Origin of the sequence: Rhizobium sp. BK456 (genome assembly GCF_014194045.1) — a bacterium.
In the GTDB taxonomy this organism is placed as follows: domain Bacteria; phylum Pseudomonadota; class Alphaproteobacteria; order Rhizobiales; family Rhizobiaceae; genus Rhizobium; species Rhizobium redzepovicii.
The window spans coordinates 1-56,949 of record NZ_JACIAO010000006.1; the positions used below are offsets into that span (position 1 = coordinate 1).

Annotated in this window: 50 protein-coding genes, 1 tRNA gene and 1 pseudogene (1 of these 52 only partly in view); 26 read left to right on the forward strand and 26 right to left on the reverse strand. The window is 61.4% G+C overall.

The window, feature by feature from the left end; genetic code table 11:
• The first annotated feature begins 17 nt into the window (after window positions 1-17).
• The 6 genes and pseudogenes from FHX03_RS17855 (at window position 18) to FHX03_RS17880 (ending at window position 5,634) form a co-directional block, all read left to right on the forward strand.
• Window positions 18-94, forward strand: a tRNA-Met gene (locus FHX03_RS17855).
• A gap of 265 nt (window positions 95-359) precedes the next feature.
• On the forward strand, window positions 360-2,888 hold the full coding sequence (locus FHX03_RS17860; protein ID WP_183854817.1) for a methyl-accepting chemotaxis protein: 2,529 nt from the start codon (window positions 360-362) through the stop codon (window positions 2,886-2,888).
• Between the two features lie 47 nt (window positions 2,889-2,935).
• A pseudogene (locus FHX03_RS17865) lies at window positions 2,936-3,160 on the forward strand (transposase domain-containing protein); the annotation flags it as partial.
• 366 nt (window positions 3,161-3,526) lie between these two features.
• A complete protein-coding gene (locus tag FHX03_RS17870) occupies window positions 3,527-4,318 on the forward strand; it encodes a hypothetical protein (RefSeq protein ID WP_183782480.1) in 792 nt (263 codons plus the stop codon).
• 201 nt (window positions 4,319-4,519) lie between these two features.
• The gene (locus FHX03_RS17875) at window positions 4,520-5,308 is read left to right on the forward strand and encodes a DUF2092 domain-containing protein (RefSeq protein ID WP_097630013.1); all 789 of its coding nucleotides are present in this window, start codon (window positions 4,520-4,522) and stop codon (window positions 5,306-5,308) included.
• Complete coding sequence (locus FHX03_RS17880; protein WP_097630008.1) at window positions 5,305-5,634, forward strand: hypothetical protein; 330 nt, start codon at window positions 5,305-5,307, stop codon at window positions 5,632-5,634. The genes FHX03_RS17875 and FHX03_RS17880 overlap by 4 nt, the downstream gene beginning before the upstream one ends.
• A 14-nt stretch (window positions 5,635-5,648) precedes the next feature.
• On the opposite strand, the gene FHX03_RS17885 is transcribed toward FHX03_RS17880, so the two are convergent.
• From FHX03_RS17885 to FHX03_RS17930, 10 genes are all read right to left on the reverse strand, one after another.
• Window positions 5,649-8,831 carry an efflux RND transporter permease subunit gene (locus tag FHX03_RS17885; protein ID WP_183854819.1) on the reverse strand — a complete coding sequence of 1,061 codons (3,183 nt, stop codon included), beginning with the start codon at window positions 8,829-8,831 and terminating at the stop codon, window positions 5,649-5,651.
• Between the two features lie 41 nt (window positions 8,832-8,872).
• Complete coding sequence (locus tag FHX03_RS17890) at window positions 8,873-10,069, reverse strand: efflux RND transporter periplasmic adaptor subunit (protein ID WP_097630006.1); 1,197 nt, start codon at window positions 10,067-10,069, stop codon at window positions 8,873-8,875.
• Between the two features lie 175 nt (window positions 10,070-10,244).
• Window positions 10,245-11,009: a DUF4239 domain-containing protein gene (locus FHX03_RS17895; protein WP_179867211.1), complete on the reverse strand. Its 765-nt coding sequence runs from the start codon at window positions 11,007-11,009 to the stop codon at window positions 10,245-10,247.
• A 131-nt stretch (window positions 11,010-11,140) separates the two neighbouring features.
• A complete protein-coding gene (locus FHX03_RS17900) occupies window positions 11,141-12,274 on the reverse strand; it encodes a calcium:proton antiporter (RefSeq protein WP_183854821.1) in 1,134 nt (377 codons plus the stop codon).
• A 144-nt stretch (window positions 12,275-12,418) separates the two neighbouring features.
• Entirely contained in the window at window positions 12,419-13,126 is a 708-nt protein-coding gene (locus FHX03_RS17905; RefSeq protein ID WP_183854823.1) for an SDR family NAD(P)-dependent oxidoreductase, read from the reverse strand.
• Between the two features lie 158 nt (window positions 13,127-13,284).
• Window positions 13,285-13,635: a ribbon-helix-helix domain-containing protein gene (locus tag FHX03_RS17910; RefSeq protein ID WP_097630004.1), complete on the reverse strand. Its 351-nt coding sequence runs from the start codon at window positions 13,633-13,635 to the stop codon at window positions 13,285-13,287.
• A gap of 23 nt (window positions 13,636-13,658) precedes the next feature.
• Window positions 13,659-14,255 (reverse strand): DJ-1/PfpI family protein, encoded by a 597-nt coding sequence (locus FHX03_RS17915; RefSeq protein WP_131711864.1) that lies wholly within the window; start codon window positions 14,253-14,255, stop codon window positions 13,659-13,661.
• 139 nt (window positions 14,256-14,394) lie between these two features.
• Window positions 14,395-14,787 carry a DUF779 domain-containing protein gene (locus FHX03_RS17920; RefSeq protein WP_097630002.1) on the reverse strand — a complete coding sequence of 131 codons (393 nt, stop codon included), beginning with the start codon at window positions 14,785-14,787 and terminating at the stop codon, window positions 14,395-14,397.
• A gap of 202 nt (window positions 14,788-14,989) precedes the next feature.
• Window positions 14,990-16,498, reverse strand: coding sequence for an aldehyde dehydrogenase (gene adh, locus FHX03_RS17925; RefSeq protein WP_097630001.1), 1,509 nt, complete (start codon window positions 16,496-16,498; stop codon window positions 14,990-14,992).
• A gap of 169 nt (window positions 16,499-16,667) precedes the next feature.
• Window positions 16,668-17,627, reverse strand: a complete 960-nt coding sequence (locus FHX03_RS17930) for a helix-turn-helix domain-containing protein (RefSeq protein ID WP_097630000.1) — start codon at window positions 17,625-17,627, stop codon at window positions 16,668-16,670.
• A gap of 211 nt (window positions 17,628-17,838) precedes the next feature.
• On the opposite strand from FHX03_RS17930, the gene msrB reads away from it, so the two are divergent.
• Window positions 17,839-18,321 carry a peptide-methionine (R)-S-oxide reductase MsrB gene (gene msrB, locus FHX03_RS17935; RefSeq protein WP_097629999.1) on the forward strand — a complete coding sequence of 161 codons (483 nt, stop codon included), beginning with the start codon at window positions 17,839-17,841 and terminating at the stop codon, window positions 18,319-18,321.
• A 47-nt stretch (window positions 18,322-18,368) separates the two neighbouring features.
• Here the strand turns inward: msrB and FHX03_RS17940 are convergent, their stop codons facing one another.
• Complete coding sequence (locus FHX03_RS17940; protein ID WP_183854825.1) at window positions 18,369-19,577, reverse strand: TIGR03862 family flavoprotein; 1,209 nt, start codon at window positions 19,575-19,577, stop codon at window positions 18,369-18,371.
• A 67-nt stretch (window positions 19,578-19,644) separates the two neighbouring features.
• Window positions 19,645-20,067, reverse strand: a complete 423-nt coding sequence (locus tag FHX03_RS17945) for a MerR family transcriptional regulator (RefSeq protein ID WP_012559073.1) — start codon at window positions 20,065-20,067, stop codon at window positions 19,645-19,647.
• A gap of 71 nt (window positions 20,068-20,138) precedes the next feature.
• On the opposite strand from FHX03_RS17945, the gene FHX03_RS17950 reads away from it, so the two are divergent.
• From FHX03_RS17950 to FHX03_RS17975, 6 genes are all read left to right on the forward strand, one after another.
• The gene (locus FHX03_RS17950) at window positions 20,139-22,433 is read left to right on the forward strand and encodes a heavy metal translocating P-type ATPase (RefSeq protein ID WP_183854827.1); all 2,295 of its coding nucleotides are present in this window, start codon (window positions 20,139-20,141) and stop codon (window positions 22,431-22,433) included.
• Between the two features lie 549 nt (window positions 22,434-22,982).
• Complete coding sequence (gene nrdH, locus FHX03_RS17955) at window positions 22,983-23,204, forward strand: glutaredoxin-like protein NrdH (RefSeq protein ID WP_010068756.1); 222 nt, start codon at window positions 22,983-22,985, stop codon at window positions 23,202-23,204.
• Window positions 23,205-23,220: 16 nt separating this feature from the next.
• Window positions 23,221-23,625: a class Ib ribonucleoside-diphosphate reductase assembly flavoprotein NrdI gene (nrdI, locus tag FHX03_RS17960; RefSeq protein ID WP_183782465.1), complete on the forward strand. Its 405-nt coding sequence runs from the start codon at window positions 23,221-23,223 to the stop codon at window positions 23,623-23,625.
• Window positions 23,604-25,808 (forward strand): class 1b ribonucleoside-diphosphate reductase subunit alpha, encoded by a 2,205-nt coding sequence (nrdE, locus tag FHX03_RS17965; RefSeq protein WP_183854829.1) that lies wholly within the window; start codon window positions 23,604-23,606, stop codon window positions 25,806-25,808. Before nrdI ends, nrdE begins: the two co-directional genes overlap by 22 nt.
• Before the next feature lie 116 nt (window positions 25,809-25,924).
• Window positions 25,925-26,899, forward strand: coding sequence for a class 1b ribonucleoside-diphosphate reductase subunit beta (nrdF, locus tag FHX03_RS17970; RefSeq protein WP_183782459.1), 975 nt, complete (start codon window positions 25,925-25,927; stop codon window positions 26,897-26,899).
• Window positions 26,900-27,000: 101 nt separating this feature from the next.
• The gene (locus FHX03_RS17975) at window positions 27,001-28,224 is read left to right on the forward strand and encodes an adenylate/guanylate cyclase domain-containing protein (RefSeq protein WP_097629992.1); all 1,224 of its coding nucleotides are present in this window, start codon (window positions 27,001-27,003) and stop codon (window positions 28,222-28,224) included.
• 12 nt (window positions 28,225-28,236) lie between these two features.
• Here FHX03_RS17975 and queE read toward each other — a convergent pair whose 3' ends face one another.
• From queE to FHX03_RS17995, 4 genes are all read right to left on the reverse strand, one after another.
• On the reverse strand, window positions 28,237-28,965 hold the full coding sequence (gene queE, locus FHX03_RS17980) for a 7-carboxy-7-deazaguanine synthase QueE (protein ID WP_183854831.1): 729 nt from the start codon (window positions 28,963-28,965) through the stop codon (window positions 28,237-28,239).
• The gene (gene queD, locus FHX03_RS17985; protein ID WP_183854833.1) at window positions 28,962-29,318 is read right to left on the reverse strand and encodes a 6-carboxytetrahydropterin synthase QueD; all 357 of its coding nucleotides are present in this window, start codon (window positions 29,316-29,318) and stop codon (window positions 28,962-28,964) included. The genes queE and queD overlap by 4 nt, the downstream gene beginning before the upstream one ends.
• The gene (gene queC, locus FHX03_RS17990) at window positions 29,318-30,028 is read right to left on the reverse strand and encodes a 7-cyano-7-deazaguanine synthase QueC (protein WP_183854835.1); all 711 of its coding nucleotides are present in this window, start codon (window positions 30,026-30,028) and stop codon (window positions 29,318-29,320) included. The genes queD and queC overlap by 1 nt, the downstream gene beginning before the upstream one ends.
• Before the next feature lie 86 nt (window positions 30,029-30,114).
• Window positions 30,115-31,176: a LacI family transcriptional regulator gene (locus FHX03_RS17995; protein WP_183854837.1), complete on the reverse strand. Its 1,062-nt coding sequence runs from the start codon at window positions 31,174-31,176 to the stop codon at window positions 30,115-30,117.
• Between the two features lie 307 nt (window positions 31,177-31,483).
• On the opposite strand from FHX03_RS17995, the gene FHX03_RS18000 reads away from it, so the two are divergent.
• From FHX03_RS18000 to FHX03_RS18015, 4 genes are all read left to right on the forward strand, one after another.
• Window positions 31,484-32,743 (forward strand): ABC transporter substrate-binding protein, encoded by a 1,260-nt coding sequence (locus FHX03_RS18000; protein ID WP_183854839.1) that lies wholly within the window; start codon window positions 31,484-31,486, stop codon window positions 32,741-32,743.
• Window positions 32,744-32,854: 111 nt separating this feature from the next.
• Window positions 32,855-33,808: a carbohydrate ABC transporter permease gene (locus tag FHX03_RS18005; protein WP_183782586.1), complete on the forward strand. Its 954-nt coding sequence runs from the start codon at window positions 32,855-32,857 to the stop codon at window positions 33,806-33,808.
• On the forward strand, window positions 33,805-34,740 hold the full coding sequence (locus FHX03_RS18010) for a carbohydrate ABC transporter permease (protein WP_183854841.1): 936 nt from the start codon (window positions 33,805-33,807) through the stop codon (window positions 34,738-34,740). The genes FHX03_RS18005 and FHX03_RS18010 overlap by 4 nt, the downstream gene beginning before the upstream one ends.
• Window positions 34,741-34,743: 3 nt before the next feature.
• The gene (locus tag FHX03_RS18015) at window positions 34,744-35,859 is read left to right on the forward strand and encodes an ABC transporter ATP-binding protein (RefSeq protein ID WP_183854843.1); all 1,116 of its coding nucleotides are present in this window, start codon (window positions 34,744-34,746) and stop codon (window positions 35,857-35,859) included.
• Window positions 35,860-35,865: 6 nt separating this feature from the next.
• On the opposite strand, the gene FHX03_RS18020 is transcribed toward FHX03_RS18015, so the two are convergent.
• The 3 genes from FHX03_RS18020 to FHX03_RS18030 form a co-directional block, all read right to left on the reverse strand.
• Entirely contained in the window at window positions 35,866-38,112 is a 2,247-nt protein-coding gene (locus FHX03_RS18020; protein WP_183854845.1) for a glycoside hydrolase family 2 protein, read from the reverse strand.
• Window positions 38,113-38,251: 139 nt separating this feature from the next.
• Window positions 38,252-39,250 carry a LacI family DNA-binding transcriptional regulator gene (locus FHX03_RS18025; protein ID WP_183854847.1) on the reverse strand — a complete coding sequence of 333 codons (999 nt, stop codon included), beginning with the start codon at window positions 39,248-39,250 and terminating at the stop codon, window positions 38,252-38,254.
• Window positions 39,251-39,256: 6 nt separating this feature from the next.
• The gene (locus tag FHX03_RS18030) at window positions 39,257-40,264 is read right to left on the reverse strand and encodes a Gfo/Idh/MocA family protein (RefSeq protein WP_183854849.1); all 1,008 of its coding nucleotides are present in this window, start codon (window positions 40,262-40,264) and stop codon (window positions 39,257-39,259) included.
• A 205-nt stretch (window positions 40,265-40,469) separates the two neighbouring features.
• Between FHX03_RS18030 and FHX03_RS18035 the strand changes: the two genes are divergently transcribed.
• From FHX03_RS18035 to FHX03_RS18055, 5 genes are all read left to right on the forward strand, one after another.
• A complete protein-coding gene (locus FHX03_RS18035) occupies window positions 40,470-41,762 on the forward strand; it encodes an ABC transporter substrate-binding protein (protein WP_183854851.1) in 1,293 nt (430 codons plus the stop codon).
• Window positions 41,763-41,857: 95 nt separating this feature from the next.
• Window positions 41,858-42,745, forward strand: coding sequence for a carbohydrate ABC transporter permease (locus FHX03_RS18040; protein ID WP_183854853.1), 888 nt, complete (start codon window positions 41,858-41,860; stop codon window positions 42,743-42,745).
• Between the two features lies 1 nt (window position 42,746).
• Window positions 42,747-43,658: a carbohydrate ABC transporter permease gene (locus FHX03_RS18045; RefSeq protein ID WP_097629965.1), complete on the forward strand. Its 912-nt coding sequence runs from the start codon at window positions 42,747-42,749 to the stop codon at window positions 43,656-43,658.
• Between the two features lie 18 nt (window positions 43,659-43,676).
• The gene (locus tag FHX03_RS18050) at window positions 43,677-44,759 is read left to right on the forward strand and encodes an ABC transporter ATP-binding protein (RefSeq protein ID WP_183854855.1); all 1,083 of its coding nucleotides are present in this window, start codon (window positions 43,677-43,679) and stop codon (window positions 44,757-44,759) included.
• A 21-nt stretch (window positions 44,760-44,780) separates the two neighbouring features.
• Complete coding sequence (locus tag FHX03_RS18055) at window positions 44,781-45,530, forward strand: ThuA domain-containing protein (protein ID WP_183854857.1); 750 nt, start codon at window positions 44,781-44,783, stop codon at window positions 45,528-45,530.
• 3 nt (window positions 45,531-45,533) lie between these two features.
• Here FHX03_RS18055 and FHX03_RS18060 read toward each other — a convergent pair whose 3' ends face one another.
• The 3 genes from FHX03_RS18060 to FHX03_RS18070 form a co-directional block, all read right to left on the reverse strand.
• Window positions 45,534-46,445, reverse strand: coding sequence for an SMP-30/gluconolactonase/LRE family protein (locus tag FHX03_RS18060; protein ID WP_183854859.1), 912 nt, complete (start codon window positions 46,443-46,445; stop codon window positions 45,534-45,536).
• 93 nt (window positions 46,446-46,538) lie between these two features.
• Window positions 46,539-47,360, reverse strand: coding sequence for an SDR family oxidoreductase (locus tag FHX03_RS18065; protein WP_183854861.1), 822 nt, complete (start codon window positions 47,358-47,360; stop codon window positions 46,539-46,541).
• Window positions 47,361-47,450: 90 nt separating this feature from the next.
• On the reverse strand, window positions 47,451-48,638 hold the full coding sequence (locus FHX03_RS18070) for a phytanoyl-CoA dioxygenase family protein (protein WP_183854863.1): 1,188 nt from the start codon (window positions 48,636-48,638) through the stop codon (window positions 47,451-47,453).
• Between the two features lie 91 nt (window positions 48,639-48,729).
• Here FHX03_RS18070 and FHX03_RS18075 point away from each other — a divergent pair, with 91 nt between their 5' ends.
• Complete coding sequence (locus FHX03_RS18075; protein ID WP_183854865.1) at window positions 48,730-49,755, forward strand: LacI family DNA-binding transcriptional regulator; 1,026 nt, start codon at window positions 48,730-48,732, stop codon at window positions 49,753-49,755.
• Between the two features lie 64 nt (window positions 49,756-49,819).
• Window positions 49,820-51,037, forward strand: a complete 1,218-nt coding sequence (locus FHX03_RS18080; RefSeq protein ID WP_183854867.1) for an adenylate/guanylate cyclase domain-containing protein — start codon at window positions 49,820-49,822, stop codon at window positions 51,035-51,037.
• A gap of 18 nt (window positions 51,038-51,055) precedes the next feature.
• Here the strand turns inward: FHX03_RS18080 and FHX03_RS18085 are convergent, their stop codons facing one another.
• The 4 genes from FHX03_RS18085 to FHX03_RS18100 all read right to left on the reverse strand — a co-directional run bounded on the left by FHX03_RS18085 (window position 51,056) and on the right by FHX03_RS18100 (window position 54,369).
• Window positions 51,056-51,835: an SDR family oxidoreductase gene (locus FHX03_RS18085; protein ID WP_183854869.1), complete on the reverse strand. Its 780-nt coding sequence runs from the start codon at window positions 51,833-51,835 to the stop codon at window positions 51,056-51,058.
• Between the two features lie 75 nt (window positions 51,836-51,910).
• Window positions 51,911-52,312, reverse strand: a complete 402-nt coding sequence (locus tag FHX03_RS18090) for a DoxX family protein (protein ID WP_097629974.1) — start codon at window positions 52,310-52,312, stop codon at window positions 51,911-51,913.
• A 97-nt stretch (window positions 52,313-52,409) separates the two neighbouring features.
• Window positions 52,410-53,558 carry a galactonate dehydratase gene (gene dgoD, locus FHX03_RS18095; protein WP_097629975.1) on the reverse strand — a complete coding sequence of 383 codons (1,149 nt, stop codon included), beginning with the start codon at window positions 53,556-53,558 and terminating at the stop codon, window positions 52,410-52,412.
• 55 nt (window positions 53,559-53,613) lie between these two features.
• Window positions 53,614-54,369 carry a FadR/GntR family transcriptional regulator gene (locus FHX03_RS18100; protein ID WP_097629976.1) on the reverse strand — a complete coding sequence of 252 codons (756 nt, stop codon included), beginning with the start codon at window positions 54,367-54,369 and terminating at the stop codon, window positions 53,614-53,616.
• Between the two features lie 212 nt (window positions 54,370-54,581).
• Here FHX03_RS18100 and FHX03_RS18105 point away from each other — a divergent pair, with 212 nt between their 5' ends.
• Complete coding sequence (locus tag FHX03_RS18105; protein WP_097629977.1) at window positions 54,582-55,565, forward strand: arabinose ABC transporter substrate-binding protein; 984 nt, start codon at window positions 54,582-54,584, stop codon at window positions 55,563-55,565.
• Window positions 55,566-55,630: 65 nt separating this feature from the next.
• Window positions 55,631-56,949 carry the 5' portion of an L-arabinose ABC transporter ATP-binding protein AraG gene (gene araG, locus FHX03_RS18110; RefSeq protein ID WP_183854871.1) on the forward strand. It continues 187 nt past the right edge of the window, so 1,319 of the gene's 1,506 nt are visible here — the first part of the coding sequence; it begins with the start codon at window positions 55,631-55,633; its stop codon lies off the right edge, out of view.

Below are 56,949 nucleotides of genomic sequence, written 5' to 3' on the forward strand. Positions count from 1 at the left end.
AATCAGACTTGCCATGGCGCGGGGTGGAGCAGCCCGGTAGCTCGTCAGGCTCATAACCTGAAGGCCGCAGGTTCAAATCCTGCCCCCGCAACCAATCCCTTCCCTTCGATACTCCAAAGCCCCTCTCATGCAGGGGCTTTTTTGCGTTTCCGGACCTGGGGCGAGGAGTTAACACCTCAGCAGGGGGCCGCAACAAGGCCAAGCGACAATGAATAGCCGATCCGCCTACACCGCTTCGAGTGTCTGAACCACGTCCTCGCCGCGACAGATGAGGCGTGCATAACCCTCGGATCAACCCATTTATCGGTTCTTAAGCAAAAAATGACAGCTTAGCTCCAATCGGTGGTGGGGATGCAGTCGTGGTAAATGGTTTGATGTCGCGGGTTCGCATTCAGACGAAAGTGCTCGTACTTTTGGCGCCATTCGTCATTAGCCTATGCGCAGTGGGACTGACCGGGTACTACGCGTCCAGCCTTCTCGAGGGACGGATGGAGATCTCCAACCATGTTTTGCAGTCCCTGAACGGGTTCAAACATGTTTCTTCCAGCATGACCGGCTTTCTGATGAAGCCGTCGCAGGAAGCCCGTGATACCGCGCTTACGGACGCCCGAGAGCAACTGGCAAACCTGAAGCAGACGATCAAGAGGCTAAGGCCGACGACCGATGTGGGGCTTCTTGACCGGGCGCTTGATCAGTCGCAAATCATCCCGCAAAAGATCGAAGCGATCTGGCAAATCGAAACGGGACAGCAGAAAATTCTCAGTGATGTGGACGCTGCTTCCGCGGCACTTCTTGACCTGCAAGGGCAGGTTGGCAAGCGCTCGTTCATGCTGATGGCCAGTGCAAAAAAGATGGAAAATGCTAACAAGAGCGGCCTGAGCAATTCCGTCTCCATCAGCGCCGCCGCCAGTGTCGCGACAAAACTTCGCAATGACTATACGAATGCGACGACGCCGGCTGATAAAGTTAGCCTGCTAGCCAAATATGCGTCCGAATTGCTAAAGGCAAAGGAGCAGCTTTCGTCTGCTGTCGCGACCGACAAACAAGCCCTTGCCGCGCAGTATGCCGCTGCAGTGGATGCCATCGCCAACGCTTCGAAAGTGCCGCCTGACACGTTGGATGTCCCAGCAACGGATACCGCCGTCGCCAATCTTGCTGCAACTGGCGACAGTCTCAAGACGATTGGCGACGATCTGATGCGGACCTCCGTGCTTGCGCTTGCCGCGTCGGACAAGGATATCTCGCAGGCGACGAATGTCGGCAACGCGCTGCGCGCCATCGTTAACAGCAATAACGAGATTCGCGTCGGCTTCGCCGAACTCGCCGGCAATCCAGACGATGCGCGAGTGAAGAAAGTCCAGCAGTCGATCTACATGTATCAGACCGAGCTCGGCCGTCTCGCCGGCGTGGTGAACGATGATCCCGTCTTTGGCGAAATTCCGAAGAAGGCTCAGCCCGTCCTCGATCTGCTCGCGGCGAACGCGGCAGCGCTCTCCGAAGGTGCGGCGCGCAAGCTGGCTGAGTTCGACAGCGCTGCGGGGCAGATCGATAACACCTGGAACCTGCTTGCTCAATTCGCCGAGACGCAGAGGCAAAATGCTGGGCAGGATCGTCAACAGGCCAATAGGATATCTGGCGGCGCCATTGTCATCGGCATCCTGATTGCTATGACCGCGGGTGCCGCGCTGGTCGTCACCCTGAAGGGACCGATCACCCAGATTACCGCAGCGATGCGCAAGATCGCAGAGGGAAGGCTCGATACCACAATCACCGGCGAGGCACGAGGCGACGAAATCGGGGAAATGGCCCGTGCGCTTTCCGTCTTCAAACAAAATGCGCTATCGAACGTCGAAATGGAACACCAGGCCGAGATCGCTCGTAGCGATGCGGAATCTGAGCGCGCCCGCAACGAACTCGAGCGACGCAGCGCCAAGGCCCAGGTTGACGCCGTAATCGAGGCGCTTGCAGAGGGTCTCACGCGGCTGTCGCGCGGGGAGTTGAATTTTTCGATCGATACGCCCTTTGCCTCCGAACTCGACCGGATCCGCACCGATTTCAACATGTCGATCGCGGGTCTCAGGGAAACGCTCTGCGATATCCGCGAGACGTCTTCCCTCATCAGCGACAATGGCCGCCAGATGGCGGAAGCCGTTGATGACCTGGCCAGCCGAACGGAAAAGCAGGCGGCCGCACTTGAGGAAACCGCAGCGGCTGTGGAGGAGATTTCTTCTGCCGTCAACACCTCTTCAGGGCGGGCGGCAGCAGCGCTTGCACTTGTGCAACGCGCCAAACAGGGTGCAGACGCCTCCGCTTCAGTTGTCCAAAACGCGGTCTCGGCCATGGGACGAATTGAGGACGCCTCCGGCAAGATCGTTCAGATTGTCAGCGCCATCGACTCTATCGCCTTCCAGACCAACCTTTTGGCCTTAAACGCGGGAGTCGAAGCCGCAAGAGCGGGTGAGGCCGGCAAGGGCTTCGCTGTCGTGGCGCAGGAAGTGCGGGAGCTGGCGCAGCGATCGGCGCGCGCGGCCAAGGAAATCGGCGAACTCATCAACAATTCCGTCCGCGAGGTTGCGTCCGGCTCCGAGTTCGTCGGCCGTACCGGCGATGCGCTGATAGAGATTTCCAGCGAGATCGTCCACATTGTCGGGCATATCGAGCTTATGGCCTCGTCAAGCCGCGACCAGGCAACGACACTGCATTCGATCAACGCATCGGTAAACGATATTGACCGTATGACGCAGCAAAATGCGGCGATGGTGGAAGAGACGAATGCTGCCACCCGACAGCTGTCGTCCGAGGCGCTTGCACTTACCGACATGATTGCACGCTTTCGGCTGGAAGGCCCCAAGAACTCGGCTTCAAGAGGTTACGAGGCTGCGGCATGACGGCTGGATGTATTCGCGGGAGCCTGTTAACTCGCGTAGAGATACATGGCTGCGCTCTCGGCAGAAAGTCATGGCTGTTCGCCGGCGACCGTGGTGCCGATCTCGCTGCCTTCATGGCCAGGCTAACCATCAGCGCCAAGCTTAGTGATATCGATCCGCAGGCCTGGCTTGCCGACGTGCTTGCCCGCATCGCCGACACCCCGATCACTAGGTTTGGGCAACTGCTGCTGTGGAACTGGCGGTGGCCGAGCCTGCAAGGCCAAGCAGCCTAACTTGCGGCCCTCAGCGAATGATTACCCTGTCAGAGGCCTGCAAGGAGGCAAAGCCGACGAAGAGAGACAGACTACTAAATCCTGCCCCCAGCAACCAATCTTTCCCAATTGCCAATACGCAAAAACCCGCCCAGCGGCGGGTTTTTGCGTATTGGGTAAGGCAACACGTTATTTCGACGAGTTGCGGGCTGCTTTCAAGCGACGACTAGATAGTTGCTAAATGGATAATATTCTAATATACCTAGATTAGGCGCATCTTATATTTTACGGTAGAGAAAAACGTCCGTCCATTCGGCGGCGCCTATTATTCTATTCAGAGGGAAGTTCGATTTGATGAAGTAGATCAGGGATTTATAGGGGGGAATTATGATAAAATGGGGGCCTTCTCTACTCACGTCTCCGCATCGGAGGCATCGTCTTCTATCGGCAATCTCCGCGTTGTCTGCGTTCAGTGCACTGGTATTCTTCGCAGGGTTTGCGTCAGCGCAAGCGCCGACCGAGGAGCAGCGCGATGCGATCAAGGCAGAGTGCCGCTCCGATTTCATGGCGAAATGTTCGGGGGTGACGCCAGGAGGGATCGAGGCGCTCACCTGCCTGCAGCAGCATAGCGCTACGCTTTCGGAAGGCTGCCGGAAAGCGGTGTCGGCGGTGAACGTCAAGCCCAAGTCGACATCTGCGGAACCTGCGCCGGCGGCACCTGCAAATACCGCGACGGCCACCCCGGCGCCTGCAACCGCCACCCCGGCGCACCAGCCGACTCTGGCGCAGCGCAATGCGGTCAAATCGGCCTGTCAGCGCGATTTCATGGCGCAATGTTCCGGTGTCACGCCGGGCGGTGCGGCGGCCCTCAGCTGCTTGCAACAGCATAATGCCGCTTTATCGGCGCCATGTCAGCAAGCCGTTGCGGCATTGGGGGGATCGGGGGCGCCTACGGCTGGGGATGCGGCTGCCACCGGCGCGATCACGCCGGCCCCTCGGGCAATGCCAGCCTTCTCCCCGCGTGAGGAAGTGATGATCCTGCGGGAAACCTGCGGAGCAGACTTCCGGGCCTTGTGCCGCATGGTGCCTTTAGGGGGAGGGCGGGGCATTGCCTGCCTGCGCGACAATCTGCAGCGCGTATCACCAGCGTGCCATCGCGTGCTGACTTCGGGATTGTAGCGCCCGTTCGAGCCTTGCTCTCAGAAAGAGGTCGTCGCGCTCCAGCGAAAAATTTGGTGCGCGATCCTGCGAAGGCCGGCAAGCGCCCGTTTGCCCGCCTGCATTGCATCTCTCACATGTCATGTCCGGCTGCGGAAGATTCGGCAGTCGACCATTCGCAATTCGATGAAATCAATGACGACACGAACGAAAGGCATTGCCATGTCATCGACTTTCTCTTTCCCGCGATTGAAGCGGATCCTCCTCTATGCCTCACTTGCCGCCAGCCTCGCACCGCCGACGAGCGCGTGGGCGGATGATGCGAAGGCTCTCCTGAAGACGATGTCCGATTTTCTAACGGCGCAGAAGACGATCTCCTTCACATACCAATCGTCGCTCGAAGCAGTGACGCCCGCCTTCGAGAAACTCCAGTTCGTCAGTTCGGGCACAGCCAACCTGACTCGTCCCGACAAGCTGCGCGTCACGAGGACCGGCGGCTTTGCTGACCTCGACGTGAGTTTCGACGGTTCGTCGCTGACGGTTCATGGCAAGAACCTCGACGCCTATGCCAAGATCGATGGCAAAGGTTCGCTCGATGATCTGATCGACAGGCTGATGACCGCAGGCGTCGAAGCGCCGGGCGCCGATCTTTTATCCTCCAATGTCTATGACGAACTCATGTCCGATGTGACGGAGGCCAAGCATATTTCCAGCGCGTTCGTGGATGGGGTCGAATGCGAATATCTGGCCTTCCGGACGCCTGAGATCGATTGGCAGATCTGGATACAGAGCGGCCCGCAACCGATACCCCGCCGTTACGTCATCACCAGCAAACACGTCGTCCAGGCGCCGCAATACACGCTCGAAATCAGCGATTTCAAAAGCGGAGCGGATGTCGCGGCCGTTTCCTACACGATTGAGGTTCCAGCCAGCGCAAAGACGGTCGATCTTAGTGAGCTGCAGTCGCTCGACGAGCTGCCTGAGGCTGCCGATATGGGAGAGGTAAAATGACCTATAGGAAGCTGTTCTTCGCCCTCGGCCTTGCCGGCGTTCTGACATTCACCGGCTTTCACATCGAGGAGCAGGGATCCATGTCGCTGTCGATCGGCTTTGCCACACCGGCGGGTGCAGTCATTGGCAGGCCGCTGACGCCGCTCTCCTATGCTGGTGTGGCCCGCCGGACGACGCGGCGGGTCGTCACACGCACGACGACAACCATCGCCGTGCTTCCGGCGGGTTGCCGCTATGGTCCCTATTACGGCGGCTATTATTATCGCTGCGGCGGTTATTATTACGCCAAGAGCGGCAACGTCTATGTGCAGGTGATCGTACAATAATTGCTGCGATCGCCTCACCCGACGTTCGATATCTCCGCTTCCTCCACGCTCGCGGCCGTGTTTGCGGGCGCTCTGCGCCGCTTCCAGTATTCCTCGAGGCGCTGCAGCAGCACGTAGAACGAGGGAACGAAGAGGATGGCGAGGCAGGTCGAGGCGATCATGCCGCTGAAGACCGATATGCCGATCGATTTGCGCGCTGATGCGCCGGCGCCCGTCGCCAGCACAAGCGGCAGCACACCGAGGATAAAGGCGAAGGATGTCATCAGGATCGGCCGGAAACGCAGGCGGGCGGCCTCGACGGCCGCGTCGAGGATTTCCATACCTTCCGCCCGTTTTTCCCGAGCATATTCGACAATGAGAATGGCATTCTTGGCTGCCAGCGCAATCAACAGGATAAGGCCGATCTGCGTATAGAGATTATTGGCCACACCCGCCGCCATCAGTGCCGCCACCGTGCCGAGCAGGGCGAGCGGCACGGCCAGGATGACCGCCAGCGGCAGGATCCAGCTTTCATATTGGCCGGCGAGCACGAAATAGACGAGCAGTATGGCGAGCGCGAAGATGAAGTAGATCTGCCCGCCGACAGCCTTCTCCTGATAGGAGAGCGCCGTCCATTCGAAACCGGTTCCCGTCGGCAATGTATGATCGGCGATCTGCTCCATGACCTCGAGCGACTGGCCGGAGCTGAAACCGGCGGCCGGTCCACCGACGATCGTGGCGGTGGGATAGAGATTGTAGAGGCTGATCAGCGAGGGACCTTGCGTCGAGGTGACATCGACGACCGTGCCGAGCGGCACCATCGTCCCGTCGCCGGCCTTGACCTTCAGATTGCGGATATCGTCAGGGCTGACACGGAAATCGGAAGCGGCTTGCGCATAGACCTGGAAGGTGCGGCCGAATTTGTTGAACTGGGTGACATAGCTCGATCCGACATAGCCGGAGAGAGCGGAGAAGACCTGGCCCACGGTAATGCCCAGCGTTTCCGCCTTGATGCGATCGACCGAGACCGCAAGCTGCGGCACGTTCGAACGGAAAGGCGTGCTTAACCTCTGCAACGATGATTGGGCATTGCCGTTCCTGACAATCGTGTCGGCAAGCGATTGCAGCAGCGGATAGTCGGCTACGCCATTGCGGAGCTCGACCTGCATGGTAAAGCCGTTGGCATTGCCGACGCCCTGGATCGGCGGCGGCACGACCACCAGCGTTTTGGCGCTCAGCACATGCTGCAGTGCCTCGTTCAAATGCTGGTAGATCGACAACAGGTCCTGTCCCTTCTGCTTGCCGCGCTCGTCCCAATCTTTCAGAACGACATAGGCGACGCCGGCATTCTGCAGGCTGGCACTGTTGTCGAGAACGGAAAGGCCGCTGATGGTCAGCACCTGATCGACGCCAGGCGTGGCTTCGGCGATCTTGCCGACCTCTTCCATGACGACATCGGTGCGTTCCTTCGAGGCGCCATCGGGCAGTTGCGCACTGATCAGCACGTAGCCTTGATCCTCGACAGGCAGGAAGGCGGTCGGCAGACGGGAGAGCCCCCAGACGGCGACGCCGATCAGCGCGAGCGCTGCGATGGCCATGATACCGCTGTGACGGGTCATCGATCCGATCAGCCCGGCATAATGCCGTTCTCCCCAATCATAGCCCTTGTTGAAGCCGCGATAGAGGGCGTTACGTTTCTCCGGCGGAACCGGCGGGCGCAGCCAAAGAGCGCATTGTGTCGGTTTCAGCGTGACGGCGTTGACGGCGCTGATCAGCGCGGTCGCGGCAATGACGAGGGCGAACTGCCGATAGAGCTGGCCGGTCAGGCCAGGCAGGAAGGCGGCTGGAATGAAAACGGCCATCAGTACCAGCGTGATGCCGATGACCGGACCAAGCAATTCCTCCATCGCCTTTTCGGCGGCCTTTCGGCCTGACATTCCGGCCTCGATGTGCCGTGCCACACCTTCGACGATGACGATGGCATCATCGACGACAATGCCGATGGCAAGAACGATGGCAAACAGCGTCGACAGGTTGACGGTGAAGCCCAAGGCCGCCATGGCCGCGAAGGCGCCGATGATGGTGACCGGAACGGTGGTCGCCGGCACGAGCATCGCCCGCCAATCCTGCAGGAAGGCCAGAATGACGATGAGAACGAGAACCCCGGCCTCGATCAGGGTGACGTAAACCTCGTCGATGGAGGCCTCGACGAATTTCGTCGTGTCGAACGGCAGATGATATTCGAGGCCAGGCGGGAAGCTCTTCGAGAGCGCATCCATCTTTGCGCGCACCGCCTGCGCCACGGCAATGGCGTTCGCTTCCGGCAATTGGAAAATGCCGATGCCGGCCGCCGGCCGGCCGTTCTGCATGAAGGATTGGCTGTAAGTCTGGGCGCCGAGCTCGACGCGGCCGATATCGCGGACGCGCGTGATGCGGCCGCCCTGTCCGCTTTCGACCTTGACGACGATATTCTCGTAGTCGGCGGCCTCGTTCAGCCGGCCATTCACATTCAGCGTGTATTGAAAGATCTGCCCTTTCGGCACCGGCGGAATGCCGATCTGGCCGGCGGCGACCTCCTGGCTCTGCTGCTGCACGACACTGACAACATCCTGCGGCGTCAGGCCGCGCGCCTGCAGCAGGTTCGGATCCATCCAGATCCGCATGGCATATTGGCCGGCGCCGAACACCGTCACATTGCCGACGCCCGGCAGGCGGGCGAGTTCGTTCTGCAGATTGATGACCGCGTAGTTCGACAGGAACAGGCTGTCATAGCGGCTGTCTGATGAGGTCAGGCTAACGAAGCCGAGGATCGCCGTCGATTTTTTCTGCGTCGTCACGCCTTGAAGCTGCACCGCTTCGGGAAGCGAAGACATTGCGATCGCCACGCGGTTCTGTACCAGAACCTGGGCCTGATCTGGATCCGTTCCAATGGCAAAGGTGACGATCAGCGAATAGGTGCCGTCGCTGGCGCTGGTCGACTGCATATAGAGCATATTCTGCACGCCGTTGACCTGCTGCTCGATCGGCAACGCGACCGTGTCGACGAGGGTCTGCGCGCTGGCGCCGGGAAAGCGTGTCGTCACCTGCACCGTCGGCGGGACGACATTCGGATATTGCGCCACCGGCAGCTGGTAGAGCGCGACCGCGCCGACGAGCACGAAGACCAATGCCAGGACGTTGGCGAGTACCGGTCGCTCAATGAAGAAACGCGAGATCATGCTGTTGTCCTCAGACGTTCAGATGAAGCGTGGTGGCGAATTCATTGCGTGATGGAGTTGGCCTTGGCATCACCGGCGGCATTGGCCGTCGGGTTCATTTCGATTTTCTCGGGCGTGACCTTGCTGCCGGGAATGGCCTGCTGGATCCCTTGAGTCACCACCCAGTCGGCCGGATCGAGGCCGGATTGAATGACCCGGAGCGCACCTTCACGCTGGCCGGTCTTGACCTGCTTCTGCTCGACGACGTCGTCTTTGCCGAGAACGAGCACGTAGCTGCCGAGCTGGTTCGTTCCGATCGTATCGTCGCGCACCAGCAGAGCCTTGTCGTTGTGGCCGACCGGCACCCGAACGCGCACGAAGAGGCCGGGCAGCATGGCGTGATCCTTGTTGTCGAACAGGGCCCGGACCTGGAGCGTGCCTGTGGAGGCGTCGAGCTGAGGCGATACGTAGTCGAGATGCCCCTTGTGCGGGTAACCTTCCTCCGTCTGCAGACCGATTTCCGCCGGTATGCTCGGGAGGTCCGTCTGCCTGAAGGTATGTCCCTGCTTTGCCAGGGTTTCCTTGATCATCAGCACCTGCGTTTCGCTGACGTTGAAATAGGCATACAGCGGATCGGTCTGGACGATGCTGGCGAGTTTGGTGGGGCCGGACACGCCGACCAGCGTGCCGATATCGACGAGATGATCGGTGACGATGCCGTCGAAAGGAGCGAGCACCTCGGTATAGCCGAGATTGATCGTCGCGAGTTCGACATTGGCTTGGGCGTTGAGGATGGAAGCATTCGCCTCGTCGAGGGTCGCCTTGGCGCTGTCGACTGCGGTCTGGGTGGTGACCTGTTGCTTCATGAGATTGAGCTGCCGGTCATATTCCTGCTTTGCGCCGACCTGGGAGGCCTGCTGCGAGGCGAGCGATGCCTTTGCCTGATCCAATTGCGCCTGATAGGTGTCGCGCTCGATGCCGAAAAGCTTGGCGCCCTTCTTCACCATCATGCCATCTTGGTAGTCGATGGACTGGATATAGCCCTGGACGCGCGCCTCGATATCGACGGCATTGAGTGGGGCCGTATTGCCGGTGAGTTCGAAATAGAGCGTCACCGGCTGCTGGACCGGCTGTGCGACCCGAACCGGAGGTGGCGGCGGAGGAACATAGGTGTTGCCGCTTTCCTCGCAGCCGGCAAGAATTGTTATGCCGGCGAGCACCGCCAAGAGGTGCAGACCCTGATCCAATCTCACACGCATTGCCGCCGCCCCGATGTTTACGAGCCCCAGTCTTCATGCGTGCCTCGGCGGAGACGACCCTTCTCCGAAAAGTTCCGGGCATGCGATATTATGTCGCGGCATTGATGCAAATTGCAATAGCTGCCGATCCACAATTGAATTCAGTCGGAGTTCGCCGTTTGCGGGCACAAAGTGGCTAAGGTTTTCCGAGCCGCTCGATGGCCGACTGCAAGGGTGCATCCGAAACATGGATCAGCCCGACATAGGGATTGGCCATATCCGTCACCAAAAAGATCGCACCCGCGACGGACAGGGCGCAAACGAGCAGAATTGACAGCACCGTCGGGTTGGCTGGCGCCTGCAGCCCGAAGGTCGCAAATAGCAGCGAGAGCCAGCAGACGAGAACGGCGAGGAAGGCCCAGGGCAAACCCTCTTTGCCGGATTCGACCAGCAGCCAGTGGGTCTCGGCCACCATCCCGCTCACATCCAGCGCCCGTGTTTGAAGACTACGCTGTACGGCATCCCTCGGCGAGAGGGATCGAAGATCGCCCTGAACCGCCTCGATATCCTGATATTCCCCGAGCGCCTTGCCGGACGCATCGTCGGTGGTCTCGGCAGACCAGCCACGGCTCAGCCGTTTCTCGATCAACTCATGCAGCAACTGCCGTGCCTTGTCGGTTTCCGGCCCATATTGCGCCATGACGCGATCAAGCAGGAGCACCCGCGCCGCCGCCGTTCTCATTTCCACTTCGGCATTGTCGTATGTCGTCTTGGCGGATGCAATCAAAAGGCCGAGCGCCAGGGCCGACAGCGTTCCCACCACCGCGGTCGCCAGCCTGATGACATCCTTGGATTCGGCATTGAGGTGGTGATCCGGCAAGCGGTTGCGCATCACCAATCCTATCGATGTTGCCGCCGATAGAAAAACAAAGACTAACCCGCCAAGCAAGAGTGAGTTCAAGTTCCGCTCCCCATCACGTCAACCCTGTAAGCACCGCGAGGCTTGCAAGTGGCGCGATCGTTACTGTCACCATAGCGGAAGACAGGCATAGCGTGGAGATTTTTACTTTCTTATTCTCGCATGGGTGGACGTCACTGCTGGAAAATGAGCAGCACGTAGGCCAGGAAAAGCACCAGATGGACCGCACCTTGCATCAGATGCGTGCGGCCACTGGCAAAGGTAATGATGCTGACCGCAAGCGTGAGCAGGAGCATCACCAGATCTCCGTGCTCCAGGCCGAGCGTCACGCTGTGTCCGTAGAGCTGGCTAACAACAAGCATCGCCGGCACCGTTAGCCCGATCGTCGACAATACCGAACCAAGGAAAATGTTGACGGAGCGCTGAAGATTGTTGGCGATAGACGCGCGCACGGCGCTGATTGCCTCAGGTGTCGCGACAAGAATAGCCATCACCACACCGCCAAATGCGGTTGGAGCATGCAGGGTTTCGATAATGTAATCGATCGGCCGCGCGAGCTGTTCGACCAGGAAGACGACGGGAGCCATATAGGTGACAAGCAGAACGGCATGCGGCCAGACCGGCCCACGGCCAACGACATGTTCGCTGCGAGGCGCCTGACGGTTGCTGTCATCCGCGAAATAGTCCCGATGGCGGCCGGCCTGAAGAGACAGGAACGTGGCATAGAGGCCGACCGATATGATGCCCAGTATCAGTTGTCTCGGTGCCGATGGATGCTGTCCGTCCGGGCCTGCGAGAAATGTCGGCATGACCAGGCTCAGGGTCGCCAGCGGTACGATTACCCCGAGATAGGCGTTGGCGCCCTGCAGGTTATGCTGCTGTTCCGGCCGCCGCCACGCGCCGAGCAGCAGCGACAGACCGACCATGCCGTTCAGAATGATCATGACGACGGCAAACAGCGTGTCGCGCGCAAGCGTGGGGTTGTTTTCGCCGTGAAGCATGACAGCCGATATTGCCATCACCTCGATCGAGGTGATGGCAAGGGTTAGAATAAGCGTGCCGTAAGGCTCCTTCAGCCGCTCCGCCAGGTGGTCTGCGTGCCGCACGACCGACAGAGCGGAGCCGAGCACGACGGCAAACAGCCACCCGAAAACGACGGTGAACCAAAGCGGATCGGAAAGCTGCCCGAAGAGCTGCTCCTGGAAAGCAAGAAATGCGAAGCTCGTCGCAACGCTGACGCCGAGGAACCATTCCTCGCGCAGCAGGCTGGTAGCGCCGACGGCGCGCAATGCGGGACCCTCCGTCATCGAAACCACCCGCCTTCTGGCAAATACCGCCGCAATGCGATCATCAACACCATCGCGCCCCGCCCGCTGTCTCGCATCATATGAAGGGGAATCGTACCTCAAGCCGAGCGGCATGCAACCGTCTAAAGCGGAATAGCCCTGGCCTTATTCGCGGCCGGTCGCAGGGATTGCCGCGCCGGTGACGACGGCTGCGGCCGGCGAGATCAGGAAGGCGATGAGGCGGGCGATCGATTGCGGCGTGACCCAGCCGTCCGTTTTCGCATTGGGCATGGCGGCGCGGTTCTCAGGCGTGTCGATCGTTCCGGGCAGGATACAGTTGGCGGTGATGCGGTCGTCGCGGCATTCGGCAGCGAGCGCTTCCGTCAGTCGGATGACGGCGGCTTTCGAGGCAGCGTAAGCGGCTTGATTGGGGCCAGCCTTCAGGCCGGGTGCGGCGGCGACATGAACGATGCGGCCATAGCCTGATGCCTTCATCGTTGGGAGAACCGCGGCGCTGATCGTCAGCGCGGTCCGGGCGTTCGCGTTCATCATCGTCTCCCATTGGGCAGGCGCATCCGGCCCGACCGGCCCCATCTGGAAGGCGCCGACCGTGTTGACCAGGGCACCGACACCGCCAAAACGCTTGACGGCCCGGGCGACGGCTGCGGCGCAGGAGGCATAATCGGTGAGATCCGTTCCGGCGATCGACAGAAACTCGACGGAGGCGGGAAGATCGCCGGCCAAGGCTTCCAGCTCCTGGCTCGACCGGTTCATGCAGACGAGTTTGGCTCCGCCGGCAGCAAGCTCGCGGACAACGGCGCTGCCGAGGTTTCCGCCGGCGCCTGTGACGATGACGGCTTTCTGGTCGTTCATGGCAATCATCTCCTGGCGGGCTTTGGTGGCGCGCATTGTTGATCCAGGCTGCGCCGCAGCGCAAGCCCACGCATCCGCGTCCAGGTCGAAGATCTTGCGGAACTGCCCTTTTCAGGCAGTTCCGCCGTCATTGCTCAACAGTTTCGTCGGACCCGCCGTCAGTGATATTTCGTCCGTTCGCGATCGAGGATATCGGGCGCGTCAAGGCCGGAAATCGGGCGGGTGACATCGGCCGGGATGTCGCCGGTGAGCTGCAGGTCGAGATAGCGGGCGCAGCAGACGCGTAGGAAGGAGGTGAAGTTTCCAAGATCATGGCCGGCATCGATCGATTCATGATGCAGCCGGGTGATCAGCTGGACGACATTCATGCCGTCGCGCCGGGCGACTTCCTCAAGCTTCGACCAGAAGAAGTTCTCCAGCCTGACGCTGGTGACCATACCGTCGATGCGCAGCGACCGAGTGGTGCTTTCCCAGAGCCGCGCATCCGCCTTGATGAACAATTCGCACATGTCATCCTCCCGGTGCCGCCTCCTCAGGCGGCGTTGGTTTCGAGCAACGCTGCCGCATCGAGCACGGCCATGAACTGGCGCAGCCACGACGGATGTGCCGGCCAGGCCGGCGCCGTTACCAGGTTACCATCCGAGACCGCATCGGTGATCGAGATATCGGCATAGGTGCCGCCGGCAAGCTCGACTTCCGGCCGGCAGGCGGGATAGGCCGAGCAGGTGCGGCCCTTCAAGACACCTGCGGCAGCGAGCAGCTGCGCGCCATGGCAGATGGCGGCAACGGGTTTTCCGGCATCGAAGAAGTGCCGGACCGCTTTGATAACGTCTGCATTGAGGCGCAGATATTCCGGCGCACGGCCGCCGGGGATGACGAGGGCGTCGTAATCTTCGGGGCGCACGCTATCGAAAGTGGCGTTCAGTGCGAAATTATGACCGCGTTTTTCGGAATAGGTCTGGTCGCCTTCGAAATCATGAATAGCGGTGGCCACCGTCTCGCCCGCGTTCTTTCCGGGGCAGACGGCGTCGACCGTGTAGCCGCAGGCAAGCAGCGTCTGGAACGGCACCATGGTTTCGTAGTCTTCGGTGAAATCACCCGTGATCATTAGGATTTTTGAAGCTGGCATCGTATCCTCCTTTGAAACCAACCGCCGGAGATTAACAAAGAGCGGCGGGCAGAAGGTACTATGGGAATACTACAGCCGAAATTCCCTGAGAGTTAGAATAACATGATGCCGAAAAACCGCGCACAGTTTTCGGCATGCTCTACACCGCCTTGACTGTCACATCCGGGACGGCGCAGGCCTCGCCGCCGGCGAAGAGGCGGGAGCGGGTGAGGAAGCGTTTCTCGCGGCCGTTATCGAGCGAGAACATGCCGCCGCGGCCCGGAACGACATCGATGATGAGCTGCGTATGTTTCCAGGCTTCGAACTGGCTGGCGCTGATATAGACCGGCACGCCGCCGATCTCGCCGAGTTTGACGTCGCTGTCGCCGACCATGAATTCATTGGCGGGATAACACATCGGCGAGGAGCCGTCGCAACAGCCGCCGGACTGGTGGAAGAGGATATCGGGATGATCGTGCTTGATCTCAGCAATCAGGTCAAGAGCTGCGTCGGTCGCGAGAACTCGCGGATCGCCGTTGACGGTGGCTTCCATCGGTCTTCCTCCAAAGTTTTGGGAGAGATGCCCCTCCCCAACCCCTCCCCACAAAGGGGAGGGGCTAAGCTGCCGCTTTGGCTCGCAGAACAACAAGCCGGATGCATGTGCTGCGCTCAACAGTGAATACGGCGAGAGCCGCACGTTAAGTCCCTTCCCCTTGTGGGGAGGGGTTGGGAGGGTTTTACGCCCTCACCACGCCTCAGAAGAAGCCGAGCGCCTTCGGGCTGTAGCTCACCAGCATGTTTTTAGTTTGCTGGTAATGCTCGAGCATCATCTTGTGGGTTTCGCGGCCGATGCCCGACTGTTTGTAACCGCCGAAGGCGGCATGGGCGGGGTAGGCGTGGTAGCAGTTGGTCCAGACGCGGCCGGCCTGGATCTCGCGGCCGAACCGATAGCAGCGATTGGCGTCGCGGCTCCAGACGCCGGCGCCGAGGCCGTAAAGCGTGTCGTTGGCGATTTCGAGCGCTTCCTTTTCGTCCTTGAAGGTCGTGACCGAGACAACCGGCCCGAAAATTTCCTCCTGGAACACACGCATCTTGTTGTGGCCCTTGAAGATCGTCGGCTTGACGTAATAGCCGTTCGCCAGATCGCCGCCGAGATCGTTGCGCGTGCCGCCGGCCAGCACCTCCGCACCTTCCTGCTTGCCGATGTCGAGATAGGCAAGGATCTTTTCCAGCTGCTCGGTCGAGGCCTGGGCGCCGATCATCGTCGCGCTGTCGAGCGGATTGCCCTGCTTGATCGCCTCGACGCGCTTGACGGCCTTTTCCATGAAGCGGTCGTAGATCGATTCCTGGACGAGGGCGCGGCTGGGGCAGGTGCAGACTTCGCCCTGGTTGAGAGCGAACATCGCAAAGCCTTCGAGCGCCTTGTCGAGGAAGTCGTCGTCCTCGGCCATCACATCGGCGAAGAAGATGTTCGGCGATTTGCCGCCGAGCTCCAGCGTCACCGGAATGAGGTTCTGGCTGGCATATTGCATGATCAGCCGGCCGGTCGTCGTCTCGCCGGTGAAGGCGATCTTGGCGATGCGGGCGCTGGTCGCCAGCGGCTTGCCGGCCTCGATGCCAAAACCGTTGACGATATTGAGCACACCGGGCGGCAGCAGATCGCCGACCAATTCGGCCCAGAGCAGGATCGAGGCGGGGGTCTGTTCGGCAGGCTTCAAGACGACGCAGTTGCCGGCGGCAAGCGCCGGAGCAAGTTTCCACGTGGCCATCAGGATCGGGAAGTTCCAGGGAATGATCTGGCCGACGACGCCGAGCGGTTCGTGGAAGTGATACGCGACGGTATCGTGGTCGATCTCGCCGATCGAGCCTTCCTGGGCGCGGATGCAGGAAGCGAAATAGCGGAAGTGGTCGATCGCCAGCGGAATGTCTGCCGCCATGGTCTCGCGGATCGGCTTGCCATTGTCCCAGGTCTCGGCCTGGGCGAGCAATTCCAGCTTGTCCTCCATCCGCTGGGCGATCTTCATGAGGATATTGGAGCGCTCGGCAGCCGAGGTGCGGCCCCATTTCTCCTTGGCCGCATGGGCGGCGTCGAGCGCAAGATTGATGTCCTTTTCATCGGAGCGGGGAATGTCGCAGAGCTTGCCGCCGGTGACCGGTGTCAGGTTTTCGAAGTATTTGCCCCCGACAGGCTCGCGCCATTCGCCGCCGATGTAGTTGCCGTATTTCAGCTTGAACGGCGATTCGACGATTTTCTGATGAAGCATGTCATCCTCCCTTGATGGTCCAGGTTCCGAAGCGAACCAGTGGGAGGAAAATGTGCATGTTTTGGCGGGGGGAACAGGGCGGCCTTTCAATACCGCAGCGCACAGTGTCGCACGGATGCGACAGCTCGCGTCACGATCGAAGGCGTCGGTGGAACTTTCGGGCGCCTGGTCAGTGCAGGTCGAACTTCTTCATCTTCCGATGCAAGGTGGCGCGGCTAATGCCGAGGGCGACAGCCGCCTGCGAGACGTTGCCGCTGGTGCGTGACAGCGCCCGCAACAGGGCCGCCTTTTCCGCTTCGACGATCTCCTCCTGCTGCGAGACGCCGGCCTCATGCAGGGCATCGGCCGCCGGAATGCCGGCGGCGATCCGCTTGTCGTCCAGCTGCAGCGCGATGCGAGCAGCGCGCGTTGCTCCCAGCACCAGGTCATGCCGGTCGACGGCAAGCAGGGCGGCGGCGGAATTGACGCCGGCGGGAACCATCAGGAAACGGGCGCTGGGAAAAGCCGAGCGGAAGAGGTTGAGCTCGATGCGCATCGCCGCATCGCGCACGGTCTGCGTCAGGATGGTCAGCGTCATCTCGTTGACGTCTTCGCGGCAGGTAGAAATATCGAGGGCTGCGGCCACCCGGCCACGGTGATCGCGGATCGGTGCTGTGGTGCAGCTGAGGCTGGTATTGGCGCAGAAGAAATGCTGGTCGCGGAAGATGGCGACGGCACGCTCGTCGGCAAGCGCGGTGCCGATGCCGTTGGTTCCGATGCTCGCCTCGGTCCAGACCGAGCCGGTCCACAGGCCGAGTTCTTGGAACTCCTTGTCGTCGCCGGCAGCACCCCGACGCTCCAATGCAATGCCGTTCCTGTCGGTCAGAAGCAGGCAGCAGCCGGCCCTGCCGACGGTGGTGAAGAGACGATCGAGCTCTTCGGTCGCGCTGGCGATCAGCTGACCGGACTGTTCTCGGGCACGCCGGAATTCCTCATCGGTAACGCGCAGTGGCGCCCGTTCGTCTTCCGGAGCGAGCTGATGCATGGTCATGCATCGCCGCCAAGAGGCGACAACGGGAGAACTGGCTGCGGCGGAATCGCGCTGGGCAGAGGTGTAGACATGCTCGGCGTGTGCTGAGTGTTCGTGCATCGGCTCCTCCCACGGAACTTGAGCATAGTCTGAGGGAAAAGCGGTCGGTTTGCAATCGGCCGGTCCTAGACGGCCGGCGGCGTGCGGGTTTTTCAGACGAAGGCGGCAGAAATCACATTTCAGTGTTCGAACGCAGAGAGTGTAACAAAAGACCGCTCTCGCCCGTAGTTCTGTGCAGAAACAGCTTTTGCAGGGCGAGGAGATCCCGACCATGTTAAACAGACGATTGTTGCTGATGGGTGCCGCTTTCGGCGGGCTTGCGGTTCGTTTGGGGGCCGGCAAGGCGATCGCTGGCGAGACCTTTGCGGTGACGCACACAGAGGATGAATGGCGCAAGCTGCTGACGCCGGATCAATTTGTCATCCTGCGTCAGGCGGGGACGGAAAATCCCTTCACCAGCGCCCTGCTGCATGAGGAGCGAAAGGGCACCTTCGCCTGTGCCGGCTGCGACCAAAAGCTCTTTTCCTCGGCGACCAAATTCGACAGCGGAACCGGCTGGCCGAGCTTTTGGGCACCGCTCGACCATGCTGTCGGAACCACAAACGACACCACTTTCGGGATGGCGCGCACGGCCGTCCATTGTAGTCGCTGTGGCGGCCATCTGGGCCACGTCTTCGATGATGGTCCGAAGCCAACCGGACTTCGCTACTGCATGAATGGCCTTGTCATGACGTTTCATCCAGCCTCGGCCTGATTCAGGGAAGGTCTTGTTTTCCGCTGAGTACCTGCGAGCGCCGGGGCCTATCTGTGCAGCCAGGCCTCGATGCCGCGCGCAGCGGCCCGGCCGGTCGCCAGGCAGGCAGTGAGGAGATAGCCGCCGGTCGGCGCCTCCCAGTCGAGCATTTCGCCGGCGACGAAGGTGCCTGGCAGCGCCTTCAACATGAAGCCGCCGTCGATGCCGCTCCAGCGGATGCCGCCGGCCGAGGAGATCGCCTCGGCGATCGGCCTCGTCTCGAGAACCGGGACTGGTAGGGCCTTGATCAGGCCGGCGAGACGTCCGGGATCGGTTCGATCGCGCTCGGGAGCGAGTTCCCGCAGCAATGCCGCCTTGACGCCGTCGAGGCCGGCACCTTTGCGCAGGCGGTTCGAGAAGCTCGATTTGGCGTCCTGCCGCGTGAGGTCGCGGTGCAGCCTTTCGACTGTCCGGCCGGGGGCGAGGTCGAGCGTCAGGGCGGCGCTGCCCCGGTTAAGCAGCCGGTCGCGGAGGCTCGCCGCATGAGCGTAGACCAGACTGCCCTCGATACCGCCTGCGGTGATGACGAATTCGCCAGGAAAGGTTCCGGCTTCGGAGGTGGCGACGACCGACTTCACCGGCTCGCCGGCGAAACGCTCGCGGAAGTTTTGGCTCCAGCCGACGACGAAACCGCAATTGGCGGGCTGGAAGGCGTCGATCTCGACACCCTTTTCCGATAACCACGGCAGCCAGCGCGCATCGGAGCCGAGGCGGGGCCAACTTGCGCCGCCGAGTGCCAGCAGGGCGGCGTCGCACTGGACGATACTGCGTCCTTCCGGCGTTTCGAAAACATAGCCCTCATCGGCAAAACCGATCCAGCGATGGCGGGTGCGGAGCGTTGTGCCCTGCGCCTCCAATCGTCTGAGCCAGGCGCGCAGCAAGGGAGAGGCTTTCATTACCTTCGGGAACACTCGACCGGACGAACCAATGAAGGTCTCCGTCCCGAGCCCTGCCGCCCAATCCCTGATATCGCCAGGGGTAAAGGCATCCAGAGCCGGCCGCAGCCGGGAAGAAGCGGCGCCGAAGCGCGTGGCGAAACGGGCATAATCCTCGGAATGGGTAATGTTCAGTCCCGACTTGCCGGCCAGCAGAAACTTGCGGGCGAAGGTTGGCATGGCGTCGTAGACCGTCACCGCATGGCCGGAGAGCGACAGCAGTTCGGCGGCCGCCAGTCCCGCCGGGCCGCCGCCGATGATGGCCATTCGCTTCTGGTCCATGGATGTCTTTGCCCGATTCTTTCTGGTGCCGTTTTGGCGCGGCTGCGCCTTGCCCGCAAGGGCGGGTTCAGTGATGCGAATGCGTGCACTGGCCGTGGTCGGCGAGAACCTCGATGACGCGGCATTGATCGACGCGGCCGTGGCCGCAGCCTTCCACCATGGTTTCCAGCTCGGCCTTCAGCGCCATCAGGCTGCGGATGCGCTGCTCGACCTCGACGAGACGAGCCTTGGCGATAGCATCGGCCGAGGCGCAGGATTGGTGCGGATCATCCTGCAGGGTCAGCAGCGTGCGGATCGCCTCGATCTCGAAGCCGAGTTCGCGGGCATGGCGGATGAAGGCGAGGCGACTGATATCGGCAGGTTCGAAGGAGCGCTGGTTGCCTTCGCTGCGGCTCGGCGCCGCGAGCAGGCCGATGCTCTCGTAATAACGCACCGTCGGCACCTTGACGCCGCTCTGGCGGGCGGCTTCACCGATCGTGATCTTTTTCATGATTTTCCTCTTGCACCTCTAGTCACTAGAGGATGTAGGAGGGATGCTTCTGTTTGACAAGGAAGCGGATCATGGCAGAGAGCGAGACACGATATCGGGTTGGCGGCATGGATTGCGCCTCCTGCGCAACCAAGATCGATACGGCGGTCAGACGCGTGGCGGGTGTCGCCGATGTATCCGTCTCGGTGATGGCGGGCACGATGACTGTCCGGCACGATGGCAGCAGCGATCTCAAGGCGATCGAGAAGAAGGTAACCGGGCTTGGCTATTCCGTCGCGCCGCTTTCCGGAAACGCTGCGCCAGCACATGAACGCGGTCCGCAGCATCGTCACGACCATGGACATGATCACCGCGATCAGGCGGACCATGACCACGAACATGCGGTGCATGATCATGAAGGCCACGATCATGCAGGCCATAGCCATGACCATGCAAGTCATGACCACGACGATCATGGCGAGAAGGAAATCGAGGGGCTGCACGGGCACGACCATGCGCCAATGGCCGGTCCCTGGTGGCAGAGTAAGAAGGGTCGGCTGACCATCCTTTCCGGTGCGGCACTCGTTGTCGCCTACACCGTCGGCCATCTCGTGCCGGCGATTGCATCCTATGCCTTCATCGTTGCCATGCTGATCGGTCTGGTGCCGATCGCGCGGCGTGCCGTCATGGCCGCTTTCTCAGGCACACCGTTTTCGATCGAGATGCTGATGACGATCGCCGCCGTCGGCGCCGTCATCATCAATGCCGGCGAAGAGGCGGCAACCGTTGTGTTCCTGTTCCTCGTTGGCGAGCTGTTGGAAGGGGTGGCAGCGGGCAAGGCGCGCGAAAGCATCCAGTCGCTGACGTCGCTGATGCCGAAGACCGCGTTACTCGAAGACAATGGGCAGACACGGGAGGTGCCAGCGGAAAGCCTTTCGGTCGGCGCCGTCATCATGGTTCGCCCTGGCGACCGGATCTCGGCGGACGGCGTCGTTGTCTCCGGTGAGAGCGCGATCGACGAGGCGCCGGTGACCGGCGAGAGCACGCCGGTGCGCAAGGGTGTGGATGCCGTCGTCTTTGCCGGAACGGTGAACGGCGACGCAGTGCTCAGGGTTCGCGTCACGGCGGCGGCTGCCGACAATACCATCGCCCGCGTCGTCAAGCTGGTGGAAGAGGCGCAGGAATCGAAGGCGCCGACCGAACGTTTCATCGATCGGTTCTCGCGTTACTACACGCCCGGCGTTGTGGTTGTCGCGGGGCTGGTGGCGGTCGTTCCGCCGCTTTTGTTCGACGGTTCGTGGAGCGAATGGGTCTATAAGGGCCTTGCCATTCTGCTGATCGGCTGCCCCTGCGCGCTTGTCATCTCGACGCCGGCGGCGATTGCTGCCTCGCTTTCAGCAGGCGCGCGGCGCGGGCTGCTGATGAAGGGCGGCGCAGTGCTGGAAACGCTCGGCAAGGTGACGATGGTCGCCTTCGACAAGACAGGCACGCTGACGGAAGGCAAACCTCAGGTGACCGATATCGTTTCCTTCGGATTGAGTGAGACGCAGGTCTTGTCGCGAGCGGCAGTGCTGGAGCAGGGCTCCAGCCATCCCTTGGCGCTGGCGATCCTCAACCGCGCCAAGGCGGACGGTGTTCCCGTGCCGCCGGCTTTCGAACTGGAAGCGCTGCCGGGCAAGGGTGTCAGCGGCAAAGTGGGCGGTGAGACGCTCGATCTGCTGTCCCCATCCGCTGCTCGCGAGCGCGGGGCGCTCGATGGGGAAAAGGATGCACGCATTACCGTTCTGAACGACGAGGGCAAGAGCGTGTCGGTGCTGCTTGTCGATGGTGTTGCAGCCGGCCTGATCGCCATGCGCGACGAGCCGCGCGCGGATGCCAAGGCTGGGCTTTCAACGCTCGAATCGGCCGGCGTCAAGGCGATGATGTTGACGGGCGACAACGAGCGGACGGCAGCAGCTGTTGCCAAGATGCTCGGCATCGACTGGCGCGGCGAGATGATGCCTGAGGACAAGCAGCGGGTCGTCGGCGAATTGAAGCGCCAGGGCTTCATCGTCGCCAAGGTCGGCGACGGCATCAACGATGCTCCGGCGCTGGCCGCCGCCGATATCGGCATCGCCATGGGCGGCGGCACCGATGTGGCGCTGGAGACGGCCGATGCCGCCGTGCTGCACGGGCGCGTCGGCGACGTGGCGCGGATGATCGAACTGTCCAAACGGACGATGCGCAACATCCTGCAGAATATCAGCATAGCGCTCGGGCTGAAGGCGGTGTTCCTGGTGACGACGATTGCCGGCATCACCGGGCTCTGGCCGGCGATTCTCGCCGATACCGGTGCGACCGTGCTGGTGACGATCAACGCGCTGAGGTTGTTGCGGGTCAAGGGATAAACTCTCTTCGCAGCGACGATGCGGGCGATCCGGAATCGACAATCGTAGAGCCGGCTATAGGCCGGCTCTCTTCGTTTCGGCCTTCTCGACAGCCTCTTTTCGTTAAGCCTTCGTTGGCGATGTTTTTCACAGGAACGTAGCGATTTCAAACCTGTCGTAACGCAATGCACAAACCATCCGTTGACGTGATTTCGGATTCGCGTACTATATCTAGTGTTCAAGGTTCCTTCAGGCTGGGGCAGGGTGCTTCGACCCGCAAGCCAGGAGACCTGCCTTGAACTAGATGTCCACGGGCGGGGTGTCCGGAAGGTCGCGTGAATGACAGCGGAATGATCCGCGCCTGTTACGCTGCCCCGAACGTCCGCATGAGCACTTCGGGGTTGAAGTCATGTCCAGAATATCAAGGCCGCCGCCCGCGCAAATCCCGAGAGGGATCGTATCAGGCGTTTAAACGCCGACTTTGCCATATCACCAAATGTTGCCCCGGACGCTGCAAGGCGCCCGATCTCAGTCTTGCGTCCTGAATTCTTTGACATCACGAGGAACATGATGAGCGTTACCGTCTACAGCAAACCCGCTTGCGTCCAGTGCACCGCCACCTATCGCGCCCTCGACCGGCTGGGCGTCGATTACGACATCGTCGATATCTCGCAGGATGCCGAAGCGCTCGATCGTGTCCGCAGCCTCGGCTACATGCAGGCGCCGGTCGTGATCGCCGGTGAGCGGCATTGGGCGGGTTTCCGCCCCGATATGATCAGCGCGCTCTCCTGACCCGAGGAAAAAGGCGATGGGGCTGATCGTTTATTATTCCAGCCGCTCCGAGAATACCCATCGCTTCGTCGCCAGGCTCGGACTGCGCGCGGCGCGCATTCCGGCTAGCGGCGCAGAGGCGTTCCCTATTCGCGAACCCTTCGTTCTCATTGTGCCGACCTACAGCGGCGACGGTGGCAAGGGTGCCGTTCCCAAGCAGGTGATCCGTTTCTTGAACGATGCGGAAAACCGAGGACATATCCGCGGCGTGATTGCCGCGGGCAACAGCAATTTCGGCGAGACATACGGGCTCGCCGGCGACGTGATCTCGCAAAAATGCCAGGTGCCTTACCTCTACAGGTTCGAGCTCATGGGCACGGCCGAGGATGTCGCCAACGTCAAACACGGAATGGAACAATTTTGGACACGGGAACAACTCTGACGCGGGATGCGGGCGCAAAACCGCATAACACTTTTGCTCATCCCGCCGGCGAACGCCCTTTGAAAGCGGCGGAGACGCTCGACTATCACGCGCTGAACGCGATGCTGAACCTCTATGACGACGAGGGGAAGATCCAGCTCGACAAGGACCGCATGGCGGCGAAGCAGTATTTTCTGCAGCATGTGAACCAGAACACCGTGTTCTTTCACAATCTGAGGGAAAAGCTCGATTACCTCGTCACCGAGGGTTATTACGAGCAGGAGGTTCTCGACCAGTATTCCTTCAATTTCGTCCGCGACCTGTTCGATCAGGCCTATGCGAGGAAATTCCGTTTTCCGACCTTTCTCGGCGCCTTCAAATATTACACCAGCTATACGCTGAAGACCTTCGACGGAAAGCGCTATCTCGAGCGCTACGAGGACCGCATCTGCATGGTGGCGCTGACCTTGGCGCGGGGTGACGAGGCCCTTGCCCGCGACATGGTCGACGAGATCATTTCCGGCCGTTTCCAGCCGGCAACGCCGACCTTCCTCAATGCCGGCAAGAAGCAGCGTGGCGAACTTGTCTCCTGCTTCCTGCTGCGCGTCGAGGACAATATGGAATCGATCGGCCGCTCGATCAATTCGGCGCTGCAGCTGTCGAAGCGCGGCGGCGGCGTGGCTCTGTCGCTTACGAATATCCGTGAGGCCGGCGCGCCGATCAAGCAGATCGAAAACCAGTCCTCCGGCATCATCCCGGTCATGAAGCTGCTCGAAGACTCGTTCTCCTATGCCAATCAGCTGGGTGCGCGCCAGGGCGCGGGCGCCGTCTATCTCAACGCCCATCACCCCGACATTATGCGCTTCCTCGACACAAAGCGCGAAAATGCCGACGAGAAGATCCGCATCAAGACGCTGTCGCTCGGCGTCGTCGTGCCCGACATCACCTTCGAACTCGCCAAGAACAACGAGGATATGTATCTGTTCTCGCCTTACGACGTGGAGCGCGTTTACGGCGTGCCCTTCACCGAGATTTCGGTGACGGAAAAGTACCGGGAGATGGTGGCGGACGCTCGCATCTCGAAGAAGAAGATCAAGGCGCGTGAATTCTTCCAGGTGATCGCCGAGATCCAGTTCGAGAGCGGTTATCCCTACATCATGTTCGAGGATACGGTGAACCGGGCCAACCCGATCGCCGGGCGCATTTCGATGAGCAATCTCTGCTCCGAGATCCTGCAGGTCAGCGAGGCAAGCGAATACAACGACGACCTCTCTTACAAGCACCTCGGCAAGGATATTTCCTGCAATCTCGGCTCGCTGAATATCGCCGCGGCCATGGATTCCACCGATTTCGGCAAGACGATCGAGACCTCGATCCGGGCGCTGACGGCGGTCTCCGACATGAGCCACATCGCCTCGGTTCCCTCGATCGAAAAGGGCAACGACGAGAGCCATGCGATCGGCCTCGGCCAGATGAACCTGCACGGCTATCTTGCCCGCGAACGCATCTTCTACGGCTCGGAGGAAGGCGTCGATTTCACCAATATCTATTTCTATACGGTGACCTATCACGCGATCCGCGCCTCGAACCTGTTGGCGGTCGAACGGGGCCAGAGCTTCAAGGGCTTCGAAAATTCGAAATATGCCTCCGGTGACTATTTCGACAAATATACCGAGCAGGAATGGAAGCCGGCGACCGGGAAGGTGCAGGCGCTGTTCGACAAATCCGGAATCCATATTCCGACGCAGGAGGATTGGGTGGCGTTGAAGGCGGCGGTCATGACTTCCGGCCTCTATAATCAGAACCTGCAGGCAGTGCCGCCGACGGGCTCGATCTCCTACATCAACCACTCGACCTCCTCGATCCATCCGATCGTCTCGAAGATCGAGATACGCAAGGAAGGCAAGATCGGCCGCGTCTACTATCCGGCGCCGTTCATGACCAACGACAATCTCGATTACTATCAGGACGCCTATGAGATCGGCGCGGAGAAGATCATCGATACCTATGCGGCGGCGACCCAGCATGTCGACCAGGGCCTGTCGCTGACCCTGTTCTTCCGCGACACGGCAACGACGCGCGATATCAACAAGGCGCAGATTTACGCCTGGAAGAAGGGCATCAAGACCATCTACTACATCCGCCTTCGCCAGATGGCGCTGTCCGGCACCGAGGTGCAGGGCTGCGTATCTTGTACGCTTTGATTTTGGGCTGCTGGCCGAGAGTTTCGAGCTTGTAGCCCCCTCCTCTCCCCAGCGGGGAGAGGGCAGGGTGAGGGGGCTCCGCACTCCGTTAGAATTTGTCGAAGAAAGACCACCCAATGAACATATCCATCAAGCCAATCTCCCGCATGCGCGCCATCAACTGGAACCGCATCGAGGACGATAAGGATCTCGAGGTCTGGAACCGGCTGACCGGCAATTTCTGGCTGCCGGAGAAGGTGCCGCTGTCTAACGACATTCCCTCTTGGGCGACGCTGACGGCGGCCGAGCAGCAGTTGACCATCCGCGTCTTCACCGGGCTGACGCTGCTCGACACGATCCAGAACGGCGTCGGCTCCATTAGGCTGATGGCGGATGTGGTAACACCGCATGAGGAGGCGGTGCTTTCCAACATCTCCTTCATGGAGGCGGTGCATGCGCGTTCCTATTCCTCGATCTTCTCGACGCTGTGCTCGACGCCCGATGTCGACGATGCCTATCGCTGGTCGGAGGAGAACGAGTTCCTGCAACGCAAATCGGCGCTGATCATGGAGCAGTATGGTTCCGGCGATCCCTTGAAGAAGAAGGTCGCCAGCGTCTTCCTCGAAAGCTTCCTGTTTTATTCCGGCTTCTACCTGCCGATGTACTGGTCGAGCCGCGCCAAGCTTACCAACACGGCAGACATGATCCGGCTGATCATCCGCGACGAGGCGGTGCACGGCTATTATGTCGGCTACAAATTCCAGCGCGGACTGGAGCGGCTTTCCGAGGAGAGACGGCAGGAGATCAAGGATTTCGCCTTCGACCTGCTGCTCGAGCTCTACGACAACGAAGCCAGATATACCGAGGCGCTCTATGACGGCGTCGGGCTGAGCGAGGACGTCAAGAAATTCCTGCATTACAATGCCAACAAGGCGCTGATGAACCTCGGCTACGAGGCGCTTTTCCCGGCCGAGGCCTGCAAGGTCAATCCGGCGATCCTGTCGGCGCTTTCGCCGAATGCCGACGAGAACCATGACTTCTTCTCCGGCTCCGGTTCCTCCTATGTGATCGGCAAGGCTGTTGCGACCGACGACGAGGACTGGGATTTCTGAGGCTTTATCGCAGTCGGCCCTTATCATTTGCTTCCCCATCGCCCACATTCAGCGGAAATGAAGTCGATCCTCGCCGAAGATGTGGCGCAGCGGAGTTTTTAATGTCGTCTTTTCCAAACAAGGCCGGAACTGCCGCCGAAGCGGACGATGGCGTCTGGCCGATCCGCAGGAGACGGATTCTCGACTGGCTGGTGAACGAGACGCGCGGTGAGCGCTTCATCGACAATATCCTGGTGGAAATGTGCGGGAAGCTGGTGGCGGCAGGCGTGCCGGTGGCCCGCGCAACCCTGCATTTCCGGACGAACCATCCGCAATGGATCGGGGCGCGCATCCTCTGGAAAGAGGGGCTCACCGATGCGAAAATCAACACCTTTGCCTATGGCGTCGAGAACACGCCGGAGTTTCTGACCAGTCCCGTCAACGCGATCCATCAGGGTGCGGAGGAGGTGCGCAGGCAGCTGGAAGGTACAGCCGCAGGCGGCTTGGATTCATTCTATCAGGAACTGCATGACGACGGCCTGACCGAGTATATCGCCTGGCCGCTCGAGCATACCTTCGGCAAACGGCATGTGGCGACATTTTCCACCAGCCGGCCGGGCGGCTTCGAGCGCGCACACGTCGATTTCCTGCGCGATCTTCTGCCGGCCCTGACCCTTGTCAGCGAAATCAGGCTGAAGAACATCATGGCGCGTACACTGCTGCAGACCTATGTCGGGCCGCATGCAAGTGAGCAGATCCTGTCGGGCGTGACGACGCGTGGCAGCGGCGCCACCGTCGGCGCGGCGATCATGATCTGCGACCTGCGCGACTTTACGGCAATCTCCGATCTCTGGCCGCGCGACGATGTCATCCATCTGCTCAACGATTATTTCGATGCGATATCGGATCCGATCGAACGGTATGGTGGCGAGATCCTCAAGTTCATGGGCGACGGGTTGCTGGCGATTTTCCCGCTGAGCAAGGAAACGGCCTGCGCCGATCTGCTGCAGGCGATCCGCGAAGGGCAGGCGTCGATGGCCGAACTGAACGAGGAGCATGTGCGCATGGGGCGCGATCCGCTGCGCTACGGCGTCGGCGTGCATGTCGGCGACGTCATGTACGGCAATATCGGCTCACGCCGCCGGCTCGATTTCACCGTCATCGGCCCGGCGGTCAATGTCGCCTCGCGGCTGGAAAGCCTCACCAAGGAGGTCAAGCGCCCAGTGCTCTTGTCGCGGGCCTTCGTCGAAATGGCGGACTGCGCCAAAGACATGGACAGTCTCGGCACCTACCCGCTGCGCGGGCTCGGAGAGCCTGTTGATGTCTTTGCTTTCCCGGAGCGATAGGAGCAGGCAGAGTCAGACGCCGCGTTTGTTGCCCCACAGCAGCACGTGCAGCTGCGGCAGCACGCGTGGCGTAAACCATCGATCGGCGGTCACCTTTTCGACCAGCCAGTGCATCCGGTCCATCACGCCGTCGATATCGATGCGGGCATCGTCGTCATCGGGCGGCGGCGGCGTATGATTGCCCGGCTGAAGGAACAGGGGAATATAGGGATAGCGCTCGCCCGCCTCCAGGGCGAAGGCGTAGTCTTCATCGTCGAAGACGACGATTTTCAAGACGACTTCCGGCCCGCCGGCGGCGAGACGAAGACAGTCGTCGACCTGATCCCAATCCGTCAGCATTCCGCTTGACGGCGGCTTGGGGCTCAAGACCAGCATGTCGAGATCGCGGAACCAGTCCCGGGCGACACTCCCCTGCGTTTCCAGGGCGAAACGATATCCTTGCGAATGCCCGAATTCGATCAATGGCCCGAGCGGCTGGATCGCGGGATTGCCTCCGGAAAGGGAAACCGTCAGAGGCCTGTCTCCGGAGAGCTTTGTCACTTCCTGCCAGATCGCCTCGACGGACATCGGAAGCCATTGATCCCGAAAGGCGCTGTCGACCGCATGAAGGCTGTCGCACCAGGAACAGCGATAGTCACAGCCGCCGGTCCTGACGAACACCGTCGGCAGACCGATCAACGCGCCTTCGCCCTGTATGGTCGGGCCGAAGATCTCGCTGACGCGAATGGTCTCCCCGCTCACGGCCTATACTCCGCCCAGGTCTTCGGCGTCTCGCTGACGCGGACGGAGGATGTCTCCGGGAAGCGCTCTTTGCACCAGTCGTAGAAATGCTTTGCCAGGAACTCGGAGGTGACTTTCGAATGGCCGAAGACCTCGTTCAGGTGGCGATGATCGAGGGACTCGTCGATATGGCGCTTGAGCGGCGAAAGGTCGTGATAGTCGCGAACAAAGCCGTCATCGTTCAGGCTTTCGGCGGAGAACTCAACGACCACGATGTAGTTGTGGCCGTGCAGCCTGGCGCATTGATGGTCGGCCGGCAGATGATCCAGCTGGTGCGAAGCGGAGAGATGGAACTCCTTGGTGATGCGGTACATCAACGCACCTCCGCAGCAGAATATTGCGACACCGCCGCTTTCCAGAAATCCTGGTCTTCATATTCCGTGGGATCGGCAATACCGGCGAGATGGAAAGCCTCGCGGCGTTCGACGCAGGTGCCGCAGCGCCCGCAATGAAGCCTGCCGCCCTTGTAGCAGGACCATGTTTCCGCAAACGGAGTCGCATGTTTCTCGCCGTCGGTAACGATCGCCGCTTTCGAAACATCGACATAGGGCGCAAGCAGTCTGACGCTGGCATAACCGTCCAGTGCCTCGTTCTGCATGCGCTGGAAGGCGTCGATGAAGCCCGGCCGGCAGTCGGGGTAGATGAAGTGGTCGCCGCCATGCACGGCGACGGCGACGGCATCTGCCTTCTGCGCTGCGGCCAGGCCAAATGCGATGGCCAGCATGATGGCGTTGCGGTTCGGCACCACGGTGGCCTTCATGGTCTCCTCGGCATAATGACCATCCGGAACCTCGATGTTATCGGTCAAGGCCGATCCGCTTAGATGGCCGCCGATGGCGGTGATGTCGATGATATGATGGGGGACGGCGAGGCGCGCGGCGCACCGGGCGGCGAAATCGAGTTCCTTGCGATGCCGCTGGCCGTAGTCGAAGGAGACGAGGCCGATAAGCTGTTGTTCCGCTGCGATCTTGTGGGCAAGCGAAACGGAGTCGAGTCCGCCGGAGCAGACGACGATAGTCTTCATAGTTTGGATCCCTTGTTTTGACCGGGTGGGCTGCGACCGGATTACGGCGTGCTTTTAGGGCAAATCACGCGTGTTGGGAATAGCCTTCAGAGGGCTTGATCGACCGGGAAATTGATCTGCGGCGGCAGCAGCAGATGCAGGTCTTCGGCGTCGGCATTGTTGATGCGCTGCAGCAGCATGCGGCCGAGATCCTCGCCCGCCGCCGTCAGGTCCTCGTGGATCGTGTCGACCTTCGGCTGCAATTGGGTGAGAAGGCGCGACGTTTCCTTGGCGACGATGTCGTAATCGACCGCGAGTGTTCGGCCGGCGTCGCTCATGCCGCTGATGACGGCGAGTGCTGAGACTTCGCCGGGACAGATGAAACCATCGGGCGCTTCCAGAGCGGCGGCGCGGCTGGAGATGAAATCGCGCAGCACATCCGCCCGCGTATCGAGATCGACCGTTTCGGGTATCTCATAGGCAATGCCTGCCTCCCGCACAGCCGTCATGAAGCCGTGCAGGATATGCTGGCAGAAGGTCAGCCGTTTCGGCGGCAGGACCACGGCCACCTTTTTGCGGCCCTTTGCGATCAGCCGGCGCGTCGCCTCGTAGGCAAAGGTGAAATTGTCGTAGTCGACATAAGGGTGCGGCGTCGAAAATTCCGTGCGGCCGTGGCAAATGAAGGGAAAGCCGGTTTCGAGCAGCAGGCGGACGCGGGCATCGAGCGGTTCGGTTCGCGTAAAGATCAGCCCGTCGGCGAGGTGGTTGCGGACGATATATTCGGCGGCCTCGACATCGGTCGTCGACAGAAAGTTCGGGGCGACGACGAGATGGTAGGAAGTCTCCTTCAGCGCCTTGGCAATGCCGTACATGATCGAGGTGCTGAAACCGACGACTTCCTCATGCGAATCGAGCAGGATGGCGATCACATTGGTGCGGCCGGTCTTCAGGCGCTGCGCGGCCCGATCAGGGAGATAGCCGATCTCGCGGGCGATGCGGTGCACGCGCTGGCGGGTTTCCAGCGAAATCTGCGGTGCATCGGAGAGCGCCCGCGACACCGTCGTCACGGCAAGGCCGGCGATCGTGGCGATCGTTCGCAAGGTCGGCTTGCCGCGCTTATGCGTGATCTCGAGATTTTCGCCGCTTCGCGGCCAGGACGGTTCGGTCACTCTCGGCTTTCCATGCTGGAATTGGCGATACAATAACACGATGACTCCGACGCGCAATCGAGGAATGAAAACGTTTTAAATTTTAACGATCTGTTAGCCAAATCAAAAATATCTATAAAATTCAATCATATATAGAAATAACCATATTTTTCTCGGGAGTCGAGAAAGGGCTTGACGATCAGCGACTTATAACGTTTTAAATTAGCAACCGCGCAGAGGAGCGCGGCCGTATGTCGACCGTCGCAACGGCGGAAAGCATCGGGCGGCAGGGAGGGCCCGCCGCCGATTTTCAAATGGGAGGAAATTCATGCGCAAGTTTTTGAGCTCGGCGGCTGTTGCCGTCGTGATGATGGCTGGCCTCGGTGCGGCGCAGGCAGCCGACGTGAAGGAAGTGCAGATGCTGCACTGGTGGACGTCGGGCGGCGAGGCGGCGGCCTTGAACGTTCTGAAGCAGGATCTGTCGAAGGAAGGCTTTGCCTGGAAGGACGTGCCGGTTGCCGGCGGCGGTGGTGATGCGGCGATGACGGCGCTGAAGGCGATGGTGGCGGCCGGCACCTATCCGACCGCCTCGCAGATGCTGGGTTATACCGTGCTCGATTATGCCCAGGCGGGTGTGATGGGCGACCTGACCGAGACGGCGAAGAAGGAAGGCTGGGACAAGTCGGTGCCGGCGGCGCTGCAGAAGTTCTCCGTCTATGACGGCAAATGGGTCGCAGCCCCCGTCAACGTCCACTCGGTCAACTGGCTGTGGATCAACAAGGCGGTGATGGACAAGATCGGCGGCACTGAGCCGAAGAGCTTCGACGACCTGATCGCGCTGCTCGACAAGGCCAAGGCTGCCGGTGTCATTCCCTTGGCGCTCGGCGGCCAGAACTGGCAGGAAGCGACGATGTTCGATTCCATCGTGCTGTCGACCGGCGGCCCGGAGTTCTACAAGAAGGCCTTCAACGACCTCGATGAGGAGTCGTTGAAGTCGGACACGATGAAGAAGTCCTTCGACAATCTGGCGAAGATCGTCAAATACGTCGACCCGAACTTCTCCGGCCGCGACTGGAACCTGGCGACCGCCATGGTCATCAAGGGTGATGCGCTGGTGCAGGTGATGGGCGACTGGGCCAAGGGCGAATTCGTCGCCGCCAAGAAGACCCCGGACAAGGACTTCCTGTGCTACCGCTTCCCCGGCACCGATGGCAGCGTCATCTACAACTCCGACATGTTCGGCATGTTCAACGTCCCCGACGACCGCAAGGCGGCGCAGGTGGCGCTGGCGACGGCGACGCTGTCGAAGAGCTTCCAGTCGGCCTTCAACGTCGTCAAGGGTTCGGTGCCGGCCCGCACTGACGTTCCCGACACCGACTTCGACGCCTGCGGCAAGAAGGGCATCGCCGATCTGAAGGCGGCCAATGAGGGCGGCACGCTGTTCGGCTCGCTCGCCCAGGGCTATGGCGCCCCGCCGGCGATCGCCAATGCCTATAAGGACGTCGTCTCGAAGTTCGTCCACGGCCAGATCAAGAGCTCCGACGAAGCCGTCAAGCAACTCGTCCAGGCGATCGACGACGCCCGCTGAGACCGCTGAGATCTGTCGATGAATATGCTTCCCCGCGCGATCGCGCGGGGAAGCTTCAGGCTCCGCAGCGATCATTGCCGGGCCGATCCTGCGGGAAGGGAGATGATATCCATGAGCACAGTTGCCACCACCGATCCGGTTCTGACGCCGCGGCATTCGACGGCGATCTCGCTGCGCGGCCGGCTGCAGGATGCGCTGCCGAAGATCGTGCTGGCGCCGAGCTTCGTCATCACCCTCATCTTCGTCTACGGCTTCATCGTCTGGACGGCCTACCTGTCCTTCACCAATTCCAAGACCTTCCCGTCTTATGCGTTGACCGGGCCACGCGCCTATCAGCGGCTGTGGCGCTGGACCTTCGAGAGCGATCCGCCGTCTTCCTGGTATACTTCGATCACCAACATGGCGATCTTCGGCTTCCTCTATGTCGGCATTTGCCTGGCGCTCGGCCTGCTGCTCGCCATCCTGCTCGACCAGAAGATCCGCGGCGAGGGGTTGCTCAGGCCGATCTTCCTCTATCCGATGGCGCTCTCCTTCATCGTCACCGGGGTTGCCTGGAAATGGTTCCTCGATCCCGGCCTCGGGCTCGAGCAGACGCTGCACCACTTCGGCTGGACGAGCTTTCACTTCGACTGGATCAAGAACAAGGACTTCGTCATCTACACCGTTGTCATTGCCGGTGTCTGGCAGGCGTCGGGCTTCGTCATGGCGATGTTCCTGGCAGGCCTTCGCGGTATCGACGGCGAGATCATGAAGGCGGCGCAGATCGACGGCGCCTCGCCCTTGCAGCTTTATCGCCGCATCGTCATTCCGCTGTTGCGGCCGATCTTTCTCTCCGCCTTCATCGTGCTCGCCCATATGGCGATCAAGTCCTACGACCTGGTGGTGGCGCTGACCTCGGGCGGGCCGGGCGGCTCGGCCTGGCTGCCGTCCAACTTCATGTATGAATACACCTTCAAGCGCAACGAGATGGCCGTCGGCTCGGCCAGCGCCATCATCATGCTGATGACCATCTCGGCGATCATCGTCCCCTATCTCTATTCCGAACTGAAGGAGAAGGCGCGATGAGCATCTCGGCTTCCTCTCCCTCCCATTCCAGCAATGCCCGCTGGATCGGCCGCCTGGTGATCTACGGCCTGCTGACGATCTTCGCCATCCTCTATCTGATGCCGCTCTTTGTCATGCTCACAACCTCGTTCAAGACGATGGACGAGATCCAGGGCGGCAACATGCTGGCGCTGCCGCAGGCGCCGACCTTCGATCCCTGGGTGAAGGCCTGGGGCGAGACCTGCGTCGGCCTGACCTGCGCCGGCATCAAGGGTTACTTCTGGAACTCGATCAAGATGGTGGTGCCGGCTGTGGGGATTTCCACCATCATGGGCGCGCTCAACGGTTATATCCTGACCAAATGGCGCTTCCCCGGCCATACGCTGGTGTTCGGGCTGATGCTGTTTGCCTGCTTCATCCCGTTCCAGTCGGTGCTGCTGCCGATGGCGACCATCCTCGGCTCGCTCGGCCGCTTCGGGGTGACGCTGCAGAACGCCACCGGCTTTAACTTCGGCTTCGGCAATTCGACCGTCAACCTGGTCTTCGTCCATGTCGTCTATGGCTTGGGCTTCACCACGCTGTTCTTCCGCAATTTCTACGAGGCCTTCCCGACCGAGCTGGTCCGCGCCGCCCAGGTCGACGGCGCCAGCTTCTTCCAGATCTTCCGCCGCATCATGCTGCCGAACTCGCTGCCGATCATCGTCGTCACGGTGATCTACCAGTTCACCAATATCTGGAACGACTTCCTGTTTGCCTCGGCCTATGCCGGCACCGGTGACTCCATGCCGATGACGGTGGCGCTCAACAATGTCGTCAACACCTCGACCGGTGTGGTCGAATACAATGTCAACATGGCGGCGGCGATGATCGCCGCCGTGCCGACGCTCATCGTCTATATCCTCGCCGGCCGCTACTTCGTGCGCGGTCTGATGGCGGGCGCAGTCAAAGGGTAAGTCATGGCCTTCCTCGAAATCTCCGGTCTCAGAAAACGCTTCGGCGCCGTCGACATTCTCAAGGGCATCGACCTCGAACTCGACAAGGGCGGCTTTCTCGTGCTGGTCGGCCCGTCCGGCTGCGGCAAGTCGACCCTGCTCAACACCATTGCCGGGCTGGAGACGATCACCTCTGGCGATATCAGGATCGACGGGCGCGCCATCAACGGCCTGCATCCGTCCAAGCGCGACATCGCCATGGTGTTCCAGTCCTATGCGCTCTATCCCAACATGACGGTGGCCGGCAATATCGCCTTCGGCATGGAGATCCGCGGCGTTCCGAAGGAAGAGCGCGCCAAGGCGATCAAGCAGGTCTCCGACATGCTGCAGATCGGCCATCTGCTCGACCGCAAGCCGAGCCAGCTGTCCGGCGGCCAGCGCCAGCGCGTCGCCATGGGCCGGGCTTTGGTGCGCAATCCGCAGGTCTTCCTGTTCGACGAGCCCTTGTCCAATCTCGACGCCAAGCTGCGCGTCGACATGCGCACCGAGATCAAGCGGCTGCATCAGCGCATGGGCACCACCTTCGTCTATGTCACCCACGACCAGATCGAGGCGATGACGCTGGCGACCAAGATCGCCGTGCTCAAGGACGGGGTGCTGCAGCAGTTCGGCACGCCGGCCGAGATCTATAACAGCCCGGCCAATCTCTTCGTCGCCGACTTCATGGGATCGCCGGCGATGAACCTGCTGACCGCCACCGTCGAGAACGGCGCCGGCGGCCTTGCCGTCGCACTGGAGCGGCCGAATGGCGCGCCGCTAAGACTGCCAGTTGTTTCCGGCAATCACGGCCTGTCTTCCTATGCCGGCCGCCAAGTGATCTTCGGCATCCGCCCCGAGGCGCTGACCGATCCCGACGGCGCCGACCGCAAGGCGCGCTCGCTGACCGAGGACGATTGCCTGATCGAGGTCGTCGAGCCGGCCGGCTCCGACACCTTTGCCGTCACCAAGCTCGGCGGCAAATCCGTCGTCGCCCGCCTGCGCGCCGATGCCGGCATCGCTCCCGGACAAAACACCCGTCTCGCCTTCAATCTCGACAAGGCCGTGTTCTTCGATCCCGACAGCCAGCTCAGGATTTCGTGACAGCCGTCAGGCGGCGGCCGTCACATTGAGGGTCACCGGCGCGAAACGCGAGGAGACCGCTTCGACGGTGATCTCGCCGACCAGACCCGTCGCCTCCAGCCAGAAGCCGGCAGTGCCGCCCTGCAGCGGCACATTGGTCGGGCCGACGATCTTTGCAGGCCCATGCACCTTCAGCGAAATGCTGTCGTTCATGAACGGCAGGCGCTGGCCGCACTGGTCGAGGGCGCGGATGATGATGCGGGTGCTGTCGCGTTCGCGGGCTTTCAGCGTCAAGCTGTCGGCGACGATTTCCAGCGTCGTCGGCAGCGGATCGGCCGCGAGCGTCAGGCTCGTTACCGGCTCGCCGCCGATATAACCGGTCAAGGTGCCGTCGATCCATTCGAGGCCCCAGGTGCCGAGCTCGTCGGTGGTGAAGTGGCGATGGTCGAGCACGACGGGCGGATGCGGCAGATGCGGATAATTCTCGCGGTCCGGGCCGATGCGCTTGCTGAGGCCGCCATATTGCAGTTCGACCTCGTCGCAATTGGTCAGGATGATCAGCGGCAGCACGCCGCCGATATTGCGCTCGCCGCGCGCCCAGAAGGTCGCCGGCTTCATGACGATCTCCTCGGACGGGTCGCACTGGCTGATATAGGCATAGGCCGCGAATTTCGGCTCGCGGAACATGTCCATGACGCCGTGATAGCAGATGCGGTCGCCGGAGCCGAAATCCTTGTGGGTGTTGTAATCGAACATGCACCAGCCGATGGCGCCCGAAATATCGGGATCGCCATAGGCGGCGTTCAGCACCTCGAGATGACGGCGCACATGCTCGGCCTGGCGCTGCTCCTGGTCATAGATCTTCGTCGGGTGCATGTGACCGTTGAACTCGGTGATGAGGTACGGCACCTTGCGGGACAGGCCCGTATTTTCCTGCTGGCCGCGCAGCACGGTGCGCGGACGGTTGGCGCCCGGCAATTCCTCATTGCCGAGGATGAAGTCGTTCATCGTATAGACGTCCTCGAGCAGTTCGCTCTCGGTGATATAACGCACGCCACCGGTCTGGCGGGTGCTGTCGAGCTCACGGGCGAGGCGATTGGTCTCGACATAGAAATCGTGACTATCCTGGGACTCGTTGATGCGCACGCCCCAGATGATAATCGAGGGATGGTTCCAGTCGCGCTCGATCATCCGGCGAACGTTTTCGATCGATTCCTTTTGCCAGTCGGCATCGCCGATATGCTGCCAGCCGGGGATTTCCTCGAAGACCAGCAGGCCGATCGCGTCGCAGCGGTCGAGGAACCATTTCGATTGCGGATAATGCGAGGTGCGGACAATATTGCACTTCAGCACGCTCTTCATGATATCGGCGTCACGCTCCTGGGCGGACCGGCCGGCGGCATAGCCGACATAGGGGAAAGACTGGTGGCGGTTGAGGCCGCGCAGCTTCAGCGGTTTGCCGTTGAGAAGGAAACCTTCCGGCGTGAATTCGGCGGTGCGGAAGCCGAAGCGGGTAGAGATACGGTCGGAGCCGTGCTCGGTCCTGAGTTCGACGGTGACCTCGTAGAGGGTGGGATCGGTGATGTCCCAGAGCGTGATGCCGGTGAGGCCGCCAAAGGAAAGCCTGGTGCGGTCGCCGATCGTCTCGGTCGCCGCGGTGGCGATCACCGTACCGTCCGCCTGCTTCAGTGTGGCGGTGACGGTTGCCGAGAAGCTGCGGCTCTCGGGATTGGCGATATCGACGCGGATGGCCGCCGATTTTTCCGGGGCAAGCACGTCTGCGGTTTCGATCTTGAGATTGCGGATTGAGACGGGGTCGGTGACCTTCAGCCAGACGTCGCGGTAGATGCCGGCATAAGTCAGATAATCGATGCGGCCGCCGAAGGGCGGGATCTCAGGGTTTTCGCTGCCGTCGATCTTGACGGTCACCAGGTTCTCGCCCTTGACGAGCTTGCCGGTGAGGCGGGCCTCGAAAGGGGTGTAGCCGTCCTTATGGGCAATGATCTCTTCGCCGTTCAGATAGACGACGCTGTCGGCCATGGCGGCGTCGAAGACGAGCGACACTTCGCGGCCCTCGAATTCCGGCAGCCAGCGCAGCACCTTCTGATAGGTGAAGGCGCGCTGATAGCTCTTTTCGTCGAAATAGTTGAAGGGCAGTTCGACGGCGGTATGGGGCAGGCTGACCGACTTGGCGGCGTCGAAGCTTTCGAGCAGACGCTGTCCGAAGCCCTCGTGGAAACTCCAGCCTTCGTTGAAGGAAACGACCGAACGCATCTCAGGCTCTCCCGATCACGGCATCAGGAGTGCTGCGGCGCCTTTCGGCGCGTGAAAATCGGGTCATGGTATTCCTCCTTGATGCAATTGATAGGTGAGCCTTAGAACATGATGCCGAAAAGGCCAAGCCGGGCAGATACTAGGCGGTCGAGCCCCAGCGGGCGGTGCAGGTGAGGGTGATGCTGTGCGGGCCTTCGATCTCGGCGTCATGGCGTTCGATCAGTTCGACGACGGCGTCGATGAATGCGACGTGGTCGAGGCTCAGCGTGGTGAGATCGTTGCAATCCCAGGCGGCCATGGCGATGCCATCCTGGCCGACGATGGCAATGTCGTCGGGCGTGTTTTTGCCGAGCACGCGGCGGGCCGCATCGCGTGCCCCGATCGCCATGACGTCGTTGCCGCAGATGATGGCGTCGACCTTGTCGCGATGCAGCAGCAGCACGGCTTCCTTGAAGCCGGAATCATAGGAATAATCCCCAAAGGCCTGGGCTGCGAAAGAGAGGCCGCGCTTGGCCAGCGCATCGGCGAACCATTTGCGCCTGAGCTTGTCGATCCAGCTTGAATTGGTGCCGGAGAGATAGGCAAAGCGCTTCTTGCCGTCGCGAACGATCTTGTCGATGATCTCGTCGGCGGCCCCGGAGCCATCGATGCGGATGCTGGAGACGTTTTCGTTTTCGAGCGGCTCGAAAGAGACGATGATCGGCTTCGTCGTATGGAAGATGTCGACGGCATCCTGCATCGACACCATGTCGGAAAAGACGACGACGTGATCGACCTGATAGGTGGAGGCAAGCCGCATCAGCTGCAACCGGTCGGAATGATCGGCGCAGCAGAGGATGATCGGCAGCAATTGCCGCGCCTGCAGGCGGTGGACGAGAAGCTGCTGTTCTTCGGCCTCGCACGGATTGCCGATTGCGTTGACGACGAGCGCGACCAGCCGCGAGCGCTGGTTGTTCAGCGAGCGGGCGATTGCATTCGGCTGGTACCCATGTTCACGCGCGACGGCGAGAATGCGGTCGCGCGTCGCGCTGCCAATGCGCGAATCCGGCGAGAAGGCGCGGGAAATGGTGGCGGAGGAAACGCCGGCGAGTTTCGCCAGCTCCTTCGAGGTGATCCGCCGTCTGTTCATTCCGCTCATCTGCGCCTATTGGGCGACGATCCTGACGGAGGCGCCGCCGGCCGCTGCCGATTCCTTGATTGCGTCCCATAGCCTAGCGAATCTGAGGCCCATTTCAACGGAGCCGGAGTTTTCCATTTTTCCCGCGCGAATGGCGAGGAAATTTTTCATCGGATTGCCGAGAATCTCGGCTTCCTCGCGCGGCTCGGCGTTGCGGCCGACGCTGATCTCGCGCCAGGCGCCCCAGGCATCGATGCGCACGATCGCCTTGGAATAGAAGAAGGTGATGTGGGAGGCGCAGCCGGGAGGGCCTTCCCCGGCGGCCGTCAGCGTTGCCAGGGCGCCGTTCTTCAGCCGGGCGGAGACGGCTGTTGATATATCGACCTTTTTGCCGTGATTGGCCATGTAGGCCGAAACGCTGTCGAAATCGGAATTGGCCAGCAGGCAGACGGTGTTCATCATATGGGCGCCAGTATCGAACATGAAGCCGCCGCCAGAAATCTCGGGCTGCTGTTTCCAATGGCCGTCATAATTGGACGACCAGCTTTCCCAAATCATGCCCGATATGGCGATCAGCTCACCGAATTCGCCGGAAAGCGCCCGCCGGCGCGTGTCGAGCACCAGCGGCGACAGACCGCCCTGGAAAGCGGTGACGATGGTAACGCCGCTCTTCTTCTGCGCCGCGATCAGCCGCTCGGCCTCGGCGACCGTCGTCACCATCGGTTTTTCCAGGAAGAGGTCGAGGCCGGCTTCGGCGACGGCGGTCGCCTGCTCGGCATGGAAGGCATGCGGGGTGGAGATATAGACGATGTCGAGTTCGTCCCGGCATTGGACGAGCATTTCGCGATAGTCCTCGAAGCTTCTCGGTTCGGGCGCGCCGGCGGCGAGGCAGACGTCGATCAGCCGCTGGCGCGAGGCGGCCGTGGTGTCCGCAAGGACGGCGAATTCGATCTCGGGCATGCCAGCCCAGCTCTTGGCATATTCCACCGCCTTCAGCCCGGCGCCGATGACGCCGAGGCGCAATTTCTCAGCCATGAAAATGCTCTCCCTGAATGTTTGTGTTCACGATTACACAAGCTGTACGATGATGGCAATATCTATATATCTCAGTAATATCAGTTAATTGAATTCGAGATTCGAATCTTTTCAAAAACCAGCTTGCCAGCGATTGGAATGCGTGTACATTTTTGCAGCCGGTGCTGGAGGGCGCCGTGTCTCTAAAAAAAGGGAGGACTTTTCGTTGAAGAAGACGGTTCTTGGTGGCCTGTGCGCCATTCTGCTGAGCGCGGTTTCGACGCTGGCGCAGGCCGAAACAATTCGAATTGCCAATCACGGCCAGGCCGGCATCGATGCGATGAAGTCGACGGTCGAGCGGATCGAAAAGAAATACGGCGTGACCGTCGAGGTCATCGAATATCCGGCGCCCGATAAGGATTATCTGACCAAGCTGCTGACGGAGCTCGGGGCCGGCAACGCGCCCGATCTGTTCTCCATCCCGACGACGGCCGCGGTCGCCGATATGGTGGAAGCTGGCTACCTCACGCCCATCACCAAGGAGTTCAAGGCCTGGGACGGCTATGCTAACCTCTATGACGTTGCCAAGCAGCTGGCCGTCAGCCCGGATGGCGAGACCTATGTGATGCCGTTCATGCTCGGCATTCAGGAAATCTATTATCGCCAGGACGTTCTCGAAAAGGCCGGCATCTCCACAGAGCAGCCGAAGACCTGGCAGGAGCTTCTCGACCGTGCGGCCGAGATCAAGCATAAGACCGGCGCCTACGGCTTGCTTTTCCCGGCCGGCGTATCCTGGGGAAGCGGCGCCTTCGACGAGGGCTTCCAGCACCTGCTCGTCGGCTCCAAGACGCCGCAGCTTGTCGATGCCGACGGCAAGCTCGATCTCAACGGCGAGGGCATCAAGGATGTCTTCAACGTCTACAAGGAGCTGATCGACAAGGATCTGATGCCGACGCAGCCGCTGCTCGGGCCGGAGCCCTGGGTCGTGCCAAAATACCAGATGTTCCCGGAAGGCAAGCTCGCCGCGACCACCTGCGGCTCCTGGTGCTATATTTTCGACTGGGGCCGCGAGAGCAAGAACCCGATCCCCGAAGTGACCAAGGTTGTGGGAACCTGGACCGTGCCGGGCCAGAGCAGCGGTCAGTATGTGCTCGCCAACCTTGCCGCGCCGTGGGCCGTCAATTCCAAATCGGCCAATAGCGAACTCGCGATCAAGGCGCTGATGGAGATCGGCTCGATCGAGACGCAGGTTTCCTACGCCGCCCGCATCGGCAACATCCCCGCCAGCAAGGATGCGGCCGACAATGCCGACTTCCAGAAACTGACGGAGCTGGTTCCGATCCATGCGGCGGCCGGAAATGGCGTGTTCCTGAAACAGGCCTCCGGTTTCGGCACGGTTTCGGAAGGCGTGGCGCGGGCGACGGAAGCGATGCTGCGCAAGGAAACCGATGCTGCCGGCGCCCAGAAGATCCTGGTCGACTACGTCAAGGAAACGCTCGGCGACGACATGGTGAAGTAAGCGTACGCTTGCTTTCCCCGCGAACGGGGACGCGGCGCCAGGGCACCGCGTCTCCCCGTCATTGAGCCGGTACATTCGACAGGTTGCGAGCTTCCATGGCCAGAAACTCTCATGAAAAGCGCGCCGAGCGGCAATGGCTGCTGATCCTGCTGCCCTCGCTCGTGCTGCTGCTGGCCTTCGTCATCTATCCGGCCGTCTATTCCATCTATCTGAGCTTCACCAACGAGGCGCTGACCGGGGCGGCGGCGCTCCGGCCGCGCTTCGTCGGTTTCCGGAATTATGTCAGGCTGTTCAACGACGCGAAGTTCTGGAATTCGCTGTTCGTCACTTTCGTCTTCGTCATCGGTTCCGCGGTGATCGGCCAGTTCCTGCTCGGCCTGATCTCGGCAATCGCGCTGCGCCGGCCGATCCGCTTCCGGCGTGTGTTCTCGTCGATCATCCTGCTGCCCAATGCCGCCCCCGAAGTCGTCGCCGGCTTCATGTGGATCTCGATGCTGGCGGGCGGTGACAATGCCACGCTCACCCGCATCGTCAGCTTCTTCGGCGTCACGCCGGCCGACTGGCTGCAGGTCTTCCCGCTGTCGATGATCATCATCGTCAACATCTGGCGCGGCATCGCCACCGCGATGATCCTGCTGACGGCCGGCCTCAGCACCATTCCGGCCGAGATCTACGAGGCGGCGCGCATGGACGGCGCCACGCCATCGCAGATGTTTCGCCGCATCACCCTGCCGCTGATGATGCCGACGATCCTTCTCTACATGCTGATTTCGGCCGTATCGACCATCGCCGTCTTCGGCCTCGTCTATGCGCTGACGCGCGGAGGCCCGGGCGGGGCGACCGAGGTGGTCAGCATTTATATCTACAACCAGTCCTTCACGGCGTTCCAGCTCGGCTATGGCGCCGCGGTCGCCGTCGTCGCGCTCGTCATCTCGCTGATATTAGGCATCGCCTATGTCCGTGCCATGAAGGTGGAGGTCTGACATGGCCGTCGTTTCCCCGAGCGAGACCGCCAATAAGAGCCGTTCCGACCTCATCGCATATGCGACGCTGTCGCTGATGTCGATTTTCTGCGCCGTGCCCTTCTTCTGGGTGCTGCTCGCCTCTTTCGACGGCAATGCGCAGCTCTTCCTGCATTGGCCGCAGCAATGGACCTTCGCCAATTACGTCAAAGTCTTCACCAAGGAAGACGGGGCTAAGTGGCTATTCAACTCGCTCTTCGTCGTCGGCAGCGCCACGTTGCTGGTCATGGTGCTGGCGGGGCTCGGCGGTTATGCCCTGTCGCGTACCCGTGCCTGGTGGAAGCTGCCGTTCCTCTATGCGATCCTGCTCATCCGCGTGCTGCCGCCGACGGCGCTCGTCGTGCCGCTCTATAAATTCCTGCTGACGCTGAACAATGCGGAGGCGGCGGTGCTCAGGCCGATCTTCGGCAGCTATGCCCGCGACATCATGCGCTGGACCGGCTTCATCGACGGCTATCTCGGGCTGATCCTGGTGCTGGCGACGATGCAATTGCCGCTGGCGCTCTGGATCATGAAGACCTTCTTCGACGGGCTGCCGAGGGATTACGAAGAGGCGGCGCTGATGGACGGAGCAACGCTGATCCAGCGCATCCGCCGGGTGCTGATCCCGCTGGCGCTGCCGGGGCTTGCCGCCGCCGGGCTCTTCGCCTTCATGTCGGCCTGGGGCGATTTTCTGCTGCCGCTGATCTTCCTATCGTCGCCGGAGCTGCAGACGCTGCCGCTCGGCCTCTTCCGCGCTTTTCTCCGCATCAATGAGATCGACTACGGCCTGCTGACCGCGCTGGCCTTCATCTATCTGCTGCCGGCCGTCGTCGCCTTCGGCTTTGCGCGGCGCTTCCTCGTCCAGACCTTTTCGGGCGGCGTGAAGGGCTGAGATCAAGAGGAGAAACGGATGATCAATCTCAGAAACGTTCGCAAGTTCTACGGCGCGCTCGAAGTCATCAAGGGCGTCGATATCACTGTGGAAGACGGGGAATTCGCCGTCTTCGTCGGTCCGTCCGGCTGCGGTAAGTCGACGCTCCTGCGCATGATCGCCGGCCTCGAAGGCATCGACGAAGGCGATCTTGTCCTCGACGGCAAGCGCATCAACGACGTGCCGCCCGACAAACGCGGCATCGCCATGGTGTTCCAGTCCTATGCGCTCTATCCGCATATGACCGTTGCCGAAAATATCGGCTTTTCCCTTAGCCTGAAAAAGGTGCCGGAGACGGAGATCCGCCGGCAGGTGGAAGGCGTCGCCGAGATCCTGCAGCTCACCGACTATCTCGACCGCCGCCCGGCCGCCCTTTCCGGCGGCCAGCGTCAGCGGGTGGCGATCGGTCGCGCCATCATCAAGAAGCCGTCGCTGATCCTGTTCGACGAGCCGCTGTCGAACCTCGATTCGGCCTTGCGCGTGCAGATGCGCGCCGAGCTGCAGCGCCTGCACCGCGAGCTGAAGGCGACCGTCGTCTACGTCACCCACGACCAGGTGGAAGCGATGACTATGGCCGACCGCATCGTCGTGCTGAACAAGGGCTTGGTGGCACAGGAGGGCGCGCCGATGTCGCTCTACCATCAGCCGCAGAATGAATTCGTCGCGACCTTCATCGGCTCGCCGAAGATGAACGTCATCCCGGTCACCGCAACGCGGACCTCGGCGGGTGCGTTGCATCTCGACAGCCCGATCGGGCTGTTGCTCGATCTTGCCGATGCCAATGGCGCGGTGCCACAGGGCGAGGCCAAACTCGGCATCCGGCCAGAGCATCTGAAGATCGCGCCGGAAGGGCAGGGACATTTCACGGCCGAAGTGGTCATCGTCGAGCGGCTCGGCGTCGAGACCTACATCACCGTCGGCTCCGGGCAGCAGCCGATTGTCGTGCGTGCCGAGGGCGATATTGGTGTGCGGCCGGGCGATCGCGTGTCGCTGACCGCCGATCCCGCCGCCTGCCTTCTGTTCGATTCCGCCGGACGGGTGATCCGTCCGGCAACCGCCTGACAGCTAACATCGAGGAATGCTATGAAAATCAAGGTCACCATCTGGAACGAAGGACGCCACGAGCAGCTCCATAGGGAGGTTCAGGAGATCTATCCCGATCGTATCGACGGCGCGATCGCCGCCGGCATCGCCCATCCGGATTTCGAAATCCGCCGCGGCACGCTCGATGATCCCGATGAAGGCCTGCCGGACAGCGTGCTCGATAATACCGACGTGCTGCTCTGGTGGGGGCATATGGCGCATGAGGAGGTCAGCGATGGGCTGATCGAGCGCGTGCAGCAGCGGGTGCTGAAGGGCATGGGCCTTCTGGTGCTGCATTCCGGCCATCATTCCAAGCTCTTCCGCCGGCTGATGGGCACCAATGCCAATCTTTCCTGGCGCGAGACGACGGATGGAGACTTGGAGCGGGTGTGGGTGGTCAATCCCTCACATCCGATCGCCGAGGGGCTGCCGCCCTATTTCGAGGTCAATGCCTCGGAAATGTATGGCGAGCCCTTCGACATCCCGCAGCCGGACGAGCTGGTGTTCATCTCCTGGTATTCCGGCGGCGAAGTGTTCCGCAGTGGCTGCACCTTCCAGCGTGGGCGCGGGCGTATCTTCTTCTTCAGCCCCGGCCACGAAACCTATCCGATCTATCACGACAAGACCGTGCACAAGGTGATCTCGAACGGCATCCGTTGGGCGCGGCAAAAGCATACGGACGGCCGCATCCTGGAGAACTGGCACCGCGCCGAGCCGCTGCATGGCAGGCCGGATGCCGTGAAGGGCTGATCCTTACGGATATTGGGCGCCGTTGGTCTTCGTATAGATCGAATAGACCGAGCGCGTCGCAGTGATGAACAGCCGGTTCTTCTTGGGCCCGCCGAAGGTGAGGTTGGACACCGTCTGCGGCACCCTGATCTTGCCGAGCAGGGTGCCGTCCGGCGAAAAGCAGTGCACGCCGTCGGACGCACTTGTCCAGAGATTGCCGCCGACATCGAAGCGGAAACCGTCAGGATTGCCGATATCGAGGCTGCAGAAATAGCGGCTGTTTGTAAGCTTCCTGCCGTCGACGACGTCGAAAAATCTTATATGGCGCGGCACTTCATGTTTTGCCGAGCCGGAATCGGCAATGTAGAGTTTTGTCTCGTCGGGCGAGAAGGCAAGGCCGTTCGGCTGGATGAAATCCTCGATGACGGCCTCGATCGCGCCGCTTGCGGGATCGATGCGGTAGACGTTGCGGGTCGGCTGTTCGGGCTCTGCCTTGTGGCCCTCGTAATCCGAGAGGATGCCGTAGGTCGGATCGGTGAACCAGATTCCGCCGTCGGAATGCACGACGACATCGTTCGGCGAGTTCAGTCGTTTGCCCTTGTAGCTGTCGGCGAGAACGGTGATGGTGCCGTCCGGCTCGGTGCGGGTGACGCGGCGGCCGCCATGTTCGCAGGAGACCAGCCGGCCCTGCCGGTCGCGGGTATTGCCGTTGACATAGTTGGAGGGCGAGCGGAAGACCGAGACCGTGCCATCCGGCGTCCAGCGCATGATGCGTTCGTTCGGAATATCGCTCCAGATCAGGCAGTCCACGTCGGAAAACCACACCGGGCCTTCGGTCCAGCGGCAGCCGGAATAGAGCTCCTCGAGGGCTGCGCTGCCGATGACCAGAGCGCCGAAGCGTTCGTCGCGGATGTCGTAAAGCGGATTGTCGGCCACGCCGGTTTCCTCCCTGAATGCTGCTGACCTTTTCCTAGCGGCAAATATCGGCAGGTGCCAGAGCCCGGCGAGGGAAATGCCGGGCTCAGTTTTTTAGAGAGCCGCCACCGGGTGCGGCGAGCCGTCATAGGCACCCCAGATCGACTGGTCGAAGCAGATGACAGAGCCGGTCATCAGGCCGGATTCGCCCGACGACAGGTAGGCGCAGGCGCGCGCCACTTCGTGCGGGTCGACGAGACGGCCGAAGGGCTGGCCTGCTGCCGCCTTCTCAAGCCAATCGGCGGGGGCATCGTGATATTCGCGCTGGATGCGATCCTCGCCTTCGGAGGCCATCCAGCCGATGTTGAGGCCGCTGACGCGGATGCGGTTGCGCAGCAGCGCATAGGCGGTATTCTTCGTCAGTGTTTCCAACGCCCCCTTGGAGGCGCAATAGGCGGCGATGAAGGGCTGGCCTGCCTTGGCCGACATCGAGCCGATGTTGACGATCGTGCCCTCGGTCTTTTCGCGGCGCATGACCTTCACCGTCTCCTGCATCAGGAAGAACGGTGCGCGCACGTTGACGGCGAACATGGCGTCGAAGAGTTCAGGGCTGGTGTCGAGGATGGTGCCGCGATCGGTGATGGCGGCGGCATTGACCAGCGCGTCGACCCGGCCGAAGGCCTCGTCGCAGGCCTGTACGACATTCCTGGCGTCCTCGACCTTGCCGAGGTCGGCCCTGACGTAGACGACCTTCACGCCAGTTGCGGCCGAGATTTCCGCGGCCTTCGCTTGGCCTTTGGCTTCGTTGCGGCCGCAAATGACGATGCCCTCAGCGCCGCGTTCGGCGAAGAGACGGGCGATAGTGGCGCCCAACCCTTGCGTGCCGCCGGTGACGATGGCGATCTTGCCGTCGAGGCGGCCGTGATCTGTGCTCATGTGGTTCCTCCTTGGTGGTGATATGCGAATGGCCTCCCGCGGGGGTGCGGGAGGCTTTTATTTCAGTGCGGGTCGGCGCCAGATCCTTAGTCAGCTCAGCTTCTTCTGCGCCTGTTCTGCAAGTGCCGCCGCAAAGGCTTCGTCGCTCCAGCCTTCCTTCAACGCCTCGTGCATCAGCTGCGCCTGCGTCTTCGGCGCCAGGCCGCCAAGCGGGGGATCTCGATCGAGATTGGTCGGGAAGGAATAACCTTCGGCGCAGGCGGCAACGGCATTGGCGATCTCGTCGGGCGACAGCCTGTCCTGCAATGTCTTCAGGGTGGGAAAGAGCGTGGCGCTCATTTTTTCGCGATTGACCGTTTCCATCGCCCGGCCGAAGGCAGAGGAGACCTGCAACAGGTTGGCGACGCGCTTGATATTGGCCGAGCGGTTGGTGCCGGCGGCGTGGAAGAGGGCGGGATTGAAGAAGACGACGTCGCCTTTTTCGAGCGGCAGCTGGATGTGGTTGGCCTCGAAATAATCCCGGAATTCCTGGCGCTTGAGCGCGAGATAGCCGGGCACATAGGTCTGGCTGTGCGGCAGGAAGAGCGTCGGGCCGCTTTCGAGCGGCATGTCGCAATGGGCGACCGCACCCTGCAGCGTCAGCACCGGCGAAAGCCGGTGCACATGCACCGGAAACTGCTCGATCACCGCGGACGATTGGAAGCCGAGATGATAGTCGCGATGGGCCGACTGTGCCGCGCCCCCCGGATTGACGCGGTTGACCTGGGCCGTCATCTGGTAGCTTGGGCCGAGCCAGGCTTGGCTTGCCAGTGCGACGATGGCATTGCCGTAATATTCGGCAAAATTCGCGGGATCGGCGAGGCAATGTTTTTCCAGTGAATTCCAGATGCGGTCGTTGGCGCCGGGCTTGGCGAAGTGATCGCCGCCGCCGGTCGAGGTGCGGTGCTGCTCCTCGATGATCTGATCGAAGACCACGCTGGCGCGGTCGATAATGGCGGTATGCTCGTACGCATGCTTGAAGACGGCGACGCCGGGACCATCGCCGAAGGCCTCGCAGATCTCGGCCAGCACGGCGCGCCGGCCCTCCGGCGTTGCCGCCGCCGCCGTCACCTTGCGGCTGTCATAGATCAGCACGTTTTTTTCGACGGCAGAAGCCGTAGGGTAATCGGCAAGCACGGTGGTCTTTTCCGACAGGCGGCGAAAATCCTCGAGATCGCAGCTGTCTTCGCTGAGCCAGACACGGTCGGCGCGCAATTTCTGCTGATTGTCGGTTTTCATGATGGCTCCTCCTCTTTCGATGAAGGCACTATACGCGGCGATGCCGGGTGATATAGATCAGAAATCCATCAAAAACCATCAAGCGGATTCCATGGCCCATCTCTTCCTCGTCAAGGACATTGCCTTCCAGGCCGGATTGAGCACCGCGACCGTTGACCGGGTGCTGAACGGGCGGCCAGGTGTGCGCCAGCAGACGGAAATGCGGGTGCAGGCGGCGATTGCCGAACTCGAAAAGCAGAAGGCCGGAGCGGTGACGAGTGGGCGCATGCTGGCGATCGATATCGTCATGGAGACGCCTCAGCGTTTCAGCGATGCGGTGCGCGCCGCCTTCGAGGCGGAGATGGCGGCCTTCCTGCCCGGCGTCTTCCGCTGCCGGTTCCATTTCGCCGAGGTGATGAAGCCGGCCGAGATGGTGCAGCTTCTCGACCGCATCCGGCTGCGCGGCACACACGGCATCGTGTTGAAGGCGCCTGACGTTGCCGAGGTGGCCGCTGCCGTCGCGCGGGCGGATGCGGCGGGCATTCCAGTGGTAACACTGGTGACCGACCTGCCGAATTCGGCGCGCATCGCCTATGCCGGCGCCGACAACCGGGCGGCGGGCGAGACCGCGGCCTATCTGATCGGTGAAGTGCTCGCGAGCGGTGGCGGCAAGGTGCTGGTGACGCTGTCGAGCGGGCGGTTTCGCGGCGAGGAGGAGCGCGAGATCGGCTTTCGCCGCATCATTCGCGCCCGTTATCCCGGAATCGGCATCACCGAAATCAGCGAGGGGCATGGCACCGATACGGCGACGGGAACGCTTGCGGCGGCTGCACTTGCTGCCGATCCCACCATCAATGCAGTCTATTCGATCGGTGGCGGCAACCGGGCGGTGCTGGCGGCCTTCGATGCGGCCAAACGCCCGGTCCACGTCTTCGTCGCTCATGATCTCGACGTCGACAACCGCGCGCTGCTTGCCGCCCGCCGGATCGGCTTCGTGCTCCACCATGATCTCAGGACAGATGCGCGTTCGGCCTTCAGGGCGATCATGGGCCGAGCGACGTCACCGGGTCGGGCGGTTCCGGCCTCGCTCTCATCGGTCGAAATCGTCACGCCCTACAACATGCCCGTCGGCGATTGAGCCAATCGGCTTCCTTCGATGCCGAATTCGGACTACAGCTTGGGCGAGAGTGAAGGTGAGCGGCATGGATTATAGCGACGTCAGCACAATTGCAGCCTGGATCACGGAGCAGGGACTAAAGGGCGCCTCGGAAGCCGAGCTCATGACCGGTTTCTGCGCGGCCTGCCGCAATGCCGGGCTGCCGCTCGACCGCGGCCTGGCGCTGATGGATACGCTGCACCCGGTGCATGAGGGCCGCGCCTTTCGCTGGGACAGCGAGGAGGAGATCGAGGCCGAGTTCGAATATGGCTCGACGAGCTCCGGGGAGGCCGCGGCGAACTGGCAGCGCTCGGCCTTTTATTATCTCTGGGCCAACAATGAACGGGAGATACGCCGGCGCCTCGGCTTTGGCGATCCGATCGATTTCAGCCTGCTCGATACGATCGCTCAAGCCGGCCATACGGATTTCATAGCGATGGTCCATCGTTTCAGCGAGGCCGGCACGATCGGCGAAATGGATTGTTTCTTCTCGCATTTCGCGACCAAACATCCCGAGGGTTTTTCCGATCACGACCTCGCCATCCTGCGCAAGCTGGTGCCGGTGCTGGGGCTGGCGATCAAGTGCATCGGGCTCGGGCGGATCGCCCGCACCATCGCCGAAGTCTATCTCGGCGAGGACGCGGCGCGTCAGGTCATGGAGGGCAAGATCAGTCGCGGCAAATCGGAGCGGATTTCCGCCGCACTCTGGTTTTCGGATCTGTTGAACTACACAAAGATCTCCGACAGCGTACCGCCGGAGGAGATCATCCCGTTGCTCAACGACTATAGCGAGGCGGTGATCACGGCGATCCACGAATCCGGCGGCAATGTGCTGAAGCTGATCGGCGACGGCGTGCTGGCGATCTTCAAGGGCGAGGTGCCGGCGGAGACCTGTCGTGCGGCGCTCCACGCCGAAGCGCTTCTGCGGGAAAAGCTCGCCAAGCTCAATGCCGAACGCAAAGCCGACGACCGGCCAACGACCGATGTCTATATCGGCCTGCATATCGGAGACGTCTTTTACGGCAATATCGGCAGTCAGGACCGGCTGGACTTCACGGTCATCGGCCCTGCCGTCAACGAGGTCAGCCGCATCGCTTCGATGTGCCGATCAGTGGATCTCAACCTGTTGATCTCCTCCGATTTCGCCACAGCGATACCGGAGGAACAGCGCGCGGCACTTGCCTGTGTTGGACGTTATGCGTTGCGCGGCGTGCAACGCGCGCAGGAACTCTATACGCTCGATAACGCCCGGCTGAGCGCCTGATCGTCGCAGGACGCAGGCCTATCGCAGCAGCCCCTGGCCGCCATCGATCCAGATCGGCGTGCCGGTGATATGCCGGGCCCGGTCTGAGGCGAGGAAGAGAATGGTTTCGGCGACGTCCTGGCTCTTGCCCGCCTTGCCGCCGGCGATTGGGATATCCCCTTGCGGCCAGATGACCGGAACCTCGGTCTCGTCGCGATGCCGGCTATTCGTGTTGGCGCCGATATTGGTCTCGATCTCGCCGGGGCAGACGGCATTGACACGGATGCCGTGCCGGCCGAGTTCGAGGGCCAGTTGCTGGACCATGGCGACCTGGCCGGCCTTGGTTGCGGTATAGGCGGTTGCGCCCGGCGTCGTGAATGTCCGGGTGCCGTTGATCGAGGAGACGACGACGATCGAGCCGCCATTTCTTTTCAGGTAGGGGACCGTCAGATGCAAGGTCAAATAGGTGCCGCGCAGATTGACGGCGATGGTCTTATCCCATTCATCCGGCTTCAGATCGTCGATCGGCGCCCAGACGCCATTGATGCCGGCATTGGCGATGACGATGTCAAGGCCGTGGAACGTATCGGTCAATTGCTTCACGGCGCTGCGCATCTGCGCCTCTTCGCTGGTGTCGGCGATCAACGCGATCGATTCGCCCCCCGCCGCCTTGATCTCGGCGCAGGTTTGTTCGACCTCGTCGGCGGTGCGGCTCAAGACGGCGACCCTTGCTCCGTCGGCGGCGAGTCTCAATGCGGCCGCCTTGCCGATGCCGGATCCAGCGCCCGTCACCAACGCGATCCTTCCCTGTAGTTCCATGGGCGGGCTCTCCTTGCCGTTTGCCGCTAAGCCAATGTTCGGCATGGCTGTTGGTTCCGGAGGGAGAGCGGGTCGTTAAAGCTCTCCGAGGAGGCTGTGCCGCAATGCCCATTTCTCCGGTCCATGGACGGCGGCAAAGAGCAGGCCGGCGAGGAAGGTGAAGTGATCGACGAAGAAGCCGAATTCGGCCTGGTTCTGCTGCCAATGGGATGGCCCGTGGAAAGCAAAGGCAAGGAAGATCACGTAGATGCCCGCCAGCAGGCTGGCCTCGGTGAAGAAGGCCCCGGTTATGAAAGCGAGCGCCAGGGCGATCTCGAAGAAGGCCGCCACCCAGGCAAGGAATGTCGCCATCGGAAAACCGGCAGCGGCGATGTAACCCGCCGTCGCGCCGATATCGGCGAATTTGAAGCCGGCGGCCATGAAGAAGATGAAGCTGAAAATGATGCGGGCGACGATGATTGCAGTTGCTCTTGCCATCGTAGGATCTCCTGTTTGCGTTTCCACCATGACGGACGAGACGACCGATTTGCTACACGGCGAATGAAAAAAGGGCCGCTGGCGCGACCCTTTCTTCTTACCATTCGGCGAAACTGCCGTCGGCATGGCGCCAGATCGGGTTGCGCCAGCGGTGGCCTTCCCTGGCGCGCTCGATGACGTAGGCCTCGTCGACCTCGATGCCGAGACCGGGCCCCTGCGGGATCGAGACGAAACCATCGGCATATTGGAACACCTCCTTGTTCGAGATGTAGTCGAGGATGTCGTTGCCCGTATTGTAATGGATGCCGAGGCTCTGTTCCTGGATGAAGGCATTATAGCTGACGGCATCGACCTGCAGGCAGGCGGCGAGTGCGATCGGCCCCAGCGGGCAATGCGGCGCCAGCGCCACATCATAGGCTTCGGCCATCGCCGCGATCTTGCGGCATTCGGTGATGCCGCCGGCATGCGACAAATCCGGCTGGATGATGTCGACATAACCGTCCGACAGCACCTGCTTGAAGTCCCAGCGCGAAAAGAGCCGTTCGCCAAGCGCGATCGGCGTTGAGGTATGGTTGACGATGTCGCGCAGCGCCTCCTTGTTTTCCGAAAGAACCGGCTCCTCGATGAACATCAGCTTGTAGGGTTCGAGTTCCTTGGCGAGAACCTTGGCCATCGGCTTGTGCACGCGGCCGTGGAAATCGACGCCGATGCCGATATGCGGGCCGATCGCCTCGCGGATGACGGCGATGGTCTCGACCGCCCTCTCCACCTTCTCGTTGGTGTCGACGATCTGCATTTCCTCGCAGCCGTTGAGCTTGATCGCCTTGAAGCCGCGGGCGACCACCTCCCTGGCATTGTTGGCGACATCCGCAGGACGGTCGCCGCCGATCCAGGAATAGACCTTGATGCGGTCGCGCAGCTGGCCGCCGAGCAGGGAATGGATCGGCTGACCGAGGGCCTTGCCCTTGATGTCCCACAGCGCCTGGTCGATGCCGGAGATGGCGCTCATATGGGCAGCCCCGCCGCGATAGAAGCCGCCGCGATACATCACCGTCCAGTGGTCCTCGATCAAGAAGGGATCCTTGCCGATCAGATAGTCTTCCAGTTCGTGGACGGCGGCTTGGACGGTCAGCGCGCGGCCTTCGACGACCGGTTCGCCCCAGCCGATGATGCCCTCGTCGGTCTCGATCTTCAAAAACAGCCAGCGCGGCGGAACGATATAGGTGGTGAGTTTGGTGATCTTCATCGCTGCTCTTCAGTCTCTCTTCAGATTTTTTGACGGGCGGCCAGCCGCGGATTGCTTATTTCGTTCTGCCGATCGCTTTTTCGGCGGCGGCAAGATCGCGCACCGCTAGATCGAGCATGCGGTTGGCGCAGTCGCGGGCGCCGGCCTTGTCGCGCATGCGCAAGGCCTCGACCAACTGGCCGTGAACGAGCACCGCATCCTCGCGATTCTCGACGCCGATGTTGGAGGCATGCAGCGCATATTTCAGCGCCGCATGAATGGCGCTCGACAGACGGCGGAAGACCTGGTTGTGGCTAGCCGTCAGCAGCACCGTATGGAACATGACATCGGCATCGGTGAAGCTTTCCGGGTCGCCGGCACTGTCACGCATCTGCCGCCAGGCCTTGTCGAGATCGGCAATCTCCTGGGCGCTGGCGCGCTCGGCAGCATATTCGGCGGCTGCCGGTTCGATGGTGCGGCGGGCTTCGAGAATGCAGCCGAGCAGGTCGAAATCCTTGATATAGGGACCCATCCATTCAAGCACGTCAGCGTCCAAGATATTCCAATCGTCCTTGTCGCAGACGGTGGTTCCGATGCGCGGCTTGCCACGGACAAGGCCTTTGGATTCCAGCACTTTCAGCGATTCGCGAATGACGGTGCGGCTGACGCCGTAGAGCTCGCAGAGATCGTTCTCGCGGGGCAGCGGCGAGCCCGCGGGATAGCGGTCCGCACAAATATCCTGAGCGATCGCCGCCGTGACGTTGCGGCGTACGCGCGGGCGGCGCTCGATGCGGCGGCTTTCGGCCCCGCCCTGTCGCTCGATTGTTTCCAACTCACCTCTCCGCTCTGTCTCGCGTGCTAGGCAATCGAACCTGATTATCCGAATTCGATCCGCTTTGCGACGCTTCCTCCCCGGCATCTCGTCAATAATCCTATTATTCCAATCATCATACATTGGCAATTGACTGGTATGATGATTTATCATAATTCATTGGACGTTGCCTGGGAGGCAGCTGCTCGTTTTTGGAGTTTAGGGAGAGAGACATGCGCTTGTTCAAAGCAGCCATTCTGGCTGGCACTTTCGCCATTCTGGCAGCCGGCTCGGCATTTTCCGCAGACGTGAAGATCGGGTTTATTGTCAAGCAACCTGAGGAGCCGTGGTTCCAGGACGAATGGAAGTTCGCCGACCAGGCCGCCAAGGAAAAAGGCTTCACTGTCGTCAAGATCGGCGCCGAAGATGGCGAGAAGGTCCAGTCGGCGATCGACAATCTCGGCGCCCAAGGTGCGCAGGGCTTCATAATCTGCACGCCCGACGTCAAACTCGGCCCCGGCATCGTCGCCAAGGCCGAAGCCAACCAGCTGAAGCTGATGACGGTCGACGACCGCCTCGTCAGCGCCGACGGCAAGCCGTTGGAAGAGGTGCCGCATATGGGCATTTCGGCCACCAAGATCGGCGAGACCGTCGGCCAGGCGATCGTCGACGAAATCAAGAAGCGCGGTTGGGACATGAAGAATGTCGGCGCCGTGCGGGTCTCCTATGACCAGTTGCCGACGGCCGTCGACCGCGTCGAAGGCGCGATGTCGGTGCTGAAGTCCGCCGGCTTTCCGGCCGAAAACATCTATGATGCGCCTCAGGCGAAGACGGATACGGAAGCGGCGCTCAACGCGGCGACCACCGTTCTCAACAAGCATGCCGACGTGAAATACTGGGTCGCCTTCGGCCTCAACGATGAAGCCGTCCTCGGCGCCGTCCGTGCATCCGAATCGGTCGGCATTCCGGCGACGAACGTCATCGGTGTCGGCATCGGCGGCGCGGAATCGGCGATCAACGAGTTCAAGAAGCCGGCGGCGACTGGCTTCTTCGGCACCGTCATCATCTCGCCGAAGCGCCACGGCTACGAGACGGCGCTCAACATGTACGACTGGATCGCCAACGACAAGGCGCCGGAAAAGCTGACGCTGACCTCCGGTTCGCTGGCGCTGCGCGGCGATTACGACAAGGTCCGCAAGGATCTCGGCATCGAGTAATCCTTCCAGGATGATATAGACGGCGGCCGCTCAGCGTGCCGCCGGATCCTCTCGGTGGAGCGGTGATGGCTTTCCTCGAATTCAACCATATCTCCAAGGGCTATCCCGGCGTGCAGGCGCTGGCGGATGTTTCCTTCTCCGTCGAGAAGGGCGCGGTGCATGGCCTGATGGGCGAGAACGGCGCCGGCAAATCGACGCTGATCCGCGTTCTGTCCGGCGATCAGGCTGCCGATAACGGCCGCATCCTGATCGATGGCGAGGAGCAGAAATACGGATCCGTGCGTGACGCTTTTCATGCCGGCATCGTCGTCATCCATCAGGAACTGCAGCTTGTTCCGGAGCTGACGGTCGCCGAGAATCTCTGGCTTGGGCGCTTTCCCGCCAAGGGCGGCGTCATCCATTCGACACGGCTGATCGAGACGGTGCGGACGAAGCTCGAGGAAATCGGCATCGATGTCGATCCGTCGGCCAAGGTCGCCTCGCTTTCGATCGGCGCGCGGCAGATGGTCGAGATCGCCAAGGCGGTCATGCTCGACGCGCGGGTGATTGCACTTGACGAGCCGACCTCCTCGCTCTCCTCGCGCGAGAGCGAAATCCTGTTTTCCCTCATCGACAGGATGAAGGCGAAGGGAACGGTCATTCTCTACGTCTCGCATCGTCTCGACGAGATTTTTCGGCTTTGCGACAGCCTCACGGTGCTGCGCGACGGCAGGCTTGCCGCCCACCATTCCGATATCACCGAGACGACGCGGGAGCAGATCATCTCGGAAATGGTCGGGCGCGAGATCAGCAATGTCTGGGGATGGCGCGAACGTACGCTCGGCGACATCAGGCTGGAGGTCAAGGGCCTGTCGGGACCGAAGCTGCGCAATCCGATCGGTTTTTCCGTCCGCCGAGGTGAGATTCTCGGCTTCTTCGGCCTGATCGGCGCCGGTCGCAGCGAGATGGCGCGGCTGCTCTACGGCGTGGATGCCAGGCATCAGGGCCAGGTCGCCATCGACGGCGTTGTCGTCTTGCCGAACAGTCCGAAGGCGGCGATCAAGGCCGGCATGGTGCTCTGCCCGGAGGACCGCAAATTCGACGGCATCGTCCAGGGCCGGTCGATCGAAGAGAATATCGCGATTTCGTCGCGCCGGCACTTCTCGCCCTTCGGCATTTTGAGTCCGAGAAAAGAGGCGGCGCTGGCCGATCGGTTTATCGCCCGGCTTCGGGTGCGAACCCCGTCGCGCAAGCAGGACATCATCAATCTCTCCGGCGGCAACCAGCAGAAGGTCATTCTCGGCCGCTGGCTTTCCGAGCAGGGGATCAAGGTCCTGGTCATAGACGAGCCGACGCGCGGAATCGACGTCGGGGCGAAATCGGAAATTTACGAGATCCTTTACGA

Excerpts from the sequence above, each read along its gene's own strand:
- FHX03_RS17870 (WP_183782480.1), top strand. The coding sequence starts at position 3,527 with ATGATAAAATGGGGGCCTTCTCTACTCACGTCTCCGCATCGGAGGCAT.
- FHX03_RS17875 (WP_097630013.1), top strand. The coding sequence starts at position 4,520 with ATGTCATCGACTTTCTCTTTCCCGCGATTGAAGCGGATCCTCCTCTAT.
- FHX03_RS17880 (WP_097630008.1), top strand. The coding sequence starts at position 5,305 with ATGACCTATAGGAAGCTGTTCTTCGCCCTCGGCCTTGCCGGCGTTCTG.
- FHX03_RS17885 (WP_183854819.1), bottom strand. The coding sequence starts at position 8,831 with ATGATCTCGCGTTTCTTCATTGAGCGACCGGTACTCGCCAACGTCCTG.
- FHX03_RS17890 (WP_097630006.1), bottom strand. The coding sequence starts at position 10,069 with ATGCGTGTGAGATTGGATCAGGGTCTGCACCTCTTGGCGGTGCTCGCC.
- FHX03_RS17900 (WP_183854821.1), bottom strand. The coding sequence starts at position 12,274 with ATGACGGAGGGTCCCGCATTGCGCGCCGTCGGCGCTACCAGCCTGCTG.
- FHX03_RS17905 (WP_183854823.1), bottom strand. The coding sequence starts at position 13,126 with ATGAACGACCAGAAAGCCGTCATCGTCACAGGCGCCGGCGGAAACCTC.
- FHX03_RS17910 (WP_097630004.1), bottom strand. The coding sequence starts at position 13,635 with ATGTGCGAATTGTTCATCAAGGCGGATGCGCGGCTCTGGGAAAGCACC.
- FHX03_RS17915 (WP_131711864.1), bottom strand. The coding sequence starts at position 14,255 with ATGCCAGCTTCAAAAATCCTAATGATCACGGGTGATTTCACCGAAGAC.
- FHX03_RS17920 (WP_097630002.1), bottom strand. The coding sequence starts at position 14,787 with ATGGAAGCCACCGTCAACGGCGATCCGCGAGTTCTCGCGACCGACGCA.
- adh (WP_097630001.1), bottom strand. The coding sequence starts at position 16,498 with ATGCTTCATCAGAAAATCGTCGAATCGCCGTTCAAGCTGAAATACGGC.
- FHX03_RS17930 (WP_097630000.1), bottom strand. The coding sequence starts at position 17,627 with ATGCACGAACACTCAGCACACGCCGAGCATGTCTACACCTCTGCCCAG.
- msrB (WP_097629999.1), top strand. The coding sequence starts at position 17,839 with ATGTTAAACAGACGATTGTTGCTGATGGGTGCCGCTTTCGGCGGGCTT.
- FHX03_RS17940 (WP_183854825.1), bottom strand. The coding sequence starts at position 19,577 with ATGGACCAGAAGCGAATGGCCATCATCGGCGGCGGCCCGGCGGGACTG.
- FHX03_RS17945 (WP_012559073.1), bottom strand. The coding sequence starts at position 20,067 with ATGAAAAAGATCACGATCGGTGAAGCCGCCCGCCAGAGCGGCGTCAAG.
- FHX03_RS17950 (WP_183854827.1), top strand. The coding sequence starts at position 20,139 with ATGGCAGAGAGCGAGACACGATATCGGGTTGGCGGCATGGATTGCGCC.
- nrdH (WP_010068756.1), top strand. The coding sequence starts at position 22,983 with ATGAGCGTTACCGTCTACAGCAAACCCGCTTGCGTCCAGTGCACCGCC.
- nrdI (WP_183782465.1), top strand. The coding sequence starts at position 23,221 with ATGGGGCTGATCGTTTATTATTCCAGCCGCTCCGAGAATACCCATCGC.
- nrdF (WP_183782459.1), top strand. The coding sequence starts at position 25,925 with ATGAACATATCCATCAAGCCAATCTCCCGCATGCGCGCCATCAACTGG.
- FHX03_RS17975 (WP_097629992.1), top strand. The coding sequence starts at position 27,001 with ATGTCGTCTTTTCCAAACAAGGCCGGAACTGCCGCCGAAGCGGACGAT.
- queD (WP_183854833.1), bottom strand. The coding sequence starts at position 29,318 with ATGTACCGCATCACCAAGGAGTTCCATCTCTCCGCTTCGCACCAGCTG.
- queC (WP_183854835.1), bottom strand. The coding sequence starts at position 30,028 with ATGAAGACTATCGTCGTCTGCTCCGGCGGACTCGACTCCGTTTCGCTT.
- FHX03_RS18000 (WP_183854839.1), top strand. The coding sequence starts at position 31,484 with ATGCGCAAGTTTTTGAGCTCGGCGGCTGTTGCCGTCGTGATGATGGCT.
- FHX03_RS18005 (WP_183782586.1), top strand. The coding sequence starts at position 32,855 with ATGAGCACAGTTGCCACCACCGATCCGGTTCTGACGCCGCGGCATTCG.
- FHX03_RS18010 (WP_183854841.1), top strand. The coding sequence starts at position 33,805 with ATGAGCATCTCGGCTTCCTCTCCCTCCCATTCCAGCAATGCCCGCTGG.
- FHX03_RS18015 (WP_183854843.1), top strand. The coding sequence starts at position 34,744 with ATGGCCTTCCTCGAAATCTCCGGTCTCAGAAAACGCTTCGGCGCCGTC.
- FHX03_RS18020 (WP_183854845.1), bottom strand. The coding sequence starts at position 38,112 with ATGCGTTCGGTCGTTTCCTTCAACGAAGGCTGGAGTTTCCACGAGGGC.
- FHX03_RS18025 (WP_183854847.1), bottom strand. The coding sequence starts at position 39,250 with ATGAGCGGAATGAACAGACGGCGGATCACCTCGAAGGAGCTGGCGAAA.
- FHX03_RS18030 (WP_183854849.1), bottom strand. The coding sequence starts at position 40,264 with ATGGCTGAGAAATTGCGCCTCGGCGTCATCGGCGCCGGGCTGAAGGCG.
- FHX03_RS18040 (WP_183854853.1), top strand. The coding sequence starts at position 41,858 with ATGGCCAGAAACTCTCATGAAAAGCGCGCCGAGCGGCAATGGCTGCTG.
- FHX03_RS18045 (WP_097629965.1), top strand. The coding sequence starts at position 42,747 with ATGGCCGTCGTTTCCCCGAGCGAGACCGCCAATAAGAGCCGTTCCGAC.
- FHX03_RS18050 (WP_183854855.1), top strand. The coding sequence starts at position 43,677 with ATGATCAATCTCAGAAACGTTCGCAAGTTCTACGGCGCGCTCGAAGTC.
- FHX03_RS18055 (WP_183854857.1), top strand. The coding sequence starts at position 44,781 with ATGAAAATCAAGGTCACCATCTGGAACGAAGGACGCCACGAGCAGCTC.
- FHX03_RS18065 (WP_183854861.1), bottom strand. The coding sequence starts at position 47,360 with ATGAGCACAGATCACGGCCGCCTCGACGGCAAGATCGCCATCGTCACC.
- FHX03_RS18070 (WP_183854863.1), bottom strand. The coding sequence starts at position 48,638 with ATGAAAACCGACAATCAGCAGAAATTGCGCGCCGACCGTGTCTGGCTC.
- FHX03_RS18075 (WP_183854865.1), top strand. The coding sequence starts at position 48,730 with ATGGCCCATCTCTTCCTCGTCAAGGACATTGCCTTCCAGGCCGGATTG.
- FHX03_RS18080 (WP_183854867.1), top strand. The coding sequence starts at position 49,820 with ATGGATTATAGCGACGTCAGCACAATTGCAGCCTGGATCACGGAGCAG.
- FHX03_RS18085 (WP_183854869.1), bottom strand. The coding sequence starts at position 51,835 with ATGGAACTACAGGGAAGGATCGCGTTGGTGACGGGCGCTGGATCCGGC.
- FHX03_RS18090 (WP_097629974.1), bottom strand. The coding sequence starts at position 52,312 with ATGGCAAGAGCAACTGCAATCATCGTCGCCCGCATCATTTTCAGCTTC.
- dgoD (WP_097629975.1), bottom strand. The coding sequence starts at position 53,558 with ATGAAGATCACCAAACTCACCACCTATATCGTTCCGCCGCGCTGGCTG.
- FHX03_RS18105 (WP_097629977.1), top strand. The coding sequence starts at position 54,582 with ATGCGCTTGTTCAAAGCAGCCATTCTGGCTGGCACTTTCGCCATTCTG.